The organism is Companilactobacillus tucceti DSM 20183 (assembly GCF_001434665.1).
GTDB lineage: Bacteria > Bacillota > Bacilli > Lactobacillales > Lactobacillaceae > Companilactobacillus > Companilactobacillus tucceti.
On record NZ_AZDG01000013.1, the window covers coordinates 1 to 55407 of the forward strand.

Consider the following 55407-nt stretch of genomic DNA (forward strand, 5'->3'; position numbering starts at 1 on the left):
CATGATAATGTGGTCACCGACTTTAAAGTTCTCAACATTCTTACCAACTTTTTCAACTATACCAGAACCCTCATGTCCAAGGACAACAGGGAAACTAAAGGCGGCATCACCTTTTCTAAGAGCTTCATCAGAGTGGCAAATACCAGAAGCAACAACTTTAACTTGAAGACCATCATCTTGAAGGTCAGCTAGTTCAACATCATCTTTAATAACGAATGGATCATTAACTTTATCAACTACAGCAGCTTTAATTTTCATATGTGTAAATTCCTCACTTTTACTTATTTCTAAATAACTGTGAGTGTTTTCTCATCGATAAGTATTTCACAAAATATTTTAAAAAGCAATTAAATAATTTTTAATTCCGATCGTCACCAGGCATTCTTTGATAAAATTCTTTGTATTTTTTGTAGAAATGAGTTTTATTTTTCATGCCAATATTTTCAATTATTTCATCTATAGGGAGGGTAGTTGAGGTGATTAAAGTGTGCGCTTGAATCAATCTTTGTTTAGTTAATAAATCTTTAAAGGAATCTCCGGTCTCTTTTTTTATGACATTACTCAGATAGTTTTTATTGTATTTATATTTGGACGCTAAAGATCCTAAAGAGATATTTTGATAGTCTTTTGAGATATCTTTTAAAATACTTACTATTAATTTCTGCTTGCCACTACTGCCTTCAGGAGCACTTACGTGGTAGTTTCTCACAAGTTTAGCTAATAAAATTGAGAGATATGCCTGAAGAATAGTATCTGAGAATTCTCTTTTTTCATAGTATTCCTCAATTATTTGTTCCATTGTGGTTTTTATATCCTTACTATGTTCACCTCTAAAAATCAGATACTTAGGTGTTTCTTTACCGCCACCAGATACTCGATTTAATAAGAAGTTATACACTAATGAGTTACTTTTCCTCATACCACTTAAAAAATTGATATTGATAGATTGATCTCTAAATAGGAGGTTAATTAAAATATCTTCTTCGCCCAATCTAGATATTGAGTGAGAACAACCAACATCGATCAACAAAAGATCTCCCTTATTTAAATGAATCTTTTTCCCATTAACTACTTGGTCACACTCACCATTCAACATATAATTCATTTCTAAAAATTGATGTGTGTGTTCTGGATACTCTGCAAATCTACTATGTTTACTAATATAAATGTTTCTATTACGAAAGAAATAATTGTTTAAAATTCTGAAGTCATCTTTAGAATTCGAGTGTTTTACCGCTCTTGTTGGAATATCATCTACATGTTTGCCAGTTTTTAGCTGACGATTTTCAATCAACTCGTGTTGCTTTAAACGTGCGATTGTACGCGGATTCATATAGTTACCCCCTGTAGTTTTGTCACTGATGAACTGTGTTAATGACATTTAATAATGTAAGCGCTCACTGTAAATTAGAACTTGTAACAACATGTGAGCGTTTTCTCAAAATATATTTCAGGGTGAGGTGTAGTTTATGAGTGATTCAAGTGGAAAGGGATCTTTAAAGTCAACGATGGCCGTATCGTTAACTAACTTCCTAGACTCCGGTTGTATCGTTGCCGGTGCTAGTGGTTTGACTTTATGGACTCATGAGTTTGGATTAATTAGTTTTGAAGTCGGTTTACTTGGTGCCTTGAGTGCCAATGCCTTTGGATCAGCGATTGGTGCGTTGATCGGTGGACATCTATCAGATAAGTATGGTCGTAAAGTTATTTATACTTACGATATGATTGTATATTTACTTGGTGCACTTATAGTAACATTTTCAGTTAATTTTCCAATGTTATTAGCTGGATTCATTGTAACTGGTGTCGCAGTTGGTGCCGGTGTTCCAGCAAGTTGGACTTATATCTCAGAAACTTCTGAAGATACAGATCGTGCTAGAAATATTGGTATTTCGCAATTTGCTTGGTCAATGGGACCAGCACTTATCTTTACATTAGGTGTATTGTTTGCACCACTTGGCTTGTTAGGTAACAGAATTCTATTTGCTATCTTAGCCGTAGTTGCTTTCATTGCTTGGAGCTTACAAAGAAACTTGGACGAATCCAAGGATTGGGAAGAGCAAAAAGCTAAAGAGAAACTTAGTGGTGAAAAACCACATCCTTATAAAGAACTATTTTCAAATGCAATTAATATTAAATCATTATTATTCTTGATCGGTGTATATATGTTCTGGAACCTTGTTGCTGGTGCTATGGGATTCTTCATGCCATATGTATACGAAACAGCTGGTGGTTTAACAAACCTACAAGCTAACTTGTTACAAGCTGTACTTTGGGTATTTACAGCTCTTGCTACATACTTTGGTTTTGCCAAGTATGGTGATAAAGCTAACCACAGAATTTTCTTCTTTGTTGGTGCAGCAATGGCCGCAGCTTCATGGATTATTTTAACATTTGCAGGTATGAATTGGACTAGTCTTTGGCTATTCGTTATCATCTGGGGTATTTCAGCTGGTATCGGTGCTCAAGCTTGGTACGCATTATGGGCCACAGAATTGTTCCCAACTAAATATCGTGCCGGTTCACAAGGTGTTATGTTCTTCGTTGTTCGTGCATCTGCTGGTGTTTGGTCAATTATTTTCCCAACTATTCTTTCAACAATGGGATTCAAGGCCGCTGGTACATTCATGATCGTTCTACTACTAATTTCATTAGTAATTGGTACGATTTGGACTCCACATACAAGAGGAAAATCATTGGAAGAAATTTCCAAAGAAAGATATGGAACTACTGACGGATCTGAAGCAGATTCTGATGATTCTACAAGTGGACAGGAGGTTTAATCAATGAGTAAAGCTTATGTAGCCGTTGATATTGGTGCTTCAAGTGGTCGTTTGATGCTTGGAACTTTAGATAGTGGCAAGCTTCAACTAAAAGAAATGCATCGTTTTAAGAATGGCTTTACTAAAGAAAATGGTCATGATCGTTGGAACATTGATTCAATCATTAATGAAATCTTTGTCGGCTTGGAAAAAATCAAAAAAGCTGGATATGATGATGTTCAATTAGGTATTGATACTTGGGCCGTTGACTATGTTTTGGTCGGCATGGACGGTAAGAAAGTTGAAGATCCAATTAGTTATCGTGATGCAAGAACCAAGAATGCTATGGAAGAATTAACATCTGATCTTCCAAAGAGCTATATATATAAGAAGACGGGAATTCAATTCCTAAACTTCAATACTTTATATCAACTTTATACAGAAAATAGAGAAGAGCTTGCTAAGACTGACAAGATCATGATGATTCCTGATTATATAGGATATATCTTGACAGGTAATGCTGTAACAGAAGTAACAAATGCTTCTACTACACAAATGCTTAACCTTCGTGAAGGACTCTTTGATAACAATTTGTTGGACAAAGTTCATGTTCAACAAGATCAATTCCCAAGATTAGTTGAATCAGGAACAATCTTAGGTAAGATTCGTCATAAGTGGCATACCATTTATGATTTGCCTGAAACAGAAGTTATAACAGTTGCTACTCATGATACTGCGTCAGCTGTTTTAGGAACTCCTGGTGAAGGAGATCATTGGGCATTCTTAAGTTCAGGTACTTGGTCATTACTTGGTACAGAATTGAATGTCCCTGAAAATGGTGAATTGGCATTCCAAGGTAATTATACAAATGAATGGGGTGCCTATGGTACATACCGTTTTCTAAAGAACATCATGGGACTTTGGATGGTTCAAAACTTGAAACACGAATTCGATGATAAATATAGCTTTAGTGAATTAGCTTCAATGGCAGAAAAAGTAAGTCCATTTGAGCAATACATTAATGTTAATGATGATCGTTTCGCAAATCCTGAAAACATGACTAAAGAAATTCAGGACTATTGTAGAGAACATAATGAAAAAGTTCCCGAAACTCCTGGTGAGTTGACAATGGCAGTTTATTCTAACTTAGCCTTGTATTACGCAAATGAAATACAAGAACTAAATAGAATTCTCGGTTATAAATTGGAAGCTTTAAATATTGTTGGTGGTGGATCAAATGTTGCGCTACTTAACCAATTAACAAGTACATTGTCAGATATTACAGTTTATGCTGGACCAGGCGAAGCAACAGCCATTGGTAATTTAATGGTTCAAATGATTACAAAGAACGACATCAACAATATTGCGGATGGTAGAAAAGTCATCAAGGATTCTTATCCTGTTAAGACTTTTAAGCCTGAAACAAATAAATATGGTAACACGCTCCATGAGTATCAAGATTTTTTAAACACTGAAGGGAGAGATACAGTTCAATGAAAAGAATGGGTCAAATAATGTATTTGCATAAAGATGCTTATGCCGAATACGAAAAAAGACACAATAATCTATTTCCAGAAATGCGTAAGGCTTTGAAAGAAGCCGGAGCACACAACTATTCAATCTTTTTGAATAAAGAAGATGGTATGTTGTTTACTTATCTTGAGGTCGACGATGTTGAAAAATATAATGATATTGCCAAAACAGATGCTGCCAAGAAGTGGTGGGCATACATGGAGCCTTTGATGGACACAAATCCTGATAAAAGCCCTGTAACCGTTGATTTAGACGAGCTATTTCATTTAGATTAGTAACACAATTTAGGAGGAATTATTAATGGTTAAAACTGAAGAAGTCGAAGACGCATACAAAGTTGCTAAAGAACGATACGCTGAAATTGGTGTTGATACTGAAGCAGCTATCAAACAATTAAACAAAGTTAAATTATCTGTACATTGCTGGCAAGGCGATGACATTCATGGATTCTTATTCCCAGGCCAAGAGTTAACTGGTGGTATCGGTGTAAGCGGTAACTATCCTGGTATTGCACGTACACCTGATGAATTATCTGGTGACTTAAGTGAAGCTCTTTCACTTATTCCTGGATCACACAAGGTTCAAATGCATGCTATCTATGCTGTAACTGATAAGAAGAAGGATCTTGATGAAATCGAACCAGAAGACTTCAGTTACTGGGTAGATTGGGCTAAGAAAGAAAAAATTGGATTGGATATGAACGGAACATTCTTCTCACATCCTAAGGTAAAACATAACTTTACTTTAGCAAGTCCTGAAAAAGATATCCGTGATTTCTGGATCGAACATGGTAAGAGAACTCGTGCCATTGCTAACTACTTTGGTAAAGAATTAGGTCAACAATCAGTTAACAACTTGTGGATTCCAGATGGCTTTAAGGATAATCCTATCGACAAAGCTACACCACGTCTTCGTCTAATTGAATCATTGGATGAAATTGACAAGAAACAATATGACGAAAAGAATACTATTGAAGCCTTTGAAGGTAAGCTATTTGGTACAGGTATTGAATCATATACTGTTGGTTCACACTTGTTCTACAACAACTATGCTTTGACAAGAAACAAGTTATGGACAATTGACGCTGGACACTGGCACCCAACAGAAGATGTTTCTGATAAGTTCTCAGCCTTCCTACCATTTGGTAAAGGTTTGATGCTACACGTTTCACGTCCTGTACGTTGGGATAGTGATCACGTTGTTATCTTTGATGAAGCACTTGTAAGAATTGCTCGTTCATTAGTTCGTGATAACGAATTAAGCAAGACAAATATTGGACTAGACTTCTTCGATGCCACAATCAACCGTGTTGCTGCTTGGGTTATCGGTGCACGTGCTACACAAAAGGCCTTGTTACAAGGTATGCTTGAACCAATCGATCAATTGAAGAAAGCTGAATTAAACTACGACTTCACAACAAGATTGGCTGAAACAGAAGAGCTTAAGTCATATCCATTTGGTGCTGTTTGGGACGAATTCTGTCTACGTAACGATGTACCAGTTGGTAACGATTGGCTAGACAACATTCATCAATATGAAAAAGACGTTCAATTCAAACGTAACTAAAATTAATTAGTTCATCTTCAGAAGGGAAGCAAAATAATGGAATTTAAGAATTCAAAATATGTAGAAAAAATGTGCGAAATTACTAACGAGTTATATAAACATGGCTGGGACGAAAGAAACGGTGGTAATGTCAGTCTTCGTTTAACACAAGACGAAGTAGATCAATTTGATGACCTCAACAAGGTTATTAGAAACATTCCTATTAAATTTGATGCAACCCCTCTAGCTGGACAATATTATTTGGTTACTGGTACAGGTCGCTATTTCAAGAATGTGCACAATTATCCAGAGAGAGATACAGGTTTGGTTAAGATCACTGATGAAGGTAACTCTGTTGATTTACTATGGGGCTTCAACGATGGTGGACAACCAACTAGTGAATTCCCTGCACATTTGATGACACATATTGCTAGACAAAAGGTTGATTCAAATCAAAGAGTTGTTATGCACTGTCATCCAACAAACTGGGTTGCACTATCATTCACTCGTAACTTGGATGAAAAAGAAATTAGTAAGTTATTATGGAAGATGCAAGCCGAATCATTGGTTGTCTTCCCAGAAGGTGTTGGTATCATCCCTTATATGACACCTGGTACAAACGAAATCGGACAAGCAACTGCTGATAAAATGAATGAATTTAGAGTTGTTATGTGGCCACATCATGGTATCTTCGGCTGCGGTGATAGCATGGATGAAGTTTATGGATTGATTGAAACTGTTGAAAAAGCAGCATTGATCTACACAACTATCCAAAGCCAAGGTGGAGACATCAAACAAGAAATTACAGACGACGACTTAAGAGATTTAGCAAAATCATTTGGTGTTACACCAAATCCTAAGTTCTTGTCAATGGACAAAGTAAAGTAAGCACAAAAGAGAGTGCGCCAAAGTATGGTCAACTTTCGAGCATTAAAGTAGAATACCCCAACAATCCGAGAGGATTGTTGGGGTATTCTATTTTAAGCGGAAAAAGTTATGCTTTGGTGCACGTTTATACAGCACATTTAAGAAAACAAGAGTTTATCATAATCACACTTCTACCATTTACCATTATATATAATAGTAGGGAGATATTTAATATCATACAAAAAAGCTTATCTACTTTTAATAGTAGATAAGCTTTTGTGATATTAAGCATATATAGTAGAAACTAGTTAAGTTTTTCGTCAACTGATGAATCACTTAATTCACTAGCAGCATCTTCATCAACAATAACTGTTACGTTATCTCTTGTTTGAAGAACTGATGCAGGGCAGTCGTTTGTAACTTTTTCTTCGATCATACCTTTAACAGCATCGGCTTTTTCTTTACCAAAGGCCATTAGTACGATGTTCTTACTCTTAAGAATTGAACCAATTCCCATTGAGTATGCGTAACGAGGTACATCATTTTCGTTTTCAAAGTTTCTTGAGTTTGCTTCAATAGTTGATTCTGTTAATTGAACTTTTCTTGTTTCAACGTCAAATGGTGAACCTGGTTCGTTAAAACCAATGTGACCATTGCGACCTAATCCAAGAATTTGAAGATCAATAGGATGATCGGCAATTACTTTATTGTAACGTTTTGTTTCTTCTTCAGGATCTTCTGCTTTACCATTTGGAACAAATGTTTCTGCAAATGGTTTCTTGTCAAACAAGTTTGATTGCATGAAGTAACGATAACTTTGTGGATCTTCTGGTGCAAGACCAACATATTCATCCAAGTTAACTGATGTCATCTTTGAAAAATCAACATCACTGGCAATCATTTCCTTATACATAGGGATTGGTGTACTACCAGTTGCTAAACCAAGAACCTTAGCACCATTATCCATAGCTGACTTAATAAGTTCGAATGCCTTCTTACCGGCAACTTCTTTATTACTTGTAACAATAACTTTCATTATATATGTTACTCCCTTCAGAATTATACCTCTTGTTTGGTATAGTCCAATTATAGTTGTCTTTTATAGTATCTGTCAAGAATTTACAGAAAAATTGTATAGACCAGATTTTGTCATGAATTTTTGTGCCAAAGCTATCGTTGATGGAATTTTAGGAAACGCATACAATAATTCTTGTAAGCGTTTTAAGTGCTTGGAAGGAGTGTTAAAAATATGGAGGCAGCTTCAAAAACAGACGCAAAAAAAGAAAAAACTTCTATTAAAACGAAGGTTCAACGTCTAGGTAGTAAGCTTTCAGGAATGGTTATGCCAAACATTGGTGCATTCATAGCTTGGGGACTTATTACAGCCTTATTTATGGATTCAGGTTGGCTACCAAATGCCCAATTGGCAAAAATGATCACGCCAATGGTTACATATTTATTGCCATTATTAATTGCTTTTACAGGTGGTAGCATGGTTGACGATCATCGTGGTGGTGTCGTTGGTGCTATCGCAACAATGGGTGTCATTGTTGGTACTAATATTCCTATGTTTATTGGTGCTATGATTATGGGACCTTTAGGTGGTTGGTGCATTAAGAAATTTGATGCATGGGCACAACCAAGAACTAAACAAGGATTTGAAATGCTTGTTAATAACTTCTCAGCCGGAATTTTAGGTATGTTATTAGCTATCATCGGATTCTTTGGAATTGGTCCTGTTGTTTCAGGACTTTCAGCAGCATTAGCAGTGGGTGTTGATTGGATCATCAAACGTAATCTAATTCCACTAGCAAATATCTTCATCGAACCAGCTAAGATTTTGTTCTTAAATAATGCTATTAATCAAGGTATTCTAACACCGTTAGGTATTCAAGCATCAGCATCAGCTGGTAAATCAATTCTATTCTTGCTTGAACCAGATCCAGGTCCAGGTCTTGGAGTACTATTAGCCTTTATGTTCTTTGGTAAAGGTAGTGCTAAGAGTAGTGCTTCTGGTGCCGCAATTATCCACTTCTTTGGTGGTATTCATGAAATTTACTTCCCATATGTATTGATGAAACCTGCATTATTCCTATCAGTTATCGCTGGTGGTGTTTCAGGTACATTCATGTTCAACCTATTGGGAGCAGGTTTGAAGGCATCACCTTCACCAGGTTCTATTATTTCAATTCTTCTTATGACTCCTAAGGGATTAGGAAATTATGTTGCGGTTCTAAGTGGTGTCGCTGTTGCTACAGCAGTTTCATTCTTAGTTTCAATGGTCATTTTGAAACGTGATAAATCAGAAGATACAGATCTTGAAGCTAGCCAAGCTAAAATGGCAAACATGAAGGGATCAGCTAAAGGTACTTCATCAGATGCAAGTGCTGCATCAAACGAAGATGCTCGTGCAATCCTTTCAACAGCAAACGAAGTTAACCATATTATTTTTGCTTGTGATGCCGGTATGGGATCATCTGCAATGGGTGCTTCAATTCTTAGAGATAAAGTTAAGAAAGCTGGATTGGACTTATCAGTTACAAACACAGCTATTAACAATTTGAAAGATGAACCAGGATTATTAGTTGTTACACAAGACGAATTAGCAAGTCGTGCTCTTCAAAAGACACCTACAGCTGTTCACGTCGCTGTTGAAAACTTCTTGAATTCACCTAAGTATGATGAAATCGTTACAGGTTTGAAGACTAAGGAAGTTTCAGGCACAGTTGATAGTGCTCCTAAGAGTGATGACAAAGCTAAGAAAGAAACAACAGAAGAAAGTAATATTCAAGATATAGATGTTTCAAAAATTAAAGTTATTGATTTCATCCATCATGATCAAAATGTTGGTTCTGCTACAATGGGACGTTCATTGTTCAAGGACAATATGAAGAAGTCCGGAGTAACAGGTATTAAAGTTCAACACTTGTCAGTTGGTGAAGTTGATGATGAAGAAGATGTTCTTGTAATTGCTAGTCGTGATACAGCAAAACGTATCAAATTATCATTCAAGAACGTTCAGGTTCTTGTCGTTGACAATCTAATGGATGCACCTGAGTATGATAAACTAATTGCAGAACTTAAATAATTCTGCAAGGACGAGTAAGGATGAATCTATCAAGTCGAGAGTCAGAAATATCACTATTACTATTAAAGAATCCTAATGGATTAAGTATTGCTGACTTAATGAAAAATATTCACGTAAGTCGCCGAACGATTTATCGTGAACTATCAAGTTTAGAAATAAGCTTAGCTCATTTGGCTATTAGTCTAACTAAAGAGGATGGTAATTATCGGTTGATTGGCAGTAAAGAGAATTTAGAAGAACTAAATTCTGTACTGATCCAACCAGATAAACAGACAACAATAACTTCGGTTGAGACGAGACAAAGTGCCTTAGCTTGTAAGTTATTGACTGTAAATGAAATAGTTACTATTGGTTCATTAGCCGAGGAGTTTGAAGTCAGCGTATCTACTATCACTCAAGATCTTAAAGTAATAGAAGGAATATTTAATGACTATCAGGTAGAGATATCTCGAATCAAGGCAAAGGGTATTGAAATAATTGGAAAAGAAAGTAATATCCGTCGAGTAATAAGTGGCATTCTTTCTAGTGAAATAAATGAGTATGAGTTCTTTGAATTTCTCAAAAAAGAATCTGAAATGGGCTCAGTTACTACGTCTCAGTATTTTATCAATCTATTAGATTTTGATTTGGTAAAGCAGGCTAATTTAGCCATTCAAAAGCGTATCAAAACTGATTTCTCCAATTTCTCCGATAGCCAACTCAAACAATTGATCATTATATTGTCTGTGTCCGCCAAGAGAATTGAAGATAAAAAAGTTATTACTCATTTGAATCACATAAATCAAAGTGACTTGTTTAAATATCAACACGTTGCAATTGAGCTCTTTAATCAGTTTAATGAGAAAATCAGGGATAGAATTTCATTGATGGAATTGGAATTTATGGCACAACAAATTCAAGGAATGAGCTTTTCGATTTCCAATAATGTATTGCTTGATGATTATGATTTGCAGCTTTCGTATCAAGTTAGAAATCTGATCAAACAGGTTTCTGACAGTTTTGGATATGATTTTAAAACTGATGATACATTGTTTAACGATTTAATGGCGCATATTGGATCCGCCTTAAAACGTCAGATCTCCCAGTTACCAGAGATCAATAATCCCGTTTTAAAAAATGTTATCAATAATTATCCACAGCTTTACGAAAAAGTTAAGAGCAACATGAAAGACGTATTTGACGATAGATTACCCAGTAGTGAATCTGCCTACGTATTGATTCATTTTGCATCAGCTTTTGAGCAACAACGACAAGATAAAGTAATTAGTGCATTAGTCGTTTGTGCAAATGGAATTGGAACAGCTAGGGTTCTAGAAAGTCGATTAAAGAAAACTGTACCAGAGATCAGTAATTATAAAGTTTCTCGTGTTGCAGAGTTGAGTAAATTAGATTTAAAAGAATATGATTTGATTCTTTCAACTATTTTCTTACCGGGCTTTAAGTTTCCTTATAAAGTTATTTCACCATTGCTTTTGCAAAATGAAATCAGAGAAATAAAAGATTATTTAGGTGATCAATTTGGAGCTATAGAGGTCAAGAGGGGACTTACTATTTCAAGTGACTCAAACGATCCCATAACTAAATTGAATAATCTTTATGAAGAATTAACAATTTCTAAAAAGTTATTAGAAAATATTGAAGTTAAAAAAATTGATAATCGTGATTACAACTTACAACAGACGTTGTTGTTGCTATCAAGAAGATTAAGACCGGATTTTGTTTTAGATGCTGATAAAGTAGCGACCGCTCTTTATCAAAGAATGCAGCGAGCTCCAGTTGGACTTCCTAATACCGGTATAGGACTAGTTCACACGACAAATGAAGCTATTATTGAGCCATTCTTTTCAATTTATGAATTATCTAATTCAATAGTTATAAAGGGAATGGATCATAAGGCAATGAATCTAAAAAGATGTTTCTTCATGTTGGCACCTAAAGAAATGAATGACTTTAGTGCTGAATTAATGGGAAATATCTCCAGTTCGATCATTGATAGTGAGAGTAATCTTAAGACTTATCAAAATGGCAATACAAATGAATTAAAAGAATTAGTATCGAAGTTATTTTTGGACGTTATTAAACAAAAGGATTGGAAGTGAAACGATGAAGGCTTTAGATAAAAATCTCATCAAACTTAATCAAGAAGCTAAGACAAAAGAAGATGCCATCAAACAAGCTGGTCAACTATTAGTTGATAATGGTTATGTTGAACCAGGATATATTGATTCAATGATCGACCGTAATAAGGATGTATCAGTTTATATGGGTAACTTTATAGCTATTCCACACGGAACTGAAGATGGTAAGCATTTCATCAAGAAGACTGGAATTTCAATTGTTCAATATCCAATGGGTGTTGATTTCAGTGAAGACCCAGCAGATGAAAAGCTGGTTACAGTTGTATTTGGTATTGCAGGATTAAACGGTGAGCACTTGCAATTGTTGTCATCGATCGCATTATTCTGTAGCGATATCGCTAATGTCGAAAAATTAGCTGATGCACAATCACCAGAAGAAGTAATTAATCTATTAAAGGAAGTTGATTAGGATGAACGCAGTACATTTTGGAGCAGGTAATATTGGTAGAGGATTCATTGGAGAAACTTTAGCATCTAATGGATTTGACATTCACTTTGTTGATGTTAACTCAACAATCATTGATGCCTTAAATGATAGAAAAGAATATGACATCGAATTAGCCGCAGAAGGCAAGAAGAAGATTCATGTTTCTAACGTAGATGGTATTAATAACAAAGATAATCCTGAAAAGGTTGTTTCTGCTATTGAAAATACTGACATGGTTACAACAGCTATCGGACCTAAGATCTTACCATTTATCGCTGGTTTAATTGCTGACGGTATCAGTGCACGTAAAGCTAATGGCAACAAGAAGACATTGGATGTCATCGCATGTGAAAACATGATCGGTGGTAGTCAATTTCTAAAGGGTGAAGTATACAAGCATTTGTCAGATGACGATAAGAAGTTTGCTGACGAATATATCGGCTTCCCTAATGCTGCTGTTGACCGTATTGTTCCTATCCAACATCATGATGATCCTTTAGCTGTTTCAGTTGAACCATTCAAGGAATGGGTCGTTGATGAATCACAAATGAAGAATCCATCAATCAAACTTGACACAGTTGTATATGTTAAAGACTTGGAACCATACATCGAACGTAAATTGTTCTCAGTTAATACTGGACATGCTACAGTTGCTTATACTGGTGAATATCTTGGATACAAGACAATCGGTGATGCTATTGCTGATGAAAAAGTTCTTAAACAGGTTAAAGGTGCCCTTAAAGAAACAGGTGACCTATTGATCCATAAATGGAACTTTGATCCAGCAGAACATAAAGCATATCAAGACAAGATCCTAAGTCGTTTCCAAAATAAATATATTTCAGATGACATCTTGAGAGTTGGTCGTACACCAATCCGTAAGTTAGGCTTTGATGAAAGATTTATCCGTCCAATCCGTGAATTGAAAGAACGTTCATTAGACTACAGTGTCTTATTAGATACCGTTGGTATGATTTTGACATTTGATGAAGCTAAAGATTCAGAAAGTGTTGAATTACAAAAGATGCTTAAAGAAAACAAAGCTATTGATGTAATCAAGAAAGTAACAGGTCTTAAAGATGAAGATTTAGTTAATGAAATTCTTGCATCATATGAGGCTAAGATTAATAAGTAAGAGAGCGTGCCAAGCATGGTCAGCTTTCGAGCATTAAGGCAAAAGTGGTAAGCAATCAACTGATTGCTTACCATTTTTGCTTTAAGCGGAAAAAGCTATGCTTGGTCACGCGTTTAAGCAGCATATTTAGAAGAAATAAAAGTAGTAACTAAATCTTTGTTGAATATTAATTTATTTTAAGCGGAAAAGCTATGTTTTTTGGGGCGTTTAAGCAGCATAAGCTAAAAATATTTATATTACGGATTCTTTTTACTTATCAATTGACAAAATTAATTAGTTAATATAATCTCAAAAAGATTAATAGGCGTGAGAAAACTTGGTTTTTTCACGCTTTATTTTTGGGGGATATCATTTTGGAAATGTATATATCAACTATTGTCATTTTAATGGCAGTAGCATTGAGCAACTTTATTGCGAAATTCGTTAGTTCTATTTCTAAAACATATATAAGTTTATTTGTTGGGATTATTTTTGCGGCTATTCCTCTTGTAAATGGATATATTTTAAAATTTGATTATGAATTTTTTATGGCATTTATTATTGCACCACTGCTTTTCTTAGAGGGACAAAAAACCAGAAGTATTCTTGTAAGAAGAAAACTCAAGTCAATTATAGGAACAGCAGTTGTATTAGCCTTGATCTCGGCCGTTGCAAGTTTATTTTTAGTCAGTCAATTATTTAGTTTGACGTTACCATTTGCACTTATTTTAATTGCTATAAGTACGCCGACGGACGCTACAGCTATGGATTCTGTTAGTGAAGGGCGAAAAATGCCTCGGCGTAGTGAGATCGTATTAAAAATGGAATCTCTTTTTAATGATGCTTCGGGAATTATTTTATTACAGGCTGGAGTAATTTGGTTTAAAACAGGTCACTTATCATATGCCAGAAATTTTGGAGCATTTATTTTAACAGCAGTTGGTGGTGCCTTAGTAGGATTTAGTATTGCATTTGTTATTATGATATGCCGCCAGATGATTATTAGAACACGTTTTAACGTTACTCATTCACATTTAATAGTTTATTTTGCAACACCAATATTGATTTATTTTGCAGCAGAGGAATTAAAATTATCCGGTATTATTGCGGTCGTTAGTGCGGGTTTGATTTTTAATGGTGAAATGAGTCGTAGTCGTTTTTCTATTCCACGTTATTTGAGCTTTTTTAATCAAATAGTTGATTTTATTGCTGATACGATGAATGGATTTGTTTTTGTAATTCTAGGATTGTCATTAATGCGTATTGTGATCGAAGGTAAACCTGAATTAACTAGTACTTTAGAATGGTTGTGGATAGGTGTAGCAATTTATTTGATTTCATTAGTGATACGATATCTTTATGCAAAGTTTGGAACTAGATATAGTCAGATAGAGGCCATAACTTTTTCTTTAGGTGGAGTACATGGGGCAGTCACGTTGGCACTGGTATTCTCACTTGTTAAACAAGGCATATCCACACACTTATTCAATTTGATTTTGTTAACAGAGACAGTAGTTATTATTTTGAGTATGTTAACTCCAACAATTGTTTTTAAATTGATTTTGAATCCAATTCAAAATCAAGAAGATATGCGAATGAATAAAAAGTTAGTTCGTGAAAAAATGGTTGAAGTAGGTATAGAGTATGTTTCCAAACTTCAAATATCTCCAGCAGTCAAGGAGAGCGTTACATTTGATTTAATGGATCAAAATAGAAATACCACTTTGAGACAGTTTCTGTCACAATGGCTGGGAGTAAATAGCAAGCGTTACGTTTTTACTGGATATCAAGCAGTAGAAGAACGTCAAATATTGATGAATGCTTTTGAAGAAGAGCGTAAATATCTTTATGATCTGGTAGATGGTGCGGCTTTAGAAAAAGCAAAGTATATTTATGATGTTTATAGTGAATTATTGATTTCTGAATCATTAGTTCTAGATTCGTATGAGGAATAGAGGTATTAAAATGAAACATGTTGTAGCAGGAATAGTGGCTCATGTTGATGCGGGTAAAACAACACTTTCTGAAGGGTTACTTTATCGTGCCGGTAATTTACGTCAATTAGGTAGAGTCGATAATGGGGATGCTTTTTTAGATACTGATAAGTTGGAAAAACAACGTGGAATTACCATTTTTTCTCATCAGGCAAGTTTAAAATTTAAAGATATGGAATTGACCTTATTAGATACCCCTGGACATGTGGATTTTGCATCGCAGACAGAACAAGTTTTAAGTGTTTTGGATTATGCAATCTTAGTTGTTTCGGCAACTGATGGCGTTCAAGGATATACCAGAACTCTTTGGCGCTTATTGAAGCATTACCAAGTACCTACTTTTATTTTTGTTAATAAAATGGATGCCGTTGGGGCAGATAAAGAACAAGTTTTAAAACAATTGCAGAATGAATTTTCTCAGGGATGTATTGAATTTAGTGATGAAATGTCAGAAGAATCCTATGAAGAAATTGCTATGCAAGATGATGATGTTTTAGAAAAATTCTTGGAATCTGGATCAGTAGAAGAAAATGATATTGTTGAATTGATCCAAAAAAAGAAAGTTATACCTTGTTATTTTGGTTCAGCATTAAAGCTAAGTGGAATTGAGGAATTCTTAGATGGCTTTGAAGAATATACTGCAGAAAAGAAGTATCCCAATGATTTTGGTGCACGTGTTTTCAAAATCTCACATGATGAAAATGGTGAACGCTTAACTTGGGTTAGGGTGATAGGTGGAGTTTTACATAATAAAGCACTTGTTTTAGAAGATCAAAAAGCTAATCAGTTAAGAATCTATAATGGTAGTAAATTTGCTATGGTTCAAGAAGTTTCTTCTGGGGATGTATGCGCTATAACGGGATTAACTAAAACAAAGCCAGGTCAAGGTCTGGGTAACTCAATTGATGCCAAACAACCTGAAATTCAACCCGTTTTGAATTATTCATTAGATCCTAAAGGAAATGATATTCATAAATGTTTAAAAGCACTTAAAGAATTAGAAGATGAAGACCCACAATTACATGTAGCTTGGTCAGAACAGCTTCAAGAAATTAATGTTCAAATCATGGGAGAAGTTCAATTGGAAGTTTTACAGCAATTGATGTTGGACAAATTTGGTTTGGGAATTGAATTTGGTCAGGGAAGTATCTTGTATAAGGAAACTGTTACTGATTCTGTTGAAGGAGTGGGACATTTTGAACCTTTGCGACATTATGCGGAAGTACATTTAATGTTACAGCCAGCTCCAAAAGGTAGTGGATTGATTTTTGATAGTGATTGCAGTCTTGAAGTTTTAGGTAAGAACTGGCAACATCAAGTTTTAACTAATCTTGGTTCTAAAGAGCATCGAGGTGTATTAACAGGTTCTCCACTGACAGATATGCGTATTACTTTAGTTGGTGGAAAAGCTAGTATTGTACATTCTGTTGGTGGAGACTTTAAGGAGGCAACATGGCGTGCTGTTAGACAGGGACTGATGATGGCTAAAGTTAAAGGAAACTGTCAATTATTGGAGCCTTGGTACAAGTTCAGATTAATTGTTTCATCAGAACAAGTAGGGCATGCTATGAGTGATATTCAAAGGATGAATGGCGAATTTGATACACCAAATGGTGATTCACAAATGACTGTTTTGACGGGAAATGCACCTGTATCTGAAATGAGAGGGTATTCTCGTGAAGTGAATTCATATACTCATGGACAAGGACAATTGGAATGTTATGTTGATGGCTATCGTCCATGTCATAATGCAGAAGAAGTCGTTAAATCATTTGATTATGATCCGGTTTCTGATTTGGATAATACACCCGGATCAGTATTTTGTGCTCATGGGGCTGGGTATCCAGTGCAATGGGATGATGTTCCGCAGATGGCACATTATCCATATGTGTCTAATTAGTGAAAATATATTTATGATTTAAGTGTTAAAACAAATGACCCTATCAATCCAAAGTCGGATTGATAGGGTCATTTTACTTAATGCTCGAAATAATTTTCAACGTAATTATAAATCTCTTCTAAGTACATTTCCTTTTGAACTGGACTTATCCAAGAAGTTTCAAATGAATTTTTAGCAAAATCTACAATATCTTCAACTGATAAATCATAATTATCAGCTAAGGCCAGATAATTATCACTTATATAACCACCAAAGTAAGCAGGATCATCTGAATGTATGGAAATTTTCACACCTTGATCTAGTAATTCTAAAATTTCGTTTCCTTTGAATTCATCGGAAATAAATTTATTAGAAAGTGGACAGGCAGTCAAACCTAAGTGAATCTTCTGAACCCAATTCGTTAAATCCTTATCTTCTAGGATATTTGTTCCGTGGTCTAAACGTTCAACATTTATAATTTCAAGTGCTTGTTTAATATGATCGATTGAATCCACTTGATCAATATCTGCGTGCATTGTCGTACGATATCCTTGAGCAATAGCGTTGGTAAAAGGACAAATAAATTTCAAAGGAGGATTATGATGTTCATCTGAATCTAAACCTACACCAAGTATTTTTTCACGATGATTTTGTGCCATAACTAAAACCTCGCTGGCAGATTGAGCTGACATATCTCTCAAGAAACACATAATCAATTGTGCATCTACATTGAGTGCTTTAGCATCTTGGCAAGCTCGATAATAACCGTTTATAAACGTATCAAAATTAATTCCTCTGGCCAAGTGTGCTTGTGGATCAAAGAATGCTTCCACATGTCTAATATTATTTTCTTTAGCACGTTTGAAATATTCCATGGCTAAAGTGTAAAAATCACTTTCAGTTTGAAGGACAGACATCCCTGAATAATAAACATCCAAAAAAGAAGCAAGTGAGTCATAATTATAAGTTGCCTTGATATCTTCAATAGTTTCTTGGCCAATGTTAATATGATTTTTTTTGGCAAGAGCTAGTTTTAACTCGGGCTCTAAAGTTCCTTCTAAATGAACATGCAATTCCGCCTTAGGTAATCCATAGACAAAATTTGGTGTGATTTTTTTTGAAATCAATTGGGTAACTCCTTTTACATCATTTAATGTTAAGGATAATATGAAATGAAGCCTCAATCAATAAAATAATCTAACTTAATTATTATAAAATACGAACAATACACTTATAATGGTTTAAAAATAATCGTATTTTACTTGACCTTTGCTAATTTATTTGCGATACTTCGAGTATAGAAATATGTTTAAAAGGAGATTAATACATTGGAATCTACAACAAGGGATTTAAGCTTCATTGAACGTTTGTTTCATTTGAAAGAAGCAAATACCACTGTTAGACGTGAGATACTAGCAGGTTTAACAACATTTGTTTCGATGGCTTACATTTTGTTTGTTAATCCACAAGTTTTAGGCGATGCGGGGATGGATAAAGGAGCTGTCTTTACGGCAACGGCTCTTTCAGCAATTTTAGGTTCATTACTTATGGCAATTTTAGCTAACTATCCAATAGCAATTGCACCAGGACTTGGAGATAATGCATTTTTTACATATTCAGTTGTTTTGGCAATGGGTATTCCTTGGCAAACTGCTATGGCAGGAGTATTTATTTCCAGTATTCTTTTTCTATTATTATCTGTAGTTAAATTACGTGAGATCGTTATTAATTCGATACCTCATGATTTGAAACTCGCTATTGCTGCGGGTATTGGTATCTTTATTGCATTTGTTGGTTTAAAAGGTGGGGGACTGATAGTTGCAAGTAAATCAACACTTGTAGCGATGGGATCGTTTACTGTTCCTACAACTTGGTTAACAATTTTTGGTTTGATCGTAACTGGGGTATTGATGGCTAGAAAGGTACCTGGATCAATCTTTATTGGAATGGTTTTGACCACTATTTTAGGACTTATAACAGGTCTAATTAAATTACCAACACATATTATTTCAACAATTCCTAGTATGAAACCAACTTTTGGTGTCGGAATTGCTCACTTAGGTGATATTAGTCAGCCACAATTATGGGCGGTCGTGCTTATATTCTTATTGGTTGCATTCTTTGATACTGCAGGTACTTTGATTGGTTTAGCTGAACAAGCTGGATTTATGAAAGACAATAAAATGCCTAGAATAGGGCAGGCTTTGATGGCAGATTCAATATCTATGCTTGGTGGTTCAGTAATGGGTACAACACCAACGGCAGCATATGTTGAATCAAGTGCGGGTATTGCAATTGGTGGAAGAACTGGACTTACTTCTTTAGTGGTTGGTGTATTATTTGCACTATCAATGTTCTTTTCACCGTTACTTACAGTTGTTACATCTAATGTAACTGCACCTGTTTTGATTATTGTAGGAATTCTTATGGCACAATCTATGAAGCAAATCCATTGGGAAAAATTTGAAATTGCCATGCCAGCATTTTTGACAATAGTTGGTATGCCACTAACATATAATATTTCTTATGGTATAGCTTTTGGTTTTCTAGCATATCCATTAACAATGATTGCTGCAGGAAGAAGAAAAGAAATTAATCCAATTATGTACATTCTCTTCTTCGTCTTTATTGGATTGATTTATATTATCAATATTCTTCCTAGCTAGTATTTCAAACATTGAACAAATAAGGGGGCTGTGACATATATCACAGCTCCCTTTTACATTTCTAATTTTTCCAAACTTTTATAGACTAAACGTGCAACAAAGAGCTGCAACCTCCACATAGCTACGAACCACGAATGATTGATACTATCAATCATTCGTGTCTCTAGGCTATGCTCCGGTGGCAAATCGCTCTTTGTCGCACTCTTTGAATTTATTTCCACTTCTTTATTAAATGCAAAGTCTCCTTAGTATTATTGGTAAATAAGCTATCCACTTTGTATTTATTCAAGGCATTGTAATTATTGTTATAGGTATTCATAACCCAAGTATTGATTTTAAAACCATTCTTATGTGCTGCTTTTATTAATTTAGGTGTTAGTTGATCCAAATCAACTGAGACGAATTTTATATATTTAGGAGCATTGTTGATTTTCTCTAAATATTGTCTTTGAGTTACAGCATCCATTAGCCAAAGAATAGGGACTTTCTTTTGAGATTTTTTACTGTGAAATTCTTTGATGCCTGGTATGCTTGAATCTTGCATAATTATATTATTGTTCATTTTATAGGTATTAAGTTCTTTTGCTAAAGCTTTTTCAGTGTCAGTATTATCACCAGCACCTTTTTTAGTTTCGATAATATAATGAACTTTCTTTTTGTATTTATCGAATACATCACTTAATTTATGAAGAGGTTCCCCGTTTCTAAGTTTTACATTTGAAAGTTCTGAAGATGTTGAATCAGAAATATTAATATTTTTTCCGGTTGTTTTTTCCAAATTTTTATCGTGTGAAACGTAGAGTACGTTATCTTTACTTAGCCAGACATCTTGTTCGATATATTGAGTACCGTCTTTTATAGCCTGATTATATCCACTAAATGAGTGATCAGGATTATTGTATGGACTTCCACGGTGTGAAAAAACTAGTGGTTCATCAGCAGAGGCGTGATTGACATCATGTTCGATAGAACTTAGATTAGTTTTGGCGAATGTGGTAGTAGTCATAAATGATAAGCCAATAAGACTTATAAATACTACGATTAGGTATTTAATTCTTTTCATATTCTATTCCTTATTTATTAGTTGATAAAATTAATTTTACCACTTAATTATTAGTTGTAAGTTTTATACCAATAATACTGATCAAAAGTAAGGTGATAAAGATCCATGTTATTGGTGAAATCTTGTCCCCAAAAAGGGTAACTCCAACAATTATTGATCCAACGGCACCTATTCCCGTCCAAATAGGATAAGCAATACTTAATGGCAATAATTTAGTTGCTTTAGCTAAGAATAGAAAACTAGCAATCATTCCTATAATCGTTAAGATAGTAAAATTCAATTTACTAAATCCATGACTCAATTTCATAGTAGTTGCCCAAACTATTTCAAATATTCCTGCGGTAATTAGATATATCCAGTTCATAATATTTTCCTCCAAAAAAAATAGAGTGCCCCTAACAATTCCTTCATAGGCCTAATGGAATTGTTAAGAGTACTCTTTTTTAATACACCCGGCGGTGGTTTTGATTTCAAATAAGGATAGCAAATCTACTAAATAATTTCAAGTTGTGTTTTTTTATTTGGTTTTGGATACTCTGAATCGATCAATTCTAATTCATCAGAAGTGAACTCGATGTCAACTGCGGCTAAGTTATCCTTTAAATGTTCGACAGTACTTGATTTTGGAATACTTAAAATATCATGATTTCTAAGTACCCAGGCTAGTAACAGTTGGTGAACTGAGACGTGTTTTTGTTTTGCTAAATCTTTTAAGACAGGTTTGATAGTTAAATAATCGCCACCATCAGAGCCAAATGGGGAATATCCGATAAATGACATTTGGTGTTCTTTTTGCCAAGGTAAAATCGAATATTCAACACCACGACTACCAACGTTATATAGATCTTCGTTAACACGACAATCTTCTCCACCTGGTAGACTGTTTAATTCTTTTAAATCTGCAATATCGAAATTAGAGACTCCCCAATTTTTAATATATCCAGCTTTTTGGACTTCTTGAAGGCCACGTATTGTTTCTTCAAGAGGTGTAGCACCACGCCAATGTAGTAAATATAAATCTAAATAATCTGTTTGTAGTCTTTTAAGACTATTTTCCAAACTATTTTTAATTAATTCAGGAGTAGCATGATTAGGATAGAATTTAGAAATAAGTTGAAAATCAGAACGGTTATAACCCTTTATAGCTTTTCCAATAAGAGTCTCGGATTTACCATCTCCATACATTTCGGCAGTATCAAGAACGGTAACCCCGTGGTCTAAGGCGTATTGAACGGATTTTATTTCTTCCTTACTTTTGGAATCATTACCTTCACCCATACGCCATGTTCCTAATCCTATTTCTGAAGAGTTTTGTTTATTAAACGTGATTTGTCTCATGAATGATCCTCCTTGTAATCGTATGCATCTTTGTACAGCTTATCACAGAGCTTAATTTACTTAAATTTTTTGCTGTGCTAGATTGTTATTAAATAAGTTTTTAAGAAGGTATTCTATGACGAATGTTTTAATTGCAGCGGATTCATTTAAAGGTAGTGCCACTTCATTAGAGGTTGGTGAATATTTAGAAAAAGGTATCAAAAAGGCTGATCCAAATATTGAAGTTCATAAATATGGAGTTGCCGATGGTGGCGAAGGTACCGTATCAAGTGTTGTAAATACTTTGAATGGGAAATTTATAAAATCCACTGTTACAGGACCACTTGGAGAAGAAGTCAATGCTACTTGGGGATTGTTAGATAATAAAACAGCTGTAATTGAAGTAGCTGAATCCAGCGGAATAACTTTGATAAATAATAGATTAGACCCATTAAAAACGACGACTTATGGTGTTGGGGAACTGATTAAATTAGCTTTAGATGTAGGTGTAAAAAAGATATATGTTGGATTGGGTGGCAGTGCTACTAATGACGGTGGAGCAGGTATGGCACAAGCCTTAGGAGCTAGATTCTTAGATAAGTCGAATGATGAACTTCCATTTGGTGGTGGAAATTTAGATAAATTGGTTAAAGTTGATCTTTCCAAATTGGATTCTAGATTAAATAATGTCGAGATAATTGCTTTATCAGATGTGAAAAATCCTTTAACAGGTAGAAATGGAGCTAGTGCAATATTTGGACCACAAAAAGGTGCTACTCAAGATCAAGTTACCCAATTGGATAAAAATTTAGAAAATTTGGCTGAAAAGACCTATAAAGCAATTGGTAAAGATTTCTCTACTCGTTATGGTGCAGGTGCTGCCGGCGGAGTGGGATTTGGGTTAATGGCATTTTGTGATTCTAAAATAGAATCAGGTATTGATTCGATAATGAACTTAATACACTTAGATCAAGAAATGAAACAAGCTGATTTAGTAATAACAGGTGAAGGACAAATTGATGGTCAATCACTAATGGGGAAAGTTCCTATTGGGGTAGCTAAGTTAGCAAAAAAATTCAATCTGCCAGTTATTGTGGTTGCTGGAAGTATTGGAGAAGACATAGAAAAAGTATATGAAAGTGGAGTAGATCTAGTATTATCTTCAACTAATAAACCAATGTCTTTATCAGAAGCAATGAAAGAAACGCCAAAATTATTAGAAAAGGCCGGATATATGGCTTACAAAGCGTTTATTTTATAGATTCTTGAGCTAATAATTCCAAATCAGGAGTATTTGAGTCTGGAACAATCGTGATGGTAGTGTCAAAGACATTAAATTCTTTTCTCAATTTACCTTCAATTTTTTCATCTAAGTTATATATTTCCGTAGCCGTTTTATTAGGATCAACAAGAATAAACATATCTACTATAAAGATATTACCGTTATAACGACTTCTTAGCTCTAAAACTTTATGAACACCATTTACTTTGTTAACAGTCTCTTCAATTTTGTGTTCTAGTTTTGGATCCACATAATCTGCAAGATTCAAAGTGCATTCTTGGAATATTTTTAAACCAGACCAAAGGATAAATAATCCAATTACGATACTGACAACACTATCGATCCAAGGTAATTTTAGAAAGTATGATAGTAGAACTGTAACCATGGTACCTAAACTAGTTATGACATCTCCGAGGCTATCTTTTGCTGCCGCTAGAAGGGATGTACTGTTAAATTTTTTGCCATTGTATCGATTCAGATACCAAACAAATAGCATCATTAAAGTAGCAATAGCTGCTCCAACAGCGGACATTAAATTTGGACTTCCTTTACCACTTAGGTGGAATAAACTGATACCACTTTGAAAAATAATTTGTAAAGCAATCAAAACGATAACGAAACTAGTTATTAAAGTGAAGATAGTTTCTAATCTAAAACGGGATAACTGTAAAGCATCTCTGCTACGACCATATTTTTTTGAAAGTGGTTTACCAACAAAGTCGTCATCGTCGATATTTGTTGCTTCGAATAGACCGACAATTAAAATGGAAGTTGAAATAACTCCAGATAGGTTATTAAAAGCATCGGCGCGCAAAGCTTGAGAATTTCCAATAATCGATAACCAATATTCGACAAGTGTGATAATGATGTATATCATGACATTTAACCAAAGTGAATTTTTAGCATTTTTAAGATTTTTTATCTCATTTTGTCGAATAACTCTTTGCTGTTGTAATTCCTTTAAAAAGTGTTTAGTAATTGTATTCATTCAATCAGCATCCTTATATTTGTTTCCAAGTACCTAATTATAGTTTTAATTATTAAAAATTAAAGAGGCTGGATAGTTATTAGTAATTGTTAGGAGAATGGTTAATGGCAACTTACAGTCAAATTGAAATTGATATTATTGATTCTTTTAAAAAATTAATGAGTGATCATGAGTTTTCAAATATTTCTATTTCGGAGATTGCTTCTGGAGCAAATATTACAAGACGTGGCTTTTATAATCACTTTAAAGATAAATATGATTTAGTTAATACTATTTTTGATAATGACGTTTTTCCTAAAGTTATCAAATTAACTGATGTCGATAATTGGTACAAAGGTTCAATTTATATTTGTAATTATTTAAAAGAAAATCATGAATATTATAAAAAATTAGTCGGGTACAATGGTCAAAATTGTCTTCAAAAAGAATTTCATCATCTCACTGAAATGCAACTATCCAAACTTATTCCAGAGATTTTAGATGGTCGTCAAATATCTAATGAAGACAGATCCTTTTTAATTGAATATTATTATAATGCCTATATGGGAATAATGACAGAATGGGTACTGCAAAAATCTGATTTCACGTCTGAGGAAATCGTTATGCGGTGGAAAATTTTATTGGAGAACTCTTTGCATAATTATTTAAATTCTTTTGCAAAGTAAAATTACATTTTTATGTTACTGTGCAAACTTATACATTTATCAATAAATGTGAATTGATAAACTCATAGTAAGGAATTATTCTTTAGTCAAATTTTGGTATTTGATTGAAAGGAGACTTCTTTTATGAACAAATATAAAGTTATCGTGTGGGGATTAGGAAATGTTGGGCGTTCTGCAATTAGAATGATCTCTGAACGTAAAAATATTTTGGAATTAGTTGCTGCAGTTGATGTTGATCCTAAAAAGGTTGGTAAAGATGCAGGTGAGGTCTTTGATTTTGATCCGATCGGAGTGAAAGTGACAAGTGATATTGACGCAGCATTAAAAATGGATGCAGATATCGTTTTAGATTTTTGCCCAACTGAAATGGATAAAAAAGGAACATTTATGCCATCAGCAATCAGACTGTCTAAGTCTTTAGATGCAGGTAAAAATGTAATTACTACAATACCTGTATATCACTGTCAAGATAGTCAACCAGAAGTTTATGAATTCCTAGACGAGCATGCAAAAGCACATAATGTAGCATTTGTTCCATTTGGACTTTTGCCAGGGGATTATGCTTCATATATTCCATTGGTTTTAGCCGGTGCTATGGGCCATGTTGACAAAATAGTTGTTCAATCTGGTGAAGATGATTGGCATAATACTTCAGGATGGGTAGATGTATTCTCATATGGAGCTGATATAGATAAGTATCCCAAATTGGATTCAGATGAAGATTTATTGGCTAAGTTTATTTATGCTTATTATTCATCCGGTGTATATGAAATGGCAGATAGAATTGGCTTGAAGTATGACGAGTTTAAACCAAAACATGAAGTATTTACAGCTCCAGAAGATCTTGAAACGGTAAAAGGTATTGTTAAGAAAGGCACGATTTATGGTCATAGATTTACTATGGCTCTATATAATAAAGGATCAGAAGTGGCTGCTTTGCGTTATGTTCATAAAGTCTGTCATAAGAAGACTCCAGAATTAGCAATTAATAACTCGATCCACATAGAGGGACTACCATCAGTCGTTGATGCGACAATTGATGGCTTTATACCTGAAAGAGAAGGCTATGTAACATCTGCTGCACCAGCAGTAAATCTAATATCAGGAGTTTTAAAGGCAAAAAAAACAGGCTATGTTGAAGCCTGTGATTTACCAGTTGTAATTCCAATTAAATTGGATTAGATGTAATAATTGATTCAGCGTAAACGTGCAATGATACACGGATTTTTCCGCTTAATACAAACGACCCTATCAATCCAAAATCGGATTAATAGGGTCGTTTGCCTTAATGCTCAAAAGCTGAACGTGTATCATTACACTTTTCGAATAATTGGGAATCTTTTTACTACCAAAGTAAAGAGATAAGAAATAGCTAAAATAATTGCAGCTACGATGTATGGATAGTGTGTATTCCAGTCCATCAATGCACCGGACATCAAAGGTCCAATGATGTTACCGACACTTGTTAATGACATATTCATACCATTGATGAGTCCTTGGTTACTATCACTTGATTTAGTTAACAATGTAGTGATTGCGGGTCTCAATAAGTCGAATGCTGAGAAGATTATCAATGTTGCTACAATAACCTCGATTTTTGTATGTGCTTGTGTTATCCAAAAAACACATACAGCACTTAGTAAGAAACACCAACTGATCAAGTTCATTTCACGTATTTTAACGATTATCCAGTTAAAGGCCGCTACTTGTAAAATAAGGGAAATAATTCCATTTAATGTAAGTACCAAAGCAATTGTTCCTAAACCAAAATTGAAGACTTGGTTGACGTAAATACTATAAATACTTTCGAATCCTTGTAATCCAAAAGATGCAACCAGAATCATTGCAAATAACATAACCATTGGTGCAGTTAAAATTGCTCTGATAGAAGAGATACCTTTTGCTTTTTCTCGAGCTTCTTCTTCTTTTTCAATTTCTCTGGTTTTACTATTTTCTTTAAGGAAGAGCTGTGTGAATATGGCACTTATTAATCCCATAACTCCAGCTACCCAAAATGGTGTTTTATAGTCAATATTGGCTAACATACCACCAAGACCAGGTCCTAAAATAAGTCCACCACTAAAAGCAGCCGATAGCCAGCCAATAACTTTAGCACGATGCTTTAAGTCAGTTAAGTCGGCACCAAGTGCCATAGAAGTTGGAATTACCATGGCGGCAGAAATACCACCGATAATTCTTGATAAGTTGAAAATTGGTAGTGAAGTGGCAATAGCAAAGATAAACTCAGAAATCATGTATACTCCTAAACCAATTGCTATAACGGGTTTACGACCAACTTTATCTGATAATTTACCAACGATAGGTGAGGCGACGAATTGTGCGAATGCAAATAACGACGTCATCAATCCCATGTCAGAGGTTGTATAATGAAATTCGTTTTTGATAAACGGTGTGACAGGTATTACTAAACCAATTCCTAAACAGATTAAAAAGTTACTAAATACTAAGATATAAATGGATCTTTTATTTTCTCCCATATTTTACCTCCCTCATAAATTATTAAAATTCAGAATAAAAACCGATAATTCGAGTTGAAAACTCGATTATCGGCTTTTTTATTAAAAACATTAAGGTAAACAATACACTTAAATTCATATGATGTCCATTAATATATTCCGTGTATTTATAATCTGTATACTATAGTAGAAAGATTTTAAAATACGAATGAACGGTTTCTTGTATTGAAAATGTGGATTGCTATAGTATATGGATATTCAAAAACATCTTATCTAGTTGACAGTTATGAATGGCGTTGCTACAATCAGATTGTAATTAATTGATTTAGAATAATTGAAGTACAATAAAAAAGAGGGGTGCTATAGCATCCCCCAGATAGCCCGTTTAAGACGATGGCTACTTAGATTAATTTAATGGGTTCTTAAATAACCGTTGCTGGCCAAAGCAAGACGGTTATTTTTTTTGTTTATTTCCTATCACTATGAATATATGTTAACAGGGAAATTAAAAAAATTCCGAATGTTAGCATTAAATTCAAATCATCTGAAATAGACAAAAATACTACTCCTCTCTTAGGATATGAATAACTTACAGTAAGACCATAAGCATCACCACTTTCAAGTTGTAGCCACCGTCATAACTTGCTATCACAGTAATTATCCACTAAGTAACCATCAATTAATAGACATTTATACAATTTTTAAAATTAATGTATAGTGATGACTAACGTCTGTCCAGCAAACTTTTTGACTATCAAATTGGCTACCATAAAAATAGTTTTAGACAGATTCTAAAATCATTACTAAAAATAAAAAACCAGTTATATCAAGACCTGGAGCACTTGATATAACTGGTTTTTTTAATTAATGGAGATGAGGGGAATCGGATACTAATTTTAATAACTCCCGATACATCAGTAGTTACAAGGCTTCTCAAGGGCTGTTTTTTCGCTTAGGTACCATTTTGAGTACCATTTAGAAGTTCAGGAACTTAACCAGTTTTTCCGTTGCTTCTTTGTTTTGATCTGCTGTTACGTGAGTGTATATGTTTAATGTTGTTTGAGCGTCCTCATGTCCTAACAATGTTTGAGCCTCTTTAATAGTTGCTCCTGAGGCAAACAATGCACTTGCGTAGGAATGTCTAAAACCATGTATGGTTATTGGGTGTAATAAAGTTTGTTCACTGTTCAAACGTTTCATTATTAAATCTAACCATTTCTTTGGAGTATTTAATGATTTAAAGTGATTAGTATTACTATGAAAAATTAACTGTGAACCTTTACCAATATTAAAACCCATTTTCAACAATTCCTTGCGATCCTGAATTCTCCAGAGGTTTAAATATTTAATTGTGGTTGTATCTAGGGGAATGGTACGAGTTCCCTTAATTGTCTTTGTGTCTTGAATTATTTGCTTTCCTCCAATACCTTGCGTCAGTGTTTTGTTGATTTGCAAAATGTTTTCGGTGTTGTTAAAGTCATTCCACGTTAATGCTAAACATTCACCACGTCTAATACCAGTGAATGCAAGTATTCTAAACAATGTGTAACGTTCTAACTCTTTTTTTGAATCAATAAAATCGAAAAAGGTTTTCAACTCATCTTTATTCCAAAAGTTTGGTTCTTTTTCAATATGTTCAGTTTTTCGTGGCATGATAACTCTTTTAGCTGGGTTGTCAGTAATGTACTGTTGCTGAATAGCATATTTGAAAATAGCACTGGTGTAATAAAACCAAGGTTTGAAATTGTTGGTAGTCGACTTAAACCATTTGTTTAGCTCACTTTGTATTTGAGCAGTAGTGATTGATCTAATTCGATATTTGCCAAATGCCGGTAATATGTGATTTTCAAAAATCTTTTTCTTTTTGTACCACGTACTTTCACGAACGGTATTAACATACCCCTCAAACCATTCATTATAAACTTCATTAAAGGTCAAATTAGGTTCTTTATGTTCTATAATTCCTTGTGTCGCTTGATACTCTAGTTTTTTTAATTCAACTTTTGCTTCTTTGAGAGTTGCAAAATGTCGATTTGTTCTTTTGCTCTTTCCGGTTTTCGGATCAATACCTAAATAAATATTAAATTTGTAGGCGGTTGATCCGTCTTTTTTTGTGTATTTTTTTATTTTCGTCATATTTTAATCTCCCGCCGTGGGAACAGGGAAGAAACGACATGAATAATTAAATGCTATTGAACACTATAAGTTTTTGATCCAATATTCTTGAAATCAGAATTAGAAAATTTAACTGTTACTTTATTTGTGTTTTCTAATTCAAATAATACAACTCCTTGTGTCGTTTTCTTTGGTAGCAATTTATCATTCATTGCGTCCTCTTGTGTTTGAAGAGGGCTATTTGCGTTTTCGTCTAACGCAACAATTCCGGGATCAAGTTGTTTGTTTGCCGTATCAGTTTTTTGGTAGGCGTGAACAACCATATAGATATTTGAGGGGTCTTGTTCTTTTTTAGAGTTGTTTGTCACATCAGTATAAAGAACGAGTACTTGTTTGCCGTCCGTTACGGAGTCCATAATTTCAGACTTGGTAAACTTATATGTAAGGTTTCCAGCGTCAAAGACATCATTTTTGTAGCTCCACTTATTATTGGATACATCTTTGTTTTTGGCCTTTGTCACTTTTTCGGTCTTTTCATTATTTTTACTCGATGAGTCCTTACTGTCGTTGTTACTAGAACAACCAGTTGCAAATAATGCGATTGCTGCTAGTGAAGCCGTTGCGTATAGTACACCTCTTGTTTTCATTTATAATCCGCAATAGTCAGCTTTTATAGTCGATCAGTGTTTGGACTTAAAATTAATAATTCTTGTAAAATTCTTCATTAACAACTGATTCTAAATACTGTGGTATTTTAAATGCTCTCATAAAATCAATACTGTTAAATTCTTCTATCCGTTTTTCATACGTATAATAGGGCAACAATAATTTGATTGCCTGTACATTTGCTCGTCCTTCAATTCCGTATTTAGAAGGAGAGAAGTACAAACAATTGGAATCATCTTTATTTATAAGATGCCCCATCTCATGTGCCAATTGAAATGGCAATTGTTCTGGGTCGTGCCAACTTCCGTTAACTACGATTGTTTTTGTATACGGATTAACAGCAGATGGTGTACGGCTAGAAAATCTATTATCGACTATGACACTATAGCCAAAGTCCATGGCTTTATTCATTAAAGAAGCCATTATGTCATTAATCATTCTTTTCCCCTCCACGCAATAAGCGTTTCATTAATTCAATATCTTCAGGTGGTATTGGACGTCCTTCAAACGTCATAATCACATCATTATCGGCAAGGTCAACTTGTTTTTTCTTATCGGTATCAGATGTCTCACCAGTAAGATATTCAACGGTCACACCTAAAGTATTTGCGATTGCTCTCAATGAATCGTACTTAGGATTTACTCCTTGATTGTACCTATAAATAGCGTTGGTACTCATTCCAGATTTTTCAGCGACTTGTTTTAAAGTAAGTCCTCTTTCTTTAGAAACTTTTTTAATTCTTTCAAACGTTGTCATATCGGTCATTCTCCACGTTTGATGAAAAAACAATACAGTAAAATTACACAAAAGTATTTACAAATTACACAACTGTGTTATTATTAATTCATCAAGTAATTGAGCAACAAAAACACAAGCGGTTGTTGATAAGCTTTGGCGAGCAGGAATCAACAAACGTTAATAAGGGTTTATTTGCTATGCCTTTATAGTACACAACTGTGTGATTACTGTCAACAACTTGATAAATAAATAACAGAAAGGAGTATTTAAATGACAGAAGAAAAATATGCGGAGGCTGCTTATGAAGTTGAGAGCTCTATCAAGATTGCACTTCTTAAGAATCATATGACCCAACGCGAATTAGCAGATGAAATTGACGCTAATCCACAACAACTTAATCGTGCGATCAAAGGCGACATGACACCCAAGTCACGTGAATTACGTGAACAAGTTGCACGAGTTTTAAACCTATAGGAAAGAAGGGAAAAATAAAAAATGAACAACTTAGTAATTATGAAGGACCAACAAGCAGTAACTAGTAGTCTGCAAGTTGCAGAGAATTTTGGGAAAAGTCATAGACATGTTTTAGAAGCAATCAATAAGAAAATTGACTCAGCCGAAAATTCGGCTCAGTACAAGACTATGTTTGTGGAAGGCACTTACAAAGACAAAAGCGGTAAACAAAACAAAATGTACTACATGAACAGAGATGGTTTCACTTTTATCGCAATGGGATTTACCGGAGCTAAAGCTGATGGTTTCAAATTAAAATACATTGAAGCTTTTAACAAGATGGAAGAACAAATCAAAACAGGTGGTTTCAAAATTCCATCGACAATGGCTGAAGCTTTACGTTTGGCGGCAGACCAACAGGAACAGTTAGAAGTGATGAAACCTAAGGCAATATTTGCAGATTCGGTAGCAACATCACATACCACTATCTTAGTTGGTGATCTTGCCAAAATCATCAAAGGTAATGGTGTTGATACTGGTGCAAGACGTTTATTCCAGTGGATGAGAGACAACGGGTACTTAATCAAACGCAAAGGCGCAGATTATAATTCTCCAACTCAAAAATCGATGGACTTAGGCTTATTCAAGATTAAAGAGTCAAGCCATGTTAATTCAGACGGAGTCACGGTAGTAACAAAAACTCCAAAAGTTACTGGTAAGGGCCAACAATATTTTATTAATAAGTTTCTGGAAAATAACTCAGTTATTTCTAGATAGGAGGAATGATTATGAAGGTGACGTACGAGAATTTTTCGACAGCACAGGAGATTGTAGGCGAGAACATAGATGCACTATTTAAAGGTTTACCAATCTTTAATCTCAATCGCAAACGAGAATCAACCAATGTCGAGTTAATCGACGAATCAATAGCAGCACTAGAAGTAATGAAGAAATACTACAAACAAGAAGGTGAAAAACGTGATTAAAGAAACAATACAAATTGATGCGTCAGAAACAGAAGCTACATTAGATAGATTATGTAAAAAAGTAGATAAATTGATTGAAAAATTAGAAAAAGCCAACTCATTGGTAGATGAGCTGGCTCAAAAAATCTAGTTCTTCTTGATCTTATAGTCATAAGTGGTGTGGCACTGAGGACATTCAAATTGTGGAGAATGAACTTCAAACTTTTTGCCACAATTAACACATTCAAATTCATTATGTGCCCTCTTTAAACCATCAAGAAAAACTTGTTCTGTGTCTAAGTTTTTTATAGATTTTTCAAATTTTTTCAGACCAGAAAAGTTTATACCAGATTTACTCATTATCAACACTTCCTTTCTAAGGAGAGTATATCAAACAGGAGGCCGAATGATGGAAATAACTTTGACCGAACAGCAAGAACACGAATTGATGAAATCAGTTTATGGAGTGGTTGGAAAAGCTGTTGACGACTTTAAAAAAGATAACGGACTGATTGCCAAACCATATATGAAGAAATACGAGGCAGTAAAGTACCTAAACGTTTAAAATAACACTTTTGATAAGTTCATTTTGGAAGGTTTGCCAAAACATACTATCAAAGGAATAACGCTTTATTACAAACCAGAATTAGACGAATTCATTTTACAAAATTAATTTAAAAGACCGTGGGAACAGTAAAAATTGGAGGGAATCATGAAATTAGCAATTGAAACAATTATTTTTGACGCAATGTTCACAGCAATATTTTCAAGCGTTGCGACATATCTATTTATTAAATTTAAAACGTTAAAGGGAATATTGAAAAACACGACTGATTTTTATGGATTTGAAAAAGAAGACACAGCAGGAAACGAGAATTTCAGAACAAATATTTACTCGAAGACAAAAAAATAAACACCCGGAGGTGTTATGGGATGGAGTTATTAGTTTCGCTAGTTGTTTCAATAGTAATTGTCTCAGTAATTGCAATGGTTGCTTTCTTTTTTAATTTATCATTACCAATTATTGCATTGATCATCTCAACCATATCTTTATTGACTGCAATGTGGGCCAACTAAATATCTTGTCAGAAAAAAACCGGAGGTGTTAATTATGAAGGAAATTGATTTTGAAATAACCAATCTTGAGGAATTGAAAAATGAAATAGAAAAAGCCCGAAAGTTAAATGAACAACTTAACCAGTCATTGTGTAAAATTCAAAATTTTAAACCTGACGTAAAGTTTAAGGGGGCGTGATCGAATGAGTAAGAAAGAAAAGATTTTCACACTGCTATTTTGGTTTGTTATGGGAATGATAGTTTCTGAATTTTTCATCTTAATGAAATAAAAAAGGAGTGACAGCAATGAACGGCTTTTATTGAAAGCTAAAAAAATAAACACCCGGAGGTGTTTAACGGATTTTTACCTGATAATTCTTTGCTCAATGATGTACCAACTTTCAAATTATTTGTTACGTTTGCAATTGCTTTTGTTTGGTTGGTAATCGCGTCAGTCACTTCTGAAGAAAGTGGACTAATCTTAACAGTTGGTGCGTTGAAACCAGTTAAAGCTTTTGTAAGATTTGAATTAATACCGATTGTGCTTTGTAATGCTTTGGCAGTCAATTTGTTATCACTAAGTTTTTTATCTTATTTTCTATATATTTCTATATAGTTCAGCATACATCTTCATCTACGTGAGATGCTGGGCGCTCGTGGACAGGTTATTGCTACCAACTCACTGTCTATGCGTTGCACCTTCCGAAATTAGTCAGGTTATTTCGGCTTGGCTCAGGATTGCCCTATCTTCATGACTTAGGTTTCCCCTGAATTCACCCAGTTACGATCACATGTCACCATATGATGAGGCAATATCCATTAACAATTTTACTACATGATGATGTAGACGACAACAGAAAGGACACAATATGTTGTATGAAAGAATTAAAAAAAATTTTGAATGAAAAGAACATTTCAATACGAAAATTATCCAGGATAACCAGCATTCCTGAATCAACATTACACGCAATGATTAATGAACAAATCAAACAGCCAAGTTTCAATACAATTGTAAAAATTTCAGAAGTGTTGAATGTTCCTTTGGAATCATTTAAGGAAAAGGAGTGACAGCAATGGACGGTTTTGATGAATGGTTACAGAACGAATCTGCATATGGATCATTAACCCAAACAAAAGAAACAAACGAGCAAGAAAATAGGTGGTAATCGATGGAACATTGGAAACAAGTTCCGGAGTTTGAACGCTATGAAGTTTCAAATTTTGGACGTGTACGGAACTCTGAAACAGGAAGAATCAGAAAGTTATCGAAACCCGGTCCAAGAACGTTGTATTTAAAAACGACATTTAAAGATGGAAAAGGCAGGATAAAGACGTATGACGTCCATCGACTAGTTGCAGAGTTATTTTGCCACAAGCCAAAGTCGAATATTTCTCTAGTTGTGGATCACTTGAATGGAAATGAATTTGATAACAGAGCAACAAATTTAGAATGGATAACAATTGGAGAGAATTCCAGACGTCGCAAACCGTATCAACTTGATTATTCAGTAAAAGATACTTCAATAGTATGGTTTGACGAGAACGGAACTATACAAGGTATTTTTTATAATTGTACGGACGCTGCCGCAAAGACCGGTCTTGCATACGGAGGAATTACAAAATGCTGTTCAAATAAATACCCTCGAGTTGTCAAAGTCGGTCGATGGGGTTTCATACGAGTTCCGACAAAAGATATAAACGAATTATATGAAGAACAAAAAAAGTCCCTTGCCACGGCAATGGCAAAGGACCAGAATACTTCAAAAAAATCATATATACATTTTAACACAATAAGAAAAAGGGGATAAAAAAATGGTAAACAATTTAGCAAAATTACCAATCCAGACATTAGTAAAAGAACCAAAAATCGTTGAAAAATTTGAATCTGTTTTAGGTAACAAATCAGCTCAATTTGTTACATCGCTTATTAATGTTGTGAATAGTAATCAATCTTTGAAGAATGTTGATCAAATGAGCGTTGTTGCCTCCGCTATGGTGGCAGCCAGTTTAGATTTGCCAATTAATCAAGACTTAGGATACATGTGGTTAGTTCCATATGGCGGTAAGGCACAACCTCAGATGGGTTACAAAGGATATATCCAATTGGCACAGCGAACCGGACAGTACAAACATTTGAACGCCGTCGCAGTTTATGAAGACGAGTTTCAAAGTTACAACCCGTTAACCGAGCAATTGGATTATGAACCTCATTTTAAGGATCGTGATTCCTCTGAAAAACCCGTTGGATACGTTGGTTACTTTGAGTTAACTAGTGGCTTTGAAAAAACTGTGTATTGGACACGTAAACAAATTGATGACCACAGACAAAATTTTTCAAAAATGAGTGGAAAGTCAAAACCGAGTGGTGTTTGGGCAACTAATTTCGACGCAATGGCGCTCAAAACGGTTCTAAGAAACTTAATCAGTAAATGGGGACCAATGAGCGTGGAAATGCAAAAAGCATACGAAAGCGACGAGCAGGCAACAACAATCAGCACAAACGACATCAAAGATATTGAAGCACAAGAAAAAGAGCCCGCAACTGATGTTAGTCAGCTGATCAATGGAAATGCAACGGAGGTAAATGTCAATGACTCGACCACCAATTCAAAAGACTCTGAATAAAGAAACATATTATTCAATTGAATCAGATAGGTATTATCAATCGACAACTTTTTTCAAGAACTTTGAAAAATGTGAGACCGCAACCGTGGCACAGCTAAATGATATATACAAACCAGATATAAACCAAAAAGCTCTATTGGTTGGCAATTACTTGCATTCTTACTTTGAAAGTCATACGGCTCACGAGAATTTCATTAAACAACACGAAAGTGACATGTTCACAAAGCGGGGCACACTGTTAAAAGACTATCAGATTGCTGACTCAATGATTGCAACGCTTGCTGATGATCCAATGTTCAATAATCTTTATCAGGGTAAGAAAGAGGCAATCGTTAAAGGCCAAATTGAAGGCGTTAATTGGAAAGGCAAAATTGATTGTTTGAACCTAGACCGCAAAATATTTCTTGATTTAAAAACAACTAGGGAAATAGACCGTAAATATTGGAACGAAGAAAAACATATGTGGCAATCATTTATGGACGAATATAATTATCCGTTGCAAATGTATGTATACCAGCAATTAATTTATCAACAATATGGAGTCATGTGTACACCTTATATTATTGCAGTAAGTAAACAAGAAATACCCGCAAAGGCTGTTATCTCGATTCCTAAGAAGCGACTAGCAGAGGCCCAAGAAGAGATTGAAACACTTCAACCAAGATTTGAAAAAGTAAAGAGCGGATTTGAAGTACCAATACGTTGTGGTAAATGTGCTTATTGTCGAAAAACTGCAACACTAGGGGAAATTACAAGCATGGAAAACCTTATTAGTTAGGAGGGCGAGATGGCAAGACCAATTAAGAAAGGGCTTGATTACTTCCCATTAGATGTCAGTTTTCTTCAGGATATAAAAATTAGAAAAGTAATTCGAGCTTGTGGAAGTGCCGCACCAACGGTAATCATTTGTATTCTCGGATATGTTTATCAAGATGAGGGATATTTTTTATATTTTGATGATGATACGCGTTTTCTAATTGCTGAAGACATCGATACAACTGAAGAACTAGTTGATAAGGTAGTTCAAAAAGCATTAGAGATAAAATTTTTTGATCAACTACTATTTACCAAATACAAAATACTGACTTCGACTGGAATTCAAAACAGATATAAGCAAGCCAGTTACAAAAAAACAAACAATACGATTCGAAAAGATTTCGATTTATTAAACCCTAGTAAAAATGACAACGGGGTTTCCGGTGTCGATAACCCTGTTTCCGACACCGGAAACCCAGACGCTGTTGAATTATCGACGTCAGTAACCCCAGTTTCCGACGTCGGAAGTACACAAAGTAAAGTAAAGGAAAGTAAAGAAAAGGAAAGTAAAGAAAAGCAGAGTAAAGAAATAGAGTCACCTGCTGTTACTTTTCAAAAAACTCTTACAGTGTATCAACAAAACATTGGGGTACTAAATCCATTAGTGCAGCAAAACATAGAATATCGAATCAATGACTTCGTTAATCAAGGAACTAATGAAATTGAAGCCAATGAGATTGTTCGACTCGCAATTGAAAAGGCAGCCCTTAGCAATAAGCTGTCTTGGAATTATGCAGATGGGATTTTAAAGAACTGGTTGGATCACAGCTTGTTCACATTAAGCAATGTAAAGGCAGAACAAAAACCGAAGACCAAGAATGAACCATACTCTGTTGATGAATCGGACAAATTACCATACTAGGAGGGCGAAATGGAAAACTTAGGAACAATCATGAGTGAACTGTTGGCAGACCTCAAAAAAAAAGACATCAACGTTGATTGGGGTAACTTGAAGAATATCGACATGGACGAACGGCGAAAACAAGACGAGATTAACATAACCAAAAGATATAAGGCACAAGAAAAGTATCGAATGTTTAACAGTTCGCTTGTTAGTGATATTGATGATCTGAAAAGCGTTTTTGATGACTTTGATACAGATACACCGGAGCAAGAACAAGAACTCTTACAGGCTCGAAATATCGCAAATGAAATATATAAAGGCAATACATCGAACTACCTATTCACTGGTAAAGCCGGAAGAGGTAAAACCATGTTGGCAGTTAGCATTTTGAACGGATTAAAGTCGCTTGATACCGACATTACTTGTTTGTTTGTCAGCGCTGAAATGTTAATCAATTTAGAACGCCAAGCCGTTACAGATAAGTTCAACATTGAAAAACATGACGTTTACCGAATCGAAAAATGTATTCAAAAATGCGATGTGTTAGTGCTTGATGATTTAGGCAGTGAAACAAGTTTCGCATCGGGTAAGGATATACAACCTGCAACGAGATTTACACAAGAAGTATTATTTCGGATTGCTGATTACCGCAAAAACAAAGCGAATATCATTACCACCAATAACACTGGTGAAGAATTATTAAGAATGTACAACGGAAAGATCGCTAGTCGATTACTTACTAAAAAAAGAGAAAATGCCATCGTGTTTGATGGTCAAGATATGAGAGATATTTAAGGAGTGAACAACATGAATCTAAAAGAAATGAAAACAATTGAACTTAATAGATACCCCGAATTTGAAGAAAATACACCAGTGTACGCAATTAGAGAATTGCAGGCAGCAAGGAATAGGGCAATCACGATTGCCACATATTCAATGTTGCAGTATCAAACAATTAAACAATTACCAAAAGACACGATGAGTTATTACCGTGATGAATCGCTTGAACAAGATTTACAAGAATTGATGGAATTATCAAAATCAGTTAGTGAAACATTAAGTACAAAACTAGAAATAGCAAATAGAAAAATGGGGGCTTATTAGAATCAAAAAGATCAAATTAACGATTAACACCGAGCCAGTACCCGCAAGCCGTCCGAGGTTCACCAGAAATGGCAAAACCTACAATGAGGCTAAATATGCTAAGTACAAAAAAAGCATTGAAGAACTTTATCGAAAGAATTTTGACAACAAACAAATTTTCGATCGTGGCGAACCGTTAAAAGTGGAATTGCATTTTTACCGTGGAATACAAAAATCGATTTCCAAAAAGGAACATGGAAGAAGAGCAATGCAAATAGTTAAACCTGCACTTAAACCCGATATCGATAATTACACAAAGGCGGTTTTAGACGGTTTAAAAAAAGCATGGTTTGATGACGGGCAAATTGTTGAGATCCACGCAACAAAGGATTATGACGAACAACCAAGGGTGGAGGTAACAATTGAAAAAATTAACAGTTGATGAAAGCCAACGTTTTATTGAAGAAGTTTACGACAGTGCGTTTTTTCTACACACTGGGAAACCGATAACACTTGATGAATTAGCTTTGATTGTAAAAACAGCCAACCAAATACAAAAAGGACGTGATTCAGATGATTAATAGAGCAGTGATTACAGGACGTTTAACAAAAAGACCAGATCTTAAATACACACAAAGTGGTATCGCAGTTACACAATTCACGGTGGCGGTAAATCGTGCATTTAAAGATTCAAATGGAGAACGGCAAGCCGATTTTATTAATTGCGTTATGTGGCGCAAGGCAGCAGAGAATTTCACTAGATACGTTGATAAGGGTTCATTGGTCGGGATTGATGGACGGATTCAAACACGGACATATAAGAATAAGGAAGGTACAACCGTATATGTTACAGAAGTGGTTGCTGATCAATTCACGTTCCTAGAATCAAAAAAAGATAGCACTAGCGGTCAAAGTGGTTCTAATTGGGGTAATAGTGCAAACAACAGCCAAAACGGCGCACAAGGGCAAAATGACCCATTCCAAGCATCTGCACAAAGCGAAGTGAAAGATGATGATTTACCTTTTTAGGTGAACGACATGAAGAAAGATAAAGAAAGAAAAATCGAGTTGCCCCAAAAAATAACGGTTGTTGATGGACAAATATTTTTTGATGAAACAGACAACATCTTAAAAACAGATACAGGTATTCCAATTGTTGAAATTGAGAATGTAATGCAACCATTGACACCGCCACACAAAGGAAAACCGACCGCATGAAAAACATTCCCTTGGCAATTTACCAAATGAAATTGAATGAATACACAAATATTGAAATTGCCGATGCATTACGGATCAGCGATGAAGAATTATGCAAGCAAATGGAACGTATCAACAGAGATAAACAAGCCTTTGAAAGGAGAAACCAACTTGAACTTTAAAAGTATTTACAAAGAACATATGTCTAGGATTTTTGAAGATCAACAACACAGCATAGAAAAAACTATTGCATATGTAATCAAGCATGAGATGCAATTACCAAATGAATTAGCATTAGCAAGACGACACTTGACGGAAAGGGAAAAGAACGAATTATTAATTGATATTAGTTTGCCGTTCTAGTTAATTCATGAACAAAATTGTTGAATGGGTAATCGAATTAGAAGAAGAATTTGGAAATATGCGAAACGTGCCAGACACGCACCCAACATTGATGAAGATTAGGGCGGAAGATCGCATTGGAAATGAAATGAGTGAACGAGCAAAAAATTTCAGATGGGATTACATACAAAAAGAATTAGACAGTGGCACGCCAAAACGTACAATCATTGATTTGTATGAAATCAACAAAACTGAATTTGATAAGGCTATGCGATTTAAATTGATCAATGATATTGCTTGGAAACGTGTACGGCGGGCAAAGACCTATCAAAAATCAGTCGATAAAAAGCGGAGATTGAAACAAGAAAAAATTGAACAATTAAGAAGGGAACGAATCAATGGAAAATAGTGCAGTTGAATCAATGCAAATTGCCCGTGAAGTTATATCAAAGAATCTTTTGAAGACTAGCGGTGAATATAAAAGAGGTATGGAAGCTTGTGATGAGGCTATTGCGGAATTGCAACTAGAAACATGTGAGTATTGTGACCCAATGAACTCAAAGCCTTTTGGTATTGTTTCTGATGATTCATCTGACATTAATTACACTTCAGTGGTTATAGATGAAAATATAATCACTGATCGGGTTGAAAATGAGTGCATGAATTGGGAACGCTTTACAACTCCTATTAATTACTGTCCTATGTGTGGCAGAAAGTTGGAGGTGGAAGAATGATTAAACCGCAAGAATACAGATTAAAACTAACTGATGAAGATATAGATGACTTGTATTGGCTAGACAAATCAGACCCGTATTTTCATGACGGATATATTTACGGCTACTTACTGCCATATACAACGGGTTATGCATTAGTTGGTAGACCGATTGAATTATCCGAGGACTGTATACGTCCAGAATTTTGGTTGCATATCCTGACACTAGATGGATTGGAGGAAGTAGAAGAATAAAAAAAGTGAACGCAATCAATTGCTAATTTTAGAAATGAAACAAGCAATTGAAATTTTAGAAGGTAAAGATCACGGCGCTAACTTGCATAATTTACTCTTGTCAATTCGCAAAAATTCTATTCAAGTTGATAAGAATACCAATCAAGGATATTGGAATAGATGGGGAAAGGGTGAAGAAGAATGAAAAATAAATTAAACATAGACTATACGAAAAACGAATTAAACGAATTAAAACAAATAAGTAAGGAGGGCGCCCGCAAAGCATCACCAATGCATGTGATTAGTGCAATTGTTCAACAAAAATATTATTATCTTAACCTCATGTCTGAAAACTTAGATCGTGATGAAGAATATGCGTTCATTTCGGATATCAACAATGTGGTGATGGGAACTGCTAAACTTCCTGAGAAAAAATACTATATATATAATGACATAACTCACCAGTATCTAGGTAAATATGAACCGTCTGATAATATGACCGTGGTATATGGTTGGTTTGCACCATTTAACAAATCGGCATTATTTTTAACCATGGAAGAGATCAAAAAAATTGATGGGCGCTTGATCCCATATGCTGTGGAGGTAAAAAGATGAGAACTATTACAGGGTGGACCGAAGAAGAGATTGAAGAACTTGAATGGCAAAAAAATCAAAAAAATGATTTTGATGATGTTTTAGATGTTTTATATGATCAAGAGAACCAAACGTATTTGAAAGATAAATATATGAAATCACAGATACCAGAACAGATGATTTTTGATATGGTTGATTACTGGAGAGGTGACGGTGTTTTTTTTAATCCACGGTACCTCTGGAAATTAAAACCAACTCTCACTCAAGAAACAGGGAAAGATATATATTTATTTAAGGACGGTATTGATGGTGTTCCCGTTCTTGGAACAAATTGCAATGATGTTTCCATTCCGAAAGAGAATAAATTTTTAACTTTAAAACAAGTTAGAAATCTACTCAAAGACACTTACTTCTGCCTTGATATGTTTGAAGGGAAAGAGGTTGGATAGGTAACATATGGAAAAGTTAAGGAAAGCAACATTAAAATATTTAGAGCAACAGTTAGAGGATTACCAAACTATTGATGATGAAATAGCTCGAATGAGAATTAGAGTTACAGCTATTGATCCAAAATTTGTGCCATTTATGGAAGAGGTAGAAGACGATAAATTGGAGGGTAATAATGAAATATAAATTAAAATTAGATTACACGGCAGACGAATTAAAGGAATTAAAAGAACTTAGCAAAGTTTGTGCTAGTCCAATGACCGCAGTATGGCTAGTGGTAGACTCGGAAAATGACGATGATATGTTCATAAAATTGCAGGCAAAATATAATGCAATTGAGCATGAAGACGAATTTAATTTCATGGCAGATATTAATAATGTGGTAATGGGAACTGCTATTTTTCCAGAGAAAGAGTATGTTGTTCATGATAAAGTTACAGACCAGTATATCTATTACAGTATAAAAAGGATTGGTTTATTCTGGGGGCAATCTGGAGCAAAGATACCTTATAAAAATACCAAAAAGTGGTGGTTATCGATTAACCCAGCATACGAACCAATGCTAGTGGAGGCAGACAATGAAGAATATTGATAAAAAAAAGACCAATTCAATTAAGAATTGGCAGAATATAGTGATTGTAAATAATGATTCAGAGCCAATTGCCATAATTTCAGACAATCAGATAATATTGAAAAATGGCTATAAATATGAGATTGATGTTGGATTAGACAATTAGCTCAGCATATGGACTAATGCTAGAAAAAAAGTAGAAGACTAATGAATGGAAGCAAAATAGATTAAGTGAAATTCGAGCGTTAATAATGGGAAGGGTGAGCATCATTAGATCAGACATAAAGATTAGGACTGATATTCGTATTAGAGTAGAGGCAATCTTAAGAGATTATCCAGACTTAGAAGCTTATATTAAGAACCGCAAACGGGAGTTAATGATTCCACATCGTGAGGAAGATGGAAATGTAGGTGGTGGTAAGTCATCTAAGATTTCTAAGCCACAAGAACAAATGATGATTACGATTGACGCTGATCGTCGTCTTAAAAGTCTTGAACGTGAAAAATCAGCAATCGAAAAATGTTTTTTTGAGTCAGATACTGATACACAAATAATTATTAAAGAGTTGTATTTCAAGAAATATCGTGAGTATACAGTTGAAGGATTGGCATTCAATCATATTGTTAATTGCTCAGTTAGAACCGTTAAACGTTTAAAGAGTGATTTTCTATTGAAACTTGCTCATGAACTAGATATTTATGAACCTTAGAAATTTGGCACGATCTTGGCACTTTTTAGGGTTTTAAAAGTGGTAAATTAGTAGTATAGCCAAAGGCTAAAGGATAGCTAATACTGGCTAAATAAAATATATTAATTTAACACAAAGACAGCCTGTCTCTAACTGCAGAACGATCTTTAAAAAAACGACAACGTGAGTAAACACGTTAAAATCTAGCTCAACGCTATTAATGCCTGCTTATGATAACGGCATGGCATTGTGGGGATACTGGCGTACGACAGTGGTTCGATTCCACTGATCCTCATTGGATATACATACCGGGAGTATATCCATCCCTTATTCATAGAATCCTCCTCGGTGGGATGTATCCAGTGGTGTGGATATACTATACGCTAGCAAGTATGCAGGTTCGATTCCTGCCATCCCAGTATTAACTAAGTCACTCTAAACAGGGTGGCTTTTTATTTACCCTATGATATTAATACCCAAATTACTTGATTAATTTATTGCTTTACTACATAATAATGTTGTAAATAAAAAGTCAACACCTAGTGGAATAGGTATTGGCTGGTAGCCCGTTAAAGACGGTGACTTAGGTATAACTAAAAATAACTGTTTAACCTGTCAAAGTTAAGAGACGGTTATTTTTTTTGATTAAATTTTAGTATGATAACTGTTAATGTTGAAAATGAAATCATCAACATTAAAGCTTGATACACGCTCATATTAACCTTTCTCAAGGTAACACTCACTATTAATCATAGAGCATTACCTTAACCGGTAGTGCTTTTTATTTTGCATCGCTAATTATAGCGGTGCTTTTTTATTGGAGGAAAACAAATGAACAATAACAATAAAACTAAATCAACAGGCTTAGGTTTTCTAGAACTACTCACTCTCATCTTTGTGGTTGCTAAGCTGCTATCATTCATCACGTGGTCATGGTGGTTAGTCTTCTTACCAATCATACTTAAAGTAGTGTTAAGTCTTATTGTTGGTGTCATCGATGGTATTGCCAATGTTGGTGAGTAGATGTAAACATCTTGGTTGCCATACATTAGTACCACGTGAACAAGTATTCTGTGATGCCCATAAGAGCGATATACAACTCTATGAGCAACGTAAGGAAGAACAACGTAAACATATCAAGAGACATACCAAGTCTTATAACAAGCAAGTACGTAGTCAATCAGAAGAACGAAGACAACGTGAGTCGTTCTATCATTCAAAGCAATGGAAGAAGATACGTGAGTATGTATTAACGAGGGACAATTACTTATGCCAGTATTGCCTAAGGTTCGGCATCATTAGACCCAGCAAGACGGTAGATCACATTGTGCCAGGTCAAGTTGCTCCAGATTTGATAACTGATGTAGATAATCTGTCAACGATTTGTTATTCATGCCATAGACGAAAGACGGAATGGGAACAAGGATTTTATAAGACTGGTTATAGAAATGATAACCAAAAAGTTAAGACAGATATTTTATTAAAAAATATTTATGATTTGCCTAATTTTTCAAAATAGCCCCCGCCTACTGTCGCATGGGAGACAGCTCGCACAGTGGGCATGAGCTAAAAAAATAACCCCAAAATCAAAAGTTTTTACCTAGGAGGTGATGATATGAAGCAACCAAATGCAGGGCGGAAGCGCAATTTAGCAGTAGTAGATCCAAAGCATCCAGAGCAGAACAAGAATAAAGAGGCCCTAATAGAGGAAAATAAGAAATTAAATGAGCTTGATGAAAAACCACCTGCACACTTGCCGAAATATGCAAAACAATTATGGAAAGAGTTGGCTCCTGAATTAAATAAGGTAGGTATGGTTACATCCTTAGACAGTACTAACTTTGAATTGTTTTGTATGCAATATCAAGAACATCGTGATGCAGTTAATGCTATAAAGAAATATGGAAGTGTATATGAGGATTCAAATGGGAATTTGAAAAAGAATCCAGCCGTTAACGTTGCTGATACAGCTACAAAAAATTTAAGATCACTAGGCATGATTTTAGGTATCGATTATAATTCACGTTCACAGAACGCTAATACGGAATCGGATAACAATATAGATATTAATGAAGCGATGAAGACGTTTGGTGGTTAATGTTATGGACTTAACAAAATTAAGACAGAGCGACAAAGAAAAACAATTATTGAAGCAGTACTCCAATGAGGACTTCACAGATATACAGAAGAAATATCAAGATGAAGGAACAAAATACTGTTTCGAAGTTTTAAACGGTAAGAGGACTACTGGTTATAATATTAAATTAGCTTGTTACAGACATTTAAGGGATCTCAAACGTGTTGAAAATAATGCGAATAATTTCCCTTTTTATTATGATTTAACAAAGTGTAAGCAGGTAATGAACTTTGCAAAAATTTGTCCCAATGTCGATACAGGTAAGCCTGTCGCATTAATGGCTTGGCAGAATTTTATCTTATGTCAAATATTTGGTTGGAGAGATAGTAATAAGAACAAGCGATACAGTTCAGTCATAGTGTCTGTTGCTAGAGCACAAGGAAAAACCTATCTTTGTGCGATAATTGCTTGTTATGCATATTTAATCGAGGCCAGCGGAAAGAATAACCAAGACCTAATGGTTACAAGTAACATTACCGAGCAAGCCAAAAAAATCTACGGTTATATTTCAACCATGATGAATCAATTGACCACTACTAATCCAGTATTTAAAGAATATAAGAAGAAAACTGACATGGACGTACAGTTTAATCGGGTTATTCAAAGAAATACGAATAATCGATTATTACAATTGTCTGCTGAGTCAGGCAAGTTTGATAGTTATCACTTCTTATCAGCTATATTCGATGAGGCTGGCGAAACTAATCATAGCGTGGTAACCGACAAAATTACTTCTGGTCAAATTAACACACCTAATTCTCAATTTATTCAAATTTCTACTGCTTACCCCGACTCGACTGTTCCCTTCAAACAAGAAGAAGACGTTGTTATTCGTGCTATGGAACAGGATGATAAGCGAGAAGGCGACCATCAATTGGCCCTTATTTGGTCTCAGGATAGTGAAGATGAAATCAATAAACCTGAAACCTGGGTAAAGAGTAATCCATTGCTGGATTTACCAGATAAACATGATGGGCTTATTTCTGGTTTGCAGCGAGAATTAGACATTAAACGTATCAACTCGCAAGAATTTAGTTTTGCAAACAAAAATTTAAATATTTGGCTGGATCATAAGGTTAATTCATACATTGATAATGAAGATTGGGATTCAACTACTATTGATGATTTTGATATTAATGGTAGAGATGTATATATTGGATTTGATGCCAGTTTAACTTCAGATAACACAGCTCTTGCCTTTATATATCCATATCGGTCGAATGGACAAAACCTATTTCACATTGAACAACATTCCTTTGTTCCTTGGAAATTACTTGGTTCCATTGAGGCTAAAGAAAAATCTGATGGCATTGAATATCGAAAGTTTGCAGATTTAGGGTTCGCTACAATCACTAATAATGAGCGTGGACTAATTAATCTTGATCAAGTATACAATTGGTTACTTAATTACGTTCAAGAGAGGGATTTAAATGTTAAGTTCTTTGGTTATGATGCATTGAGAACTAATAATTTTATTCAAACACTAAATGATGAGACTGATTGGCCGATTGAACCTTTGAGACAAACTAGTTATAACCTTTCTGAATCTATCAAATATATTCAAGATAGTTTTTTCCACAGAAATGTGACACATTTAGATGATGAGATCATGAAAAAGGCCCTTCTGAATGCGGAAGTTGGTGAAAATAAGGCTGGTATGGAGATTGGTAAATCAAAACAATCAATGAAAATTGATGTGGTTGATGCTTTGATCGACGCAATGTATCAGGCAATGTATTACTTTAATGATATGCGTGACCGTGATGATCCACTTAGCAAATATAGTGACCAAGCAATCCAGGATTATTTGGAATCGGATGATTTTGGTTTTTAGGAGAACAACATGAAGAAAATATTAAATAATTTGAAGCATTGGTTTCTATCAAACATAGACACCGTGCTTTTTTTATTGGCTTTAGTGATTATCGATGTAAATTCTTATCATTTTGGAAGTCTAATTGGTAATTATGTTGTGGCTGGTAGCTTGTTCGTAGTCACTTACATATTAAATAAACCCCAAAAATGATTTTAATAACGGTAGAAAGGAAGTGAGCACATGTTATTCAGATCATTAAGACCCACAAGTAAGCCTTACCAGATGTTGGGGAGTGGAGATTATGAATTAGGTTATTCATTGAGAAATGGTCAGCTAGTATTTAACTCTGGTTATGTGTCAGCTACTAAAGCATTGAAATACTCAGATGTATTTGCGGTTGTAAATAAGCTTTCTGAAGATATGGCGAGTGTACATTTTCAAACGGATAATAGCTTTACTAAAAAAGTATTAACTAATCCCAGTCATTTAACTAATAGCTTTGCTTTTTGGCGATCAATGTATGCACAAATGCTTCTAACAGGAAATTCTTATGCCTACATTTGGGGTGATAAATCTAACAGAAGTGACCATCTAGAGTATCTGAAACCATCTCAAGTTAATATTTACAAGTCGGGTGATGGTGAGAACTTAACTTATGATTTAACATTTCCTGATACTCAAGAACCAGATATGAATAATGTTCCCAGTTCACAGATCATTCATTTGAAGACCATGAGTATTGACGGGGGATTAGTTGGAATCTCCCCCTTGAGTGCTTTATCTAAGGAACTTCAATTACAAGATGCTAATAAGGGACTAGCTTTAGACGCGATGAAAAATGGTCTTAATATATCGGGTATTTTGAAACTAAACCGTGGAGATTTAAGCAACCCTAAAATTAGAAATAGTGTAAGGAATAAATTTGAAGAGACATCTAAAAACGGACATACAATCGTTTTAGATGCTTTGGAAGATTACCAATCTTTAGAAATTAATAAGGATATATCTAAGCTTCTTTCTTCTACAGATTGGACTGGTGATCAGATTGCCAAAGTATATGGAGTTCCCCAAGATTATTTAGGTACAGAAAGTGAACATTCAAATATTGAACAAGTTGCTATTCAGTACTCACAAACTATCGGTAGATATATAAGGGGTGTTCAATCTGAGCTCAGTTTAAAACTTAACGGAAATATTGATTACGATATTAACCAAGTATCTGACATTGATGGCCAACAAGTGGAAAATAGAGTATCCAATCTTGTAAAGAACGGTGTTATAAGTTCGGAACTCGCTCAAAATATTTTACTTAAGAGCAATTCAGATTTATTGACGGTAGAGGCAATGAATGAAACTGATAATCCTTTACCACCCGTTGTGACAAAGACAACGGTAACGGAGAAGGGTGGTGATGATAGTGAACAAAATCAAGGAAATTAGAGTAGCCAATAATAGTGATTTTAAGCTTGAAAAGCGTGCCGAGAGTAATGGTAATAATTTATCAGGTTATGCAATTATATTTGACCAACCAAGTGAAGACTTAGGCGGATTTATTGAATATGTTGATAGGTCAGCATTAGATGGTGTTGATTTAAGTAAGGTTCAATTACTTTATAACCACAATTGGGACAACATTTTAGCAAGAACGGATAGCAGCACTTTATCACTTCAAGTAGATGATAGAGGGCTGTTTTTTAATGCCCAAATTCCTGATACGACGCTTGGTAATGATGTTTCAGAAAATGTTAGAAACGGTAATTTAAAAGGTTGCTCATTTGGATTCACCATTAGAAATGACAGCTGGCAAAATACTACTTCTGACACCGCTATTAGACACATTACTGAGATTGATGATCTATTTGAATTGTCTATTACACCAATGCCTGCCTATCAAGAAACTACTGTATCAAAACGTTCTTTAGATAAATTTAAGCAACAAGAAATTAAATCATTGGGTTCTGAATTAGAACTCATCAAATTAAGGAGTAAATTATATGGATATTAAAGAAATTCAAACAAAAATTGATGAAGCAGAAAAATTCATCAGAAGCGATGCACCACAAGAAGAAAAAGATAAAAAAATGGAAGAGATCAGAAGCCTTACTAAAGATTTTGAAAATTCCAAAGAAATCGAACGTGCTAAGAGCATGATTACTAAGAATAACGATGATGATAAGAAAGATTCAGAGGATGAAGATAAATCATCTGATGAAGGTGATAAAAAGAAAGAGGATAAAAGATCAATGCCAGAAAAGACATTTCAAAATAAAGAAGTAAGAAACAAGATCACTGTTAAGCCACAAGAAGAAGTACGTTCAGCACTAAACGCCTATGTTCATTCACGTGGTGAAAAACGTGATGGTGTCAAGGAAGTCGGTAATGAAGTTATTGTTCCAAAGGATATTGTTTATGATCCTAAACAACCAGTGCAAACTCAATATGATTTGAGACAATTTGTACAAAATACCTCAGTAACAACTGCTTCTGGAACATATCCAGTACAGGATAAAGTTGATGCCGTATTCCATACTGTTGAAGAATTGGAACAAAATCCAACACTAGCCAATCCAACTTTCAAGTCAATCGATTATAAGGTAGCTACATATCGTGGACAATTGCCAATCTCTCAAGAAATGATTGATGATACAGACTTTGATGTTGCTGGTCTTATTGGTCAATATATCCAAAAACAAATCTTGAATACTACTAATCAAGCAATTGCTGAAAAGATGAAGACAGCTACACCTGTTTCACTTTCATCAAAAGATGACATTACAGACTCAATTAAAGAAATTCTCAATGTAAAGCTCGACCCAGCTTATATGCCTAAGATTGTCGCTACTTCAAGCTTTATTCAAGCCGTTGATACATTAAAAGACAAGCAAGGTCATTACTTACTACAAGATAATATTGCTCAAGGAACAGGCAAAATGTTATTAGGATTAGACCTAGTTCGTATTCCTGATACATTGCTTGGAAAATCTGGTGATGCCATTGCTTGGATTGGTGACCCACGTGCAATTACATTCTTTGACAGAAATCAAAATACTATTCGTTGGCAAGATAATCCAACATACGGCCAAATTCTTGCCGGTAATATTCGTTTTGATACGGAAGTTACTGATTCAGAAGGTGCTTTCTTATTAACTTTGGCTGGAACAACAACTCCAACACCCAGTAAAGCCTAGTGAGATTTCTTTAACATCAAATGATAAAGAAACAACTATTAAGGCTGAATAGGAGGTCACTTCATGAATGACGATAAGTTATTACAAACGCTTAAGCTCAGTTTACGTGTTGATGGAGACGAAGATGACGAAATTTTAAAGAGAAATATTTCCGCTGCCAAATCTTATGTGATTGGTGCTATCGGTTATGATGATGGCATTATGACAGGATTTTATGAGCTTGCCGACATTAAAGATCAATTTGAAATGGTAGTTATTGCAATTGCAAGCTCTTATTATACTTATCGTTCGGCAATTGTAGGAAACGCAGTCAGTGAAGTCGACTTGGTCAGTTATTCGATCATTGGACAACTTAGAGGCAAGTATATTGATTTAGAGCAACGAGGTGGCGTAAATGGTTCAAAGAATTAATTTCAGCCGTCTTAATAAACGTCTTTCCTTATGTGGTGTAGGAAATAAAGAAACTGCACAGCATACAAACAAACCAGTATTAACCCCTATCAACACCATTTGGTGTGGTCTATATACACTTACTATGAATCAAAAAGTCACATTGCTTGGAACCCCTGATAGTTTCGATGTAATAGTAATCGTACGTCACCAAGCAAAGGGATTAAATAGTGCTAAGTACGCAGTATTAGACCATCAGAGTTATCAAATAACAGACTATAACCCAGATTCTGAAAATATTGCTGATGCGTATGACCTTATCAGTCTGAAAAGAGATGACAAAATTGGATTTAGTTGAAGGCTTAGAACAGTTAGACAACGAGCTAGGTAAATTAATTCCAACTGAAACTCAAAAGAAAGCAATGACAAAGGCGGGTGCAGAAGTTTATAAACAACTGCTTACAAAAAATATGAACAATTCTCTTCATAAGGGAAAACATTCAAGAGATACCAAGATAGATTTGTCTAAATCGATTTCAATGAGATATAAATCTGAAGATGGTGCCACTTTTGTTGGATTTAAGAATGATAAAGAAAATCCTGGCTATATAGCACGATTTTTAAATGATGGCTATATGGCTCATGGTGGGAAAGGTAAAAATTCTCATAGTACTAAGTACATTCCAGGACTTCATTTTCAAGAACATTCAATTGAAGAGAGTAAGCATGATGTTTTAGAAGCTGAGGCGAAAGTCTATAGACAATTAAATGGAGATTAACATGGTCTCAAATGTGATTTTAGATATATTAAAAGAAAACTCGGATGAATTAAAAATTGATTCATCCAATTTTTTTGCTCAAAACATTCCGCAACAATATGTGGATGTTGAAAACACAGTCGTCCTAGTATCTGAAATACATGATATCTTTACAAATCGTGCAAGTGATATCAGTACAGCTAAAGATCAAATGATAGAAATACAAATTTTTTATCGTGGTGATACGGATGACGAAAATACACAAAACAAAATTAATCAAATATTGGAAAAACAGTACTTCTACCAAATAGACTCTTATCCAGATATTGATCCGGTGACGGGAGCTTTTAGTAGAACTATGAAATACGAACATACGGAGGAAATTTAATATGGCATTATCAGGTTTTGAAAGAGTAAGAATTGGTATTTATAACGCGATTGATGATGAAACAATCAAACCAGAAAATATTTTTGATATCGGACCAGATAGCAAAACTTTTGGTTCAACGGTTAGTGCATCTATCACAAACATTGCACCTACTACAACTCCAATCAATGGATCGGACCAAGTTTGGAAGACTCCAGGAAAAGGTACAGGAAATATCTCAGTTGCCTTTGTAGCAAATACAATGGATAAAATTGTTCGTGCAAAAATTCTTGGAATGGATACAAAAGATGGATATCAAACAATTTCATCAGACACAGAAGCACCTTATTGTGTATTTGAACTGATTTCACATGATGCACAAAATGAAAAAGCCAAGGCTAGAATCGCACTTCTCAAAGGAAGATTTAGTTTAGGTAACGTTGATCCAAAGACAAACACAAATACAACTGTTTATTCGCAAGACCATTTAACATTTACTGCAGTAGACAGAAACGATGGCAAAACATATGTTGAAGCTATTGAAGATGATGATTTTGATATTGATAAGTATGAAATGGATGTATTTGGCCAAAAGGTAACTAACCCTGATGGTGGTGCTACAAGTTCACCAAAGACATTACCAAGTACTGATTCAAATACCCCAACAAATAAATAGTGATTAACTAAAAAAAGACAGAGACGATAGACGTGAGACGATAAGGAGAGAATATGTCAAAGACACAAGCAACAATTACATTTTTAGGAAAGAAACGCATTATTAAGAAGTCAGTCAAGAATTTCAGACTAGCATTGGAATTTCAAAAGAAAGACGTACTTACACAAAAACAGTCACATGTAAAAATGAATGAATACAAAGAATTAGCAGATTCAGATCTTGGCAATGAAGATAACTATTCAGCAATTGTTGATGCGACTGCAAGTCTAACAGATATTTCTATTGATCAAATAAATGCAAGTTTAGAGTTCATTCAAGAAACTTTGAATTTAAGTGATGCTGAATTCACAAAGTTAGAAGAATTATCAAATGAAGAAGTAGCTTCGACTACTGCTAAGATTTCAAATCTAATTACTAATGATGATACAGACCCAAAAAAGTAGAAGAGTCAGATTATGTGGCTCCTTCAGAGGTTTTAAATGAATTCTTAGATTTTGAACGAGGCTTAATGGAAAACATGGGTTGGGATATCGAAACTGTCGAATCCCAGCCTTATTTTTTGCTTGTAGAAGTTATGAGTGAAAAAAGAAAAAATGAAAATCCAAATAATGACGTTGGACAAATGAATTTAGGCGATTTCATTCGAACGGGTGGGATTGCATCAATTTTTCAGAAGGGAGGAAAATAAATGGCAAAAGATATGCAATTAAACACTGGTATTCATATTGATACCATTCAGTCAGAAGGCTCAATCAAGTCATTGAAAAACCAAGTCCGTGCTCTCACTTCAGAGTGGAAAGCAAATGAAGCGGTCTTGAGAGCCAATGGCGACTACCAAAATGCATATAAGTCAAAGGTTGACGGGCTTAATCGTTCCATTGAAGGCCAGAAGAATTATATCAATAGACTTAAAGATGAAATGAAGCTTTTGGACACCTCCACATCTGAAGGGTCTAAAAAGTATTCCGATTTGGCCAGTAAAATTAACAATGCGACTCGACAAATGAGCAACATGTCTCAGCAACAAGAACGCGCTAAGAACGTTTTAGACTTATACAATCAAGGAATAATGAAACAAAAAGATGCTCTTGAACGTACTAAATCTGTCACTGATAGTCTAATCGAAAAGTACAAAGCTGAAGGCCAAAGTATCAAAGCCAATTCAACTGAAAGAGAAGCTCTCAAGAAACGAATTACTGAATTAAATTCGTTATATGAAAAAGAATCCAAACAACTTCAAAACGTTAAGAAGTATAGTGGATCAACGTCAAAAGAATTTTCACAGCAACAGACTCGTGTCAATGAGCTTAGTACTGAAATAGGCAGGAGTAATTCAAGATATCGTGAGTTAGGCACTCAATTGGGAATTGCTGGCACACACTTTGTTGGTTTCAGAGAGAATGTTGGTAAAAGTAAGCAAGTTCTATCAATGACTCGGGACTCCATTAAAAAAACAGCTTCTCATTTGAAGAATCTTGCCTTAACTGCAACACTTGCGGGTACGGCTTTGGGTGCCGCATTAGCAAGCGGAGCACGAAACGCTACTGAACTACAAAATACCACTAAGGTTACTAGCAATTTACTTGTAACTGGTGGAGAAAAAGTTAGTGAAGTTACAAGAAACGTTGCTGAGATGCAAAAAGATGGTCAGCAATATGCGCTGAAATACGGTAAATCTCAAAATGAAATTGCTTTAGGATATCAAGATCTTGTAAAACGTGGTTATGACTCAAAACAAGCACTAGGAGCAATGCGCTCTGAACTACAAGCTTCTGTTGCATCCGGTGATGATTTTGCTGACGTTGTAAAAGTATCTTCGCAAACTTTAGAAGCATTTGGTATGAGAACTGGTTCCACAAAAGGGATGATTAAGAATACCAAGACAGCGGTTAATGATCTTGCATATGCCGCTGATATGACAGCTACCAATTTCTCTGATTTAGGAATTGGAATGTCTTATGTGGGATCAACAGCTCATCAAGCAGGATTTAGTTTAAGTGAAACTTCTAGTGCGATGGGTATCTTAAGTAATAATGGTCTTGAAGCAGATAAGGCCGGTACCGGATTAAGAAAAGCAATTAATAGTCTTATTTCTCCAACTAAGGGTGCTTCTGATGCTTTA

The 55407-nt window shown here is 34.8% G+C and carries 78 protein-coding genes and 1 tRNA gene (1 of these 79 only partly in view); 62 read left to right on the plus strand and 17 right to left on the minus strand.

The window, feature by feature from the left end; genetic code table 11:
• The coding region (locus FC72_RS06510) for an alcohol dehydrogenase catalytic domain-containing protein (protein WP_157051123.1) at positions 1-258 on the minus strand (258 nt) is incomplete at its 3' end.
• 100 nt (positions 259-358) lie between these two features.
• A complete protein-coding gene (locus FC72_RS06515; protein ID WP_057765997.1) occupies positions 359-1333 on the minus strand; it encodes a helix-turn-helix domain-containing protein in 975 nt (324 codons plus the stop codon).
• A 136-nt stretch (positions 1334-1469) separates the two neighbouring features.
• On the opposite strand from FC72_RS06515, the gene FC72_RS06520 reads away from it, so the two are divergent.
• From FC72_RS06520 to rhaD, 5 genes are read left to right on the plus strand one after another with little or no spacing between them, the layout of a single operon-like run.
• On the plus strand, positions 1470-2783 hold the full coding sequence (locus FC72_RS06520) for an MFS transporter (protein ID WP_057765999.1): 1314 nt from the start codon (positions 1470-1472) through the stop codon (positions 2781-2783).
• Positions 2784-2786: 3 nt separating this feature from the next.
• Entirely contained in the window at positions 2787-4259 is a 1473-nt protein-coding gene (gene rhaB / locus FC72_RS06525) for a rhamnulokinase (RefSeq protein ID WP_057766001.1), read from the plus strand.
• Positions 4256-4570, plus strand: a complete 315-nt coding sequence (gene rhaM, locus FC72_RS06530) for an L-rhamnose mutarotase (protein WP_057766002.1) — start codon at positions 4256-4258, stop codon at positions 4568-4570. Before rhaB ends, rhaM begins: the two co-directional genes overlap by 4 nt.
• Positions 4571-4595: 25 nt before the next feature.
• Positions 4596-5861 carry an L-rhamnose isomerase gene (locus tag FC72_RS06535; RefSeq protein ID WP_057766004.1) on the plus strand — a complete coding sequence of 422 codons (1266 nt, stop codon included), beginning with the start codon at positions 4596-4598 and terminating at the stop codon, positions 5859-5861.
• 36 nt (positions 5862-5897) lie between these two features.
• On the plus strand, positions 5898-6728 hold the full coding sequence (gene rhaD, locus FC72_RS06540) for a rhamnulose-1-phosphate aldolase (protein WP_057766006.1): 831 nt from the start codon (positions 5898-5900) through the stop codon (positions 6726-6728).
• A gap of 283 nt (positions 6729-7011) precedes the next feature.
• On the opposite strand, the gene nagB is transcribed toward rhaD, so the two are convergent.
• The gene (gene nagB, locus FC72_RS06545) at positions 7012-7743 is read right to left on the minus strand and encodes a glucosamine-6-phosphate deaminase (RefSeq protein ID WP_057766008.1); all 732 of its coding nucleotides are present in this window, start codon (positions 7741-7743) and stop codon (positions 7012-7014) included.
• A 213-nt stretch (positions 7744-7956) separates the two neighbouring features.
• Between nagB and FC72_RS06550 the strand changes: the two genes are divergently transcribed.
• The 6 genes from FC72_RS06550 (at position 7957) to FC72_RS06575 (ending at position 17368) form a co-directional block, all read left to right on the plus strand.
• Positions 7957-9795, plus strand: a complete 1839-nt coding sequence (locus FC72_RS06550; protein WP_057766010.1) for a PTS mannitol transporter subunit IIBC — start codon at positions 7957-7959, stop codon at positions 9793-9795.
• Positions 9796-9815: 20 nt separating this feature from the next.
• Positions 9816-11894, plus strand: coding sequence for a BglG family transcription antiterminator (locus FC72_RS06555; protein WP_057766012.1), 2079 nt, complete (start codon positions 9816-9818; stop codon positions 11892-11894).
• A gap of 4 nt (positions 11895-11898) precedes the next feature.
• Positions 11899-12342 carry a PTS mannitol transporter subunit IIA gene (locus FC72_RS06560; RefSeq protein WP_057766014.1) on the plus strand — a complete coding sequence of 148 codons (444 nt, stop codon included), beginning with the start codon at positions 11899-11901 and terminating at the stop codon, positions 12340-12342.
• Between the two features lies 1 nt (position 12343).
• Complete coding sequence (locus tag FC72_RS06565) at positions 12344-13495, plus strand: mannitol-1-phosphate 5-dehydrogenase (RefSeq protein WP_057766016.1); 1152 nt, start codon at positions 12344-12346, stop codon at positions 13493-13495.
• 359 nt (positions 13496-13854) lie between these two features.
• A complete protein-coding gene (locus FC72_RS06570) occupies positions 13855-15429 on the plus strand; it encodes a cation:proton antiporter (protein ID WP_235805158.1) in 1575 nt (524 codons plus the stop codon).
• A gap of 10 nt (positions 15430-15439) precedes the next feature.
• Positions 15440-17368, plus strand: coding sequence for an elongation factor G (locus FC72_RS06575; RefSeq protein WP_057766019.1), 1929 nt, complete (start codon positions 15440-15442; stop codon positions 17366-17368).
• Positions 17369-17445: 77 nt separating this feature from the next.
• Here FC72_RS06575 and add read toward each other — a convergent pair whose 3' ends face one another.
• Positions 17446-18471, minus strand: a complete 1026-nt coding sequence (add, locus tag FC72_RS06580; RefSeq protein WP_057766116.1) for an adenosine deaminase — start codon at positions 18469-18471, stop codon at positions 17446-17448.
• A gap of 204 nt (positions 18472-18675) precedes the next feature.
• Between add and FC72_RS06585 the strand changes: the two genes are divergently transcribed.
• On the plus strand, positions 18676-20013 hold the full coding sequence (locus FC72_RS06585) for an NCS2 family permease (RefSeq protein ID WP_201781802.1): 1338 nt from the start codon (positions 18676-18678) through the stop codon (positions 20011-20013).
• Between the two features lie 211 nt (positions 20014-20224).
• On the opposite strand, the gene FC72_RS06590 is transcribed toward FC72_RS06585, so the two are convergent.
• The 3 genes from FC72_RS06590 to FC72_RS06600 form a co-directional block, all read right to left on the minus strand.
• Positions 20225-21076: a glycerophosphodiester phosphodiesterase gene (locus FC72_RS06590; protein WP_057766021.1), complete on the minus strand. Its 852-nt coding sequence runs from the start codon at positions 21074-21076 to the stop codon at positions 20225-20227.
• 43 nt (positions 21077-21119) lie between these two features.
• Positions 21120-21440, minus strand: coding sequence for a DMT family transporter (locus FC72_RS06595; RefSeq protein WP_057766023.1), 321 nt, complete (start codon positions 21438-21440; stop codon positions 21120-21122).
• A gap of 128 nt (positions 21441-21568) precedes the next feature.
• On the minus strand, positions 21569-22414 hold the full coding sequence (locus tag FC72_RS06600) for an aldo/keto reductase (protein ID WP_057766024.1): 846 nt from the start codon (positions 22412-22414) through the stop codon (positions 21569-21571).
• A 115-nt stretch (positions 22415-22529) separates the two neighbouring features.
• Here FC72_RS06600 and FC72_RS06605 point away from each other — a divergent pair, with 115 nt between their 5' ends.
• Positions 22530-23654 carry a glycerate kinase family protein gene (locus FC72_RS06605; RefSeq protein ID WP_057766026.1) on the plus strand — a complete coding sequence of 375 codons (1125 nt, stop codon included), beginning with the start codon at positions 22530-22532 and terminating at the stop codon, positions 23652-23654.
• Here FC72_RS06605 and FC72_RS06610 read toward each other — a convergent pair.
• Entirely contained in the window at positions 23644-24663 is a 1020-nt protein-coding gene (locus FC72_RS06610; protein WP_083480775.1) for a cation diffusion facilitator family transporter, read from the minus strand. The genes FC72_RS06605 and FC72_RS06610 overlap by 11 nt on opposite strands.
• 104 nt (positions 24664-24767) lie before the next feature.
• Here FC72_RS06610 and FC72_RS06615 point away from each other — a divergent pair, with 104 nt between their 5' ends.
• Entirely contained in the window at positions 24768-25328 is a 561-nt protein-coding gene (locus FC72_RS06615; RefSeq protein ID WP_057766028.1) for a TetR-like C-terminal domain-containing protein, read from the plus strand.
• A 123-nt stretch (positions 25329-25451) separates the two neighbouring features.
• Positions 25452-26510, plus strand: coding sequence for a hypothetical protein (locus FC72_RS06620; protein WP_057766030.1), 1059 nt, complete (start codon positions 25452-25454; stop codon positions 26508-26510).
• A gap of 131 nt (positions 26511-26641) precedes the next feature.
• Here FC72_RS06620 and FC72_RS06625 read toward each other — a convergent pair whose 3' ends face one another.
• The 6 genes from FC72_RS06625 to FC72_RS06645 all read right to left on the minus strand — a co-directional run bounded on the left by FC72_RS06625 (position 26642) and on the right by FC72_RS06645 (position 31343).
• Positions 26642-27826: an MFS transporter gene (locus FC72_RS06625; RefSeq protein WP_057766032.1), complete on the minus strand. Its 1185-nt coding sequence runs from the start codon at positions 27824-27826 to the stop codon at positions 26642-26644.
• 446 nt (positions 27827-28272) lie between these two features.
• Positions 28273-28362 carry a putative holin-like toxin gene (locus FC72_RS11155; protein ID WP_083480776.1) on the minus strand — a complete coding sequence of 30 codons (90 nt, stop codon included), beginning with the start codon at positions 28360-28362 and terminating at the stop codon, positions 28273-28275.
• 418 nt (positions 28363-28780) lie between these two features.
• A complete protein-coding gene (locus FC72_RS06630) occupies positions 28781-29941 on the minus strand; it encodes a tyrosine-type recombinase/integrase (protein ID WP_057766033.1) in 1161 nt (386 codons plus the stop codon).
• A gap of 53 nt (positions 29942-29994) precedes the next feature.
• A complete protein-coding gene (locus tag FC72_RS06635) occupies positions 29995-30567 on the minus strand; it encodes a DUF5067 domain-containing protein (RefSeq protein WP_057766035.1) in 573 nt (190 codons plus the stop codon).
• A 52-nt stretch (positions 30568-30619) separates the two neighbouring features.
• On the minus strand, positions 30620-31024 hold the full coding sequence (locus tag FC72_RS06640; RefSeq protein ID WP_057766038.1) for an ImmA/IrrE family metallo-endopeptidase: 405 nt from the start codon (positions 31022-31024) through the stop codon (positions 30620-30622).
• On the minus strand, positions 31017-31343 hold the full coding sequence (locus tag FC72_RS06645; protein WP_057766040.1) for a helix-turn-helix domain-containing protein: 327 nt from the start codon (positions 31341-31343) through the stop codon (positions 31017-31019). The genes FC72_RS06640 and FC72_RS06645 overlap by 8 nt, the downstream gene beginning before the upstream one ends.
• Positions 31344-31595: 252 nt before the next feature.
• Between FC72_RS06645 and FC72_RS06650 the strand changes: the two genes are divergently transcribed.
• Genes FC72_RS06650 through FC72_RS10775 form a run of 4 tightly spaced genes read left to right on the plus strand, consistent with a single transcriptional unit; the run spans position 31596 to position 32894 of the window.
• The gene (locus FC72_RS06650; protein ID WP_057766042.1) at positions 31596-31799 is read left to right on the plus strand and encodes a helix-turn-helix domain-containing protein; all 204 of its coding nucleotides are present in this window, start codon (positions 31596-31598) and stop codon (positions 31797-31799) included.
• 21 nt (positions 31800-31820) lie between these two features.
• Positions 31821-32555 carry a phage antirepressor KilAC domain-containing protein gene (locus FC72_RS06655; RefSeq protein ID WP_057766044.1) on the plus strand — a complete coding sequence of 245 codons (735 nt, stop codon included), beginning with the start codon at positions 31821-31823 and terminating at the stop codon, positions 32553-32555.
• Positions 32556-32566: 11 nt separating this feature from the next.
• On the plus strand, positions 32567-32764 hold the full coding sequence (locus FC72_RS06660; protein ID WP_057766046.1) for a hypothetical protein: 198 nt from the start codon (positions 32567-32569) through the stop codon (positions 32762-32764).
• The gene (locus FC72_RS10775; RefSeq protein WP_157051124.1) at positions 32757-32894 is read left to right on the plus strand and encodes a hypothetical protein; all 138 of its coding nucleotides are present in this window, start codon (positions 32757-32759) and stop codon (positions 32892-32894) included. Before FC72_RS06660 ends, FC72_RS10775 begins: the two co-directional genes overlap by 8 nt.
• Here FC72_RS10775 and FC72_RS06665 read toward each other — a convergent pair.
• The gene (locus FC72_RS06665) at positions 32891-33103 is read right to left on the minus strand and encodes a zinc ribbon domain-containing protein (protein WP_057766048.1); all 213 of its coding nucleotides are present in this window, start codon (positions 33101-33103) and stop codon (positions 32891-32893) included. The two genes, FC72_RS10775 and FC72_RS06665, sit on opposite strands and share 4 nt — an antisense overlap.
• Before the next feature lie 46 nt (positions 33104-33149).
• Between FC72_RS06665 and FC72_RS10780 the strand changes: the two genes are divergently transcribed.
• From FC72_RS10780 to FC72_RS10790, 4 genes are all read left to right on the plus strand, one after another.
• On the plus strand, positions 33150-33308 hold the full coding sequence (locus FC72_RS10780; RefSeq protein WP_157051125.1) for a hypothetical protein: 159 nt from the start codon (positions 33150-33152) through the stop codon (positions 33306-33308).
• A 147-nt stretch (positions 33309-33455) separates the two neighbouring features.
• On the plus strand, positions 33456-33656 hold the full coding sequence (locus tag FC72_RS06670; RefSeq protein ID WP_057766050.1) for a hypothetical protein: 201 nt from the start codon (positions 33456-33458) through the stop codon (positions 33654-33656).
• Positions 33657-33676: 20 nt separating this feature from the next.
• The gene (locus tag FC72_RS10785; RefSeq protein WP_157051126.1) at positions 33677-33820 is read left to right on the plus strand and encodes a hypothetical protein; all 144 of its coding nucleotides are present in this window, start codon (positions 33677-33679) and stop codon (positions 33818-33820) included.
• 34 nt (positions 33821-33854) lie between these two features.
• The gene (locus FC72_RS10790; RefSeq protein ID WP_157051127.1) at positions 33855-33998 is read left to right on the plus strand and encodes a hypothetical protein; all 144 of its coding nucleotides are present in this window, start codon (positions 33855-33857) and stop codon (positions 33996-33998) included.
• 128 nt (positions 33999-34126) lie between these two features.
• Here the strand turns inward: FC72_RS10790 and FC72_RS06675 are convergent, their stop codons facing one another.
• Positions 34127-34366, minus strand: coding sequence for a hypothetical protein (locus FC72_RS06675; protein ID WP_057766052.1), 240 nt, complete (start codon positions 34364-34366; stop codon positions 34127-34129).
• A gap of 309 nt (positions 34367-34675) precedes the next feature.
• On the opposite strand from FC72_RS06675, the gene FC72_RS06680 reads away from it, so the two are divergent.
• The 24 genes from FC72_RS06680 (at position 34676) to FC72_RS10820 (ending at position 44372) form a co-directional block, all read left to right on the plus strand.
• Positions 34676-34867: a helix-turn-helix domain-containing protein gene (locus FC72_RS06680; protein WP_057766055.1), complete on the plus strand. Its 192-nt coding sequence runs from the start codon at positions 34676-34678 to the stop codon at positions 34865-34867.
• Positions 34868-34968: 101 nt separating this feature from the next.
• Positions 34969-35607 (plus strand): NUMOD4 motif-containing HNH endonuclease, encoded by a 639-nt coding sequence (locus FC72_RS06685; protein ID WP_057766057.1) that lies wholly within the window; start codon positions 34969-34971, stop codon positions 35605-35607.
• 4 nt (positions 35608-35611) lie between these two features.
• Entirely contained in the window at positions 35612-36424 is an 813-nt protein-coding gene (locus FC72_RS06690) for a recombinase RecT (protein ID WP_057766059.1), read from the plus strand.
• A complete protein-coding gene (locus tag FC72_RS06695) occupies positions 36390-37202 on the plus strand; it encodes a PD-(D/E)XK nuclease-like domain-containing protein (RefSeq protein ID WP_083480778.1) in 813 nt (270 codons plus the stop codon). Before FC72_RS06690 ends, FC72_RS06695 begins: the two co-directional genes overlap by 35 nt.
• A gap of 9 nt (positions 37203-37211) precedes the next feature.
• Complete coding sequence (locus FC72_RS06700) at positions 37212-38102, plus strand: Lin1244/Lin1753 domain-containing protein (RefSeq protein WP_057766060.1); 891 nt, start codon at positions 37212-37214, stop codon at positions 38100-38102.
• A gap of 9 nt (positions 38103-38111) precedes the next feature.
• Complete coding sequence (locus FC72_RS06705; RefSeq protein ID WP_057766062.1) at positions 38112-38879, plus strand: ATP-binding protein; 768 nt, start codon at positions 38112-38114, stop codon at positions 38877-38879.
• A gap of 12 nt (positions 38880-38891) precedes the next feature.
• Positions 38892-39188, plus strand: a complete 297-nt coding sequence (locus FC72_RS06710; RefSeq protein WP_057766064.1) for a hypothetical protein — start codon at positions 38892-38894, stop codon at positions 39186-39188.
• A gap of 22 nt (positions 39189-39210) precedes the next feature.
• Positions 39211-39609: a RusA family crossover junction endodeoxyribonuclease gene (locus FC72_RS10670; RefSeq protein ID WP_235805159.1), complete on the plus strand. Its 399-nt coding sequence runs from the start codon at positions 39211-39213 to the stop codon at positions 39607-39609.
• Positions 39590-39748 (plus strand): hypothetical protein, encoded by a 159-nt coding sequence (locus tag FC72_RS10795; protein ID WP_157051128.1) that lies wholly within the window; start codon positions 39590-39592, stop codon positions 39746-39748. Before FC72_RS10670 ends, FC72_RS10795 begins: the two co-directional genes overlap by 20 nt.
• Positions 39741-40196, plus strand: a complete 456-nt coding sequence (gene ssb, locus FC72_RS06715) for a single-stranded DNA-binding protein (protein WP_057766066.1) — start codon at positions 39741-39743, stop codon at positions 40194-40196. The genes FC72_RS10795 and ssb overlap by 8 nt, the downstream gene beginning before the upstream one ends.
• Positions 40197-40205: 9 nt before the next feature.
• Positions 40206-40385, plus strand: coding sequence for a hypothetical protein (locus tag FC72_RS06720; protein ID WP_057766067.1), 180 nt, complete (start codon positions 40206-40208; stop codon positions 40383-40385).
• On the plus strand, positions 40382-40546 hold the full coding sequence (locus tag FC72_RS10800; protein ID WP_157051129.1) for a hypothetical protein: 165 nt from the start codon (positions 40382-40384) through the stop codon (positions 40544-40546). The genes FC72_RS06720 and FC72_RS10800 overlap by 4 nt, the downstream gene beginning before the upstream one ends.
• Positions 40536-40727: a hypothetical protein gene (locus FC72_RS06725; RefSeq protein ID WP_057766069.1), complete on the plus strand. Its 192-nt coding sequence runs from the start codon at positions 40536-40538 to the stop codon at positions 40725-40727. The genes FC72_RS10800 and FC72_RS06725 overlap by 11 nt, the downstream gene beginning before the upstream one ends.
• Positions 40728-40785: 58 nt before the next feature.
• Positions 40786-41115 carry a hypothetical protein gene (locus tag FC72_RS06730; protein WP_162253527.1) on the plus strand — a complete coding sequence of 110 codons (330 nt, stop codon included), beginning with the start codon at positions 40786-40788 and terminating at the stop codon, positions 41113-41115.
• On the plus strand, positions 41105-41440 hold the full coding sequence (locus FC72_RS06735) for a hypothetical protein (protein WP_057766073.1): 336 nt from the start codon (positions 41105-41107) through the stop codon (positions 41438-41440). The genes FC72_RS06730 and FC72_RS06735 overlap by 11 nt, the downstream gene beginning before the upstream one ends.
• A complete protein-coding gene (locus tag FC72_RS06740) occupies positions 41437-41673 on the plus strand; it encodes a hypothetical protein (protein ID WP_057766075.1) in 237 nt (78 codons plus the stop codon). Before FC72_RS06735 ends, FC72_RS06740 begins: the two co-directional genes overlap by 4 nt.
• A 19-nt stretch (positions 41674-41692) precedes the next feature.
• Complete coding sequence (locus FC72_RS10805; RefSeq protein WP_157051130.1) at positions 41693-41857, plus strand: hypothetical protein; 165 nt, start codon at positions 41693-41695, stop codon at positions 41855-41857.
• Positions 41854-42267 (plus strand): hypothetical protein, encoded by a 414-nt coding sequence (locus tag FC72_RS06745; RefSeq protein ID WP_057766077.1) that lies wholly within the window; start codon positions 41854-41856, stop codon positions 42265-42267. The genes FC72_RS10805 and FC72_RS06745 overlap by 4 nt, the downstream gene beginning before the upstream one ends.
• Positions 42264-42695 (plus strand): hypothetical protein, encoded by a 432-nt coding sequence (locus tag FC72_RS06750; protein ID WP_057766079.1) that lies wholly within the window; start codon positions 42264-42266, stop codon positions 42693-42695. Before FC72_RS06745 ends, FC72_RS06750 begins: the two co-directional genes overlap by 4 nt.
• Positions 42696-42702: 7 nt before the next feature.
• A complete protein-coding gene (locus FC72_RS10810) occupies positions 42703-42879 on the plus strand; it encodes a hypothetical protein (protein WP_157051131.1) in 177 nt (58 codons plus the stop codon).
• On the plus strand, positions 42869-43285 hold the full coding sequence (locus FC72_RS06755) for a hypothetical protein (RefSeq protein WP_057766081.1): 417 nt from the start codon (positions 42869-42871) through the stop codon (positions 43283-43285). The genes FC72_RS10810 and FC72_RS06755 overlap by 11 nt, the downstream gene beginning before the upstream one ends.
• On the plus strand, positions 43272-43430 hold the full coding sequence (locus FC72_RS10815) for a hypothetical protein (protein WP_157051132.1): 159 nt from the start codon (positions 43272-43274) through the stop codon (positions 43428-43430). The genes FC72_RS06755 and FC72_RS10815 overlap by 14 nt, the downstream gene beginning before the upstream one ends.
• Before the next feature lie 85 nt (positions 43431-43515).
• Positions 43516-43974 carry a hypothetical protein gene (locus FC72_RS06760; RefSeq protein WP_057766083.1) on the plus strand — a complete coding sequence of 153 codons (459 nt, stop codon included), beginning with the start codon at positions 43516-43518 and terminating at the stop codon, positions 43972-43974.
• 328 nt (positions 43975-44302) lie between these two features.
• A tRNA-OTHER gene (locus tag FC72_RS10820) sits at positions 44303-44372 on the plus strand.
• Positions 44373-44585: 213 nt separating this feature from the next.
• Here the strand turns inward: FC72_RS10820 and FC72_RS11160 are convergent.
• Positions 44586-44669 carry a putative holin-like toxin gene (locus FC72_RS11160; RefSeq protein WP_225418291.1) on the minus strand — a complete coding sequence of 28 codons (84 nt, stop codon included), beginning with the start codon at positions 44667-44669 and terminating at the stop codon, positions 44586-44588.
• A gap of 115 nt (positions 44670-44784) precedes the next feature.
• Between FC72_RS11160 and FC72_RS06765 the strand changes: the two genes are divergently transcribed.
• The 15 genes from FC72_RS06765 to FC72_RS06840 form a co-directional block, all read left to right on the plus strand.
• Positions 44785-44976 (plus strand): hypothetical protein, encoded by a 192-nt coding sequence (locus FC72_RS06765; RefSeq protein WP_057766085.1) that lies wholly within the window; start codon positions 44785-44787, stop codon positions 44974-44976.
• Complete coding sequence (locus FC72_RS10675) at positions 44951-45472, plus strand: HNH endonuclease (protein WP_083480780.1); 522 nt, start codon at positions 44951-44953, stop codon at positions 45470-45472. The genes FC72_RS06765 and FC72_RS10675 overlap by 26 nt, the downstream gene beginning before the upstream one ends.
• 96 nt (positions 45473-45568) lie before the next feature.
• Positions 45569-46051 (plus strand): phage terminase small subunit P27 family, encoded by a 483-nt coding sequence (locus tag FC72_RS06775; RefSeq protein ID WP_057766089.1) that lies wholly within the window; start codon positions 45569-45571, stop codon positions 46049-46051.
• Between the two features lie 4 nt (positions 46052-46055).
• A complete protein-coding gene (locus tag FC72_RS06780) occupies positions 46056-47924 on the plus strand; it encodes a terminase large subunit (RefSeq protein WP_057766091.1) in 1869 nt (622 codons plus the stop codon).
• 222 nt (positions 47925-48146) lie between these two features.
• Entirely contained in the window at positions 48147-49346 is a 1200-nt protein-coding gene (locus tag FC72_RS06790; protein ID WP_048702631.1) for a phage portal protein, read from the plus strand.
• Positions 49324-49911 carry an HK97 family phage prohead protease gene (locus FC72_RS06795; RefSeq protein WP_232298608.1) on the plus strand — a complete coding sequence of 196 codons (588 nt, stop codon included), beginning with the start codon at positions 49324-49326 and terminating at the stop codon, positions 49909-49911. The genes FC72_RS06790 and FC72_RS06795 overlap by 23 nt, the downstream gene beginning before the upstream one ends.
• Positions 49901-51094: a phage major capsid protein gene (locus FC72_RS06800; RefSeq protein WP_057766093.1), complete on the plus strand. Its 1194-nt coding sequence runs from the start codon at positions 49901-49903 to the stop codon at positions 51092-51094. Before FC72_RS06795 ends, FC72_RS06800 begins: the two co-directional genes overlap by 11 nt.
• A gap of 63 nt (positions 51095-51157) precedes the next feature.
• Positions 51158-51505 (plus strand): head-tail connector protein, encoded by a 348-nt coding sequence (locus FC72_RS06805; protein WP_048702634.1) that lies wholly within the window; start codon positions 51158-51160, stop codon positions 51503-51505.
• Positions 51489-51842, plus strand: coding sequence for a head-tail adaptor protein (locus FC72_RS06810; RefSeq protein WP_057766096.1), 354 nt, complete (start codon positions 51489-51491; stop codon positions 51840-51842). Before FC72_RS06805 ends, FC72_RS06810 begins: the two co-directional genes overlap by 17 nt.
• On the plus strand, positions 51829-52263 hold the full coding sequence (locus FC72_RS06815; protein WP_057766098.1) for an HK97 gp10 family phage protein: 435 nt from the start codon (positions 51829-51831) through the stop codon (positions 52261-52263). Before FC72_RS06810 ends, FC72_RS06815 begins: the two co-directional genes overlap by 14 nt.
• A 1-nt stretch (position 52264) precedes the next feature.
• Positions 52265-52630 (plus strand): DUF806 family protein, encoded by a 366-nt coding sequence (locus FC72_RS06820; RefSeq protein WP_057766100.1) that lies wholly within the window; start codon positions 52265-52267, stop codon positions 52628-52630.
• Between the two features lies 1 nt (position 52631).
• The gene (locus FC72_RS06825) at positions 52632-53285 is read left to right on the plus strand and encodes a phage tail protein (protein ID WP_057766102.1); all 654 of its coding nucleotides are present in this window, start codon (positions 52632-52634) and stop codon (positions 53283-53285) included.
• Positions 53286-53338: 53 nt separating this feature from the next.
• Entirely contained in the window at positions 53339-53728 is a 390-nt protein-coding gene (locus FC72_RS06830; protein WP_057766104.1) for a hypothetical protein, read from the plus strand.
• A 14-nt stretch (positions 53729-53742) separates the two neighbouring features.
• A complete protein-coding gene (locus FC72_RS06835; RefSeq protein ID WP_048702641.1) occupies positions 53743-53973 on the plus strand; it encodes a hypothetical protein in 231 nt (76 codons plus the stop codon).
• A protein-coding gene (locus FC72_RS06840) for a phage tail tape measure protein (protein WP_057766106.1) crosses the window boundary here: on the plus strand, positions 53974-55407 show its start. It continues 3582 nt past the right edge of the window; only the first 1434 of its 5016 coding nucleotides appear in the window; the start codon lies at positions 53974-53976; its stop codon lies beyond the right edge, outside the window.

What these genes read in the sequence shown, in the direction of transcription:
- FC72_RS06515 (WP_057765997.1), bottom strand. Translation starts at nt 1,333, where the DNA reads ATGAATCCGCGTACAATCGCACGTTTAAAGCAACACGAGTTGATTGAA.
- FC72_RS06520 (WP_057765999.1), top strand. Translation starts at nt 1,470, where the DNA reads ATGAGTGATTCAAGTGGAAAGGGATCTTTAAAGTCAACGATGGCCGTA.
- rhaB (WP_057766001.1), top strand. Translation starts at nt 2,787, where the DNA reads ATGAGTAAAGCTTATGTAGCCGTTGATATTGGTGCTTCAAGTGGTCGT.
- rhaM (WP_057766002.1), top strand. Translation starts at nt 4,256, where the DNA reads ATGAAAAGAATGGGTCAAATAATGTATTTGCATAAAGATGCTTATGCC.
- FC72_RS06535 (WP_057766004.1), top strand. Translation starts at nt 4,596, where the DNA reads ATGGTTAAAACTGAAGAAGTCGAAGACGCATACAAAGTTGCTAAAGAA.
- rhaD (WP_057766006.1), top strand. Translation starts at nt 5,898, where the DNA reads ATGGAATTTAAGAATTCAAAATATGTAGAAAAAATGTGCGAAATTACT.
- nagB (WP_057766008.1), bottom strand. Translation starts at nt 7,743, where the DNA reads ATGAAAGTTATTGTTACAAGTAATAAAGAAGTTGCCGGTAAGAAGGCA.
- FC72_RS06550 (WP_057766010.1), top strand. Translation starts at nt 7,957, where the DNA reads ATGGAGGCAGCTTCAAAAACAGACGCAAAAAAAGAAAAAACTTCTATT.
- FC72_RS06555 (WP_057766012.1), top strand. Translation starts at nt 9,816, where the DNA reads ATGAATCTATCAAGTCGAGAGTCAGAAATATCACTATTACTATTAAAG.
- FC72_RS06560 (WP_057766014.1), top strand. Translation starts at nt 11,899, where the DNA reads ATGAAGGCTTTAGATAAAAATCTCATCAAACTTAATCAAGAAGCTAAG.
- FC72_RS06565 (WP_057766016.1), top strand. Translation starts at nt 12,344, where the DNA reads ATGAACGCAGTACATTTTGGAGCAGGTAATATTGGTAGAGGATTCATT.
- FC72_RS06570 (WP_235805158.1), top strand. Translation starts at nt 13,855, where the DNA reads ATGTATATATCAACTATTGTCATTTTAATGGCAGTAGCATTGAGCAAC.
- FC72_RS06575 (WP_057766019.1), top strand. Translation starts at nt 15,440, where the DNA reads ATGAAACATGTTGTAGCAGGAATAGTGGCTCATGTTGATGCGGGTAAA.
- FC72_RS06590 (WP_057766021.1), bottom strand. Translation starts at nt 21,076, where the DNA reads ATGAAAAGAATTAAATACCTAATCGTAGTATTTATAAGTCTTATTGGC.
- FC72_RS06595 (WP_057766023.1), bottom strand. Translation starts at nt 21,440, where the DNA reads ATGAACTGGATATATCTAATTACCGCAGGAATATTTGAAATAGTTTGG.
- FC72_RS06600 (WP_057766024.1), bottom strand. Translation starts at nt 22,414, where the DNA reads ATGAGACAAATCACGTTTAATAAACAAAACTCTTCAGAAATAGGATTA.
- FC72_RS06605 (WP_057766026.1), top strand. Translation starts at nt 22,530, where the DNA reads ATGACGAATGTTTTAATTGCAGCGGATTCATTTAAAGGTAGTGCCACT.
- FC72_RS06610 (WP_083480775.1), bottom strand. Translation starts at nt 24,663, where the DNA reads ATGAATACAATTACTAAACACTTTTTAAAGGAATTACAACAGCAAAGA.
- FC72_RS06615 (WP_057766028.1), top strand. Translation starts at nt 24,768, where the DNA reads ATGGCAACTTACAGTCAAATTGAAATTGATATTATTGATTCTTTTAAA.
- FC72_RS06620 (WP_057766030.1), top strand. Translation starts at nt 25,452, where the DNA reads ATGAACAAATATAAAGTTATCGTGTGGGGATTAGGAAATGTTGGGCGT.
- FC72_RS06625 (WP_057766032.1), bottom strand. Translation starts at nt 27,826, where the DNA reads ATGGGAGAAAATAAAAGATCCATTTATATCTTAGTATTTAGTAACTTT.
- FC72_RS06630 (WP_057766033.1), bottom strand. Translation starts at nt 29,941, where the DNA reads ATGACGAAAATAAAAAAATACACAAAAAAAGACGGATCAACCGCCTAC.
- FC72_RS06635 (WP_057766035.1), bottom strand. Translation starts at nt 30,567, where the DNA reads ATGAAAACAAGAGGTGTACTATACGCAACGGCTTCACTAGCAGCAATC.
- FC72_RS06640 (WP_057766038.1), bottom strand. Translation starts at nt 31,024, where the DNA reads ATGATTAATGACATAATGGCTTCTTTAATGAATAAAGCCATGGACTTT.
- FC72_RS06645 (WP_057766040.1), bottom strand. Translation starts at nt 31,343, where the DNA reads ATGACAACGTTTGAAAGAATTAAAAAAGTTTCTAAAGAAAGAGGACTT.
- FC72_RS06650 (WP_057766042.1), top strand. Translation starts at nt 31,596, where the DNA reads ATGACAGAAGAAAAATATGCGGAGGCTGCTTATGAAGTTGAGAGCTCT.
- FC72_RS06655 (WP_057766044.1), top strand. Translation starts at nt 31,821, where the DNA reads ATGAACAACTTAGTAATTATGAAGGACCAACAAGCAGTAACTAGTAGT.
- FC72_RS06660 (WP_057766046.1), top strand. Translation starts at nt 32,567, where the DNA reads ATGAAGGTGACGTACGAGAATTTTTCGACAGCACAGGAGATTGTAGGC.
- FC72_RS06665 (WP_057766048.1), bottom strand. Translation starts at nt 33,103, where the DNA reads ATGAGTAAATCTGGTATAAACTTTTCTGGTCTGAAAAAATTTGAAAAA.
- FC72_RS10780 (WP_157051125.1), top strand. Translation starts at nt 33,150, where the DNA reads ATGATGGAAATAACTTTGACCGAACAGCAAGAACACGAATTGATGAAA.
- FC72_RS06670 (WP_057766050.1), top strand. Translation starts at nt 33,456, where the DNA reads ATGAAATTAGCAATTGAAACAATTATTTTTGACGCAATGTTCACAGCA.
- FC72_RS10785 (WP_157051126.1), top strand. Translation starts at nt 33,677, where the DNA reads ATGGAGTTATTAGTTTCGCTAGTTGTTTCAATAGTAATTGTCTCAGTA.
- FC72_RS10790 (WP_157051127.1), top strand. Translation starts at nt 33,855, where the DNA reads ATGAAGGAAATTGATTTTGAAATAACCAATCTTGAGGAATTGAAAAAT.
- FC72_RS06680 (WP_057766055.1), top strand. Translation starts at nt 34,676, where the DNA reads ATGAAAGAATTAAAAAAAATTTTGAATGAAAAGAACATTTCAATACGA.
- FC72_RS06685 (WP_057766057.1), top strand. Translation starts at nt 34,969, where the DNA reads ATGGAACATTGGAAACAAGTTCCGGAGTTTGAACGCTATGAAGTTTCA.
- FC72_RS06690 (WP_057766059.1), top strand. Translation starts at nt 35,612, where the DNA reads ATGGTAAACAATTTAGCAAAATTACCAATCCAGACATTAGTAAAAGAA.
- FC72_RS06695 (WP_083480778.1), top strand. Translation starts at nt 36,390, where the DNA reads ATGACTCGACCACCAATTCAAAAGACTCTGAATAAAGAAACATATTAT.
- FC72_RS06700 (WP_057766060.1), top strand. Translation starts at nt 37,212, where the DNA reads ATGGCAAGACCAATTAAGAAAGGGCTTGATTACTTCCCATTAGATGTC.
- FC72_RS06705 (WP_057766062.1), top strand. Translation starts at nt 38,112, where the DNA reads ATGGAAAACTTAGGAACAATCATGAGTGAACTGTTGGCAGACCTCAAA.
- FC72_RS06710 (WP_057766064.1), top strand. Translation starts at nt 38,892, where the DNA reads ATGAATCTAAAAGAAATGAAAACAATTGAACTTAATAGATACCCCGAA.
- ssb (WP_057766066.1), top strand. Translation starts at nt 39,741, where the DNA reads ATGATTAATAGAGCAGTGATTACAGGACGTTTAACAAAAAGACCAGAT.
- FC72_RS06720 (WP_057766067.1), top strand. Translation starts at nt 40,206, where the DNA reads ATGAAGAAAGATAAAGAAAGAAAAATCGAGTTGCCCCAAAAAATAACG.
- FC72_RS10800 (WP_157051129.1), top strand. Translation starts at nt 40,382, where the DNA reads ATGAAAAACATTCCCTTGGCAATTTACCAAATGAAATTGAATGAATAC.
- FC72_RS06730 (WP_162253527.1), top strand. Translation starts at nt 40,786, where the DNA reads ATGCGAAACGTGCCAGACACGCACCCAACATTGATGAAGATTAGGGCG.
- FC72_RS06735 (WP_057766073.1), top strand. Translation starts at nt 41,105, where the DNA reads ATGGAAAATAGTGCAGTTGAATCAATGCAAATTGCCCGTGAAGTTATA.
- FC72_RS06740 (WP_057766075.1), top strand. Translation starts at nt 41,437, where the DNA reads ATGATTAAACCGCAAGAATACAGATTAAAACTAACTGATGAAGATATA.
- FC72_RS06745 (WP_057766077.1), top strand. Translation starts at nt 41,854, where the DNA reads ATGAAAAATAAATTAAACATAGACTATACGAAAAACGAATTAAACGAA.
- FC72_RS06750 (WP_057766079.1), top strand. Translation starts at nt 42,264, where the DNA reads ATGAGAACTATTACAGGGTGGACCGAAGAAGAGATTGAAGAACTTGAA.
- FC72_RS10810 (WP_157051131.1), top strand. Translation starts at nt 42,703, where the DNA reads ATGGAAAAGTTAAGGAAAGCAACATTAAAATATTTAGAGCAACAGTTA.
- FC72_RS06755 (WP_057766081.1), top strand. Translation starts at nt 42,869, where the DNA reads ATGAAATATAAATTAAAATTAGATTACACGGCAGACGAATTAAAGGAA.
- FC72_RS10815 (WP_157051132.1), top strand. Translation starts at nt 43,272, where the DNA reads ATGAAGAATATTGATAAAAAAAAGACCAATTCAATTAAGAATTGGCAG.
- FC72_RS06760 (WP_057766083.1), top strand. Translation starts at nt 43,516, where the DNA reads ATGGGAAGGGTGAGCATCATTAGATCAGACATAAAGATTAGGACTGAT.
- FC72_RS11160 (WP_225418291.1), bottom strand. Translation starts at nt 44,669, where the DNA reads ATGAGCGTGTATCAAGCTTTAATGTTGATGATTTCATTTTCAACATTA.
- FC72_RS06765 (WP_057766085.1), top strand. Translation starts at nt 44,785, where the DNA reads ATGAACAATAACAATAAAACTAAATCAACAGGCTTAGGTTTTCTAGAA.
- FC72_RS10675 (WP_083480780.1), top strand. Translation starts at nt 44,951, where the DNA reads ATGGTATTGCCAATGTTGGTGAGTAGATGTAAACATCTTGGTTGCCAT.
- FC72_RS06775 (WP_057766089.1), top strand. Translation starts at nt 45,569, where the DNA reads ATGAAGCAACCAAATGCAGGGCGGAAGCGCAATTTAGCAGTAGTAGAT.
- FC72_RS06780 (WP_057766091.1), top strand. Translation starts at nt 46,056, where the DNA reads ATGGACTTAACAAAATTAAGACAGAGCGACAAAGAAAAACAATTATTG.
- FC72_RS06790 (WP_048702631.1), top strand. Translation starts at nt 48,147, where the DNA reads ATGTTATTCAGATCATTAAGACCCACAAGTAAGCCTTACCAGATGTTG.
- FC72_RS06800 (WP_057766093.1), top strand. Translation starts at nt 49,901, where the DNA reads ATGGATATTAAAGAAATTCAAACAAAAATTGATGAAGCAGAAAAATTC.
- FC72_RS06805 (WP_048702634.1), top strand. Translation starts at nt 51,158, where the DNA reads ATGAATGACGATAAGTTATTACAAACGCTTAAGCTCAGTTTACGTGTT.
- FC72_RS06810 (WP_057766096.1), top strand. Translation starts at nt 51,489, where the DNA reads ATGGTTCAAAGAATTAATTTCAGCCGTCTTAATAAACGTCTTTCCTTA.
- FC72_RS06820 (WP_057766100.1), top strand. Translation starts at nt 52,265, where the DNA reads ATGGTCTCAAATGTGATTTTAGATATATTAAAAGAAAACTCGGATGAA.
- FC72_RS06825 (WP_057766102.1), top strand. Translation starts at nt 52,632, where the DNA reads ATGGCATTATCAGGTTTTGAAAGAGTAAGAATTGGTATTTATAACGCG.
- FC72_RS06830 (WP_057766104.1), top strand. Translation starts at nt 53,339, where the DNA reads ATGTCAAAGACACAAGCAACAATTACATTTTTAGGAAAGAAACGCATT.